We start from the raw sequence: 55449 nt of genomic DNA on the forward strand, positions 1-55449 counted from the left end.
CGCCTGCAAGTTCTTCCTGCGCTCGCTGGTCCGCCGGGACCTCGACATCTCCCCCATCGGGCGCTTCACGGGACCCGACTCGTCGGACGACGCGCCCGCCCCCGTGCAGGAGCGCGAGAAGCCCGGCGCGCCGGTCAACCAGATCTAGCCGTAGCGCTCGCCGGTGTACTCGCGCAGCTTGTCGCGGTTGTGGCGCGCGTGGATCCGCCGCACGGTGCCCGACCGCGAGCGCATGACCAGCGACTCGGTCGTGGCGGCGCCCGGGCGCGGGCTCGACGGGTAGCGCACGCCCTGCAGGACGTCCCCGTCGGTCACCCCGGTCGCCGAGAAGAAGCAGTCGTCGCCCGTCACCAGGTCGTCCTGGGTCAGCTGGGCCTCGAGGTCGTAGCCTTCGTCGATCGCCGCCTGCCGCTCGGCGTCGTCGCGCGGCCAGAGCTTGCCGACGAGGCCGCCGCCCAGCGACTTGATGGCCGCCGCGGAGATGACGCCCTCCGGCGTGCCGCCGATGCCCCACAGCAGGTCGACCGGCGAGCGGTCGCTGACGGCGAGCATCGCCGCGCTGACGTCGCCGTGCTGGATGAGGCGGACGCGCGCGCCGATCGCGCGGACCTCGTCGAGCACCTTGTCGTGGCGCGGCCGCTCCAGCGACACGATCATGATGTCGCCGATCTCGACGCCGCGGCGCTCGGCGACCAACTCGATGGTCTTGGTCAGCGGACGGTCGAGGTCGAGCAGGTCGGCGATGTCGTCGGCACCGGCGAGCTTCTCCATGTAGACGATCGGACCCGGGTTGAACATCGTCCCGCGCTCCGACAGCGCGATGACGGCCAGCGCGCTCGGCATGCCCTTGGCGGCCAGCGTCGTGCCCTCCAGCGGGTCGACGGCGATGTCGACCTCGGGCGGAGAGCCGTCGCCGATGCGCTCGCCGTTGTAGAGCATCGGGGCCTCGTCCTTCTCGCCCTCGCCGATGACGACGGTGCCGTCCATGCTGACCGTGCCGAGCACGAGGCGCATGGCGTCCACCGCGGCCTGGTCGGCGCCGATCTTGTCGCCGCGGCCGACCATGCGGGCGGCCGCCAGCGCGGCGGCCTCCGTGGTGCGGACGAGCTCGAGGGCGAGGTTGCGGTCGGGTCCGTTTCCGTTCTGCGACATGGGCGGGAGCCTATGGACCCGGCTCGGCGGATGCGGTGGTGCGTGCCGCCGAGCGCCCGCTCAGGACACGCTGCGCGCGATGTCGACCAGCGCGGCGATCGCCCACGGGCCCTGCGCGGTCAGGCGCAGATGCAGGCCGTCGAGCTGCCAGCGCAGCTCGTGGACCGGGCGCAGCGACGGCTGCGCGTCGCCCAGCGGGGCCTCGCGATGCACGACGCCCTCGGCCACCGGCGCGGCCACGGTCGCGTCGTCCAGCAGTCGCTCCGGCGGCGGCTGCGCGCCCGCGTAGAGCGCGACGCGACCGGGCTGGTCGGCCCGCGTGTCGTCGAGGTTCCACGACACCTCGACGGCCCGGGGCCCGACCGCGCAGACGTCGACCCACCGCGTCAGCGGCAGGGCGACGCGGGGCAGCGGGACCGGTCGTCCCAGGTGCGCGTCGGCCTCGGCGATGCCTTCCAGCGATTCCATCTGCCCGCAAGGGTGGCGGACTCAGCGGATGCTGTCCACGGCCGCGCGCAGCCGACCGAGCCCGGTGCCGATCTCGGCGACCGTGTGGGTGGTGAACGAGAGGCGCAGGGTCGCCCGGTCCGCCGCGGCCGGGAAGAAGGGCCAGCCGGGAACGAAGGCGACCTCGCGCTCCAGCGCGGCGGCCAGCAGCGCGTCGGCGTCCCAGCCGTCGGGCAGCCGGACCCACACGAACATGCCGCCGTCGGGGCGCGTCCAGCGCGACCCCTCGGGGAGCGTCTCGGGCAGGCCGTCGACGAGCGCGTCGCGCCGCGGGCCGTAGGCCGCGCGCAGGCCGGCGACGTGCGCGTCGAGGTCGCAGTGCGCCAGCCAGTGGGCCGCGGCGGCCTGGTCGATCGTCGACGTGTGGAGGTCGGCCGCCTGCTTGGCGACGACCAGCGCGCGGCGCAGCGCGGCGGGCGCCCGGAGCCAGCCGATGCGCAGGCCGGGGACGAGCACCTTGGAGAGCGTCGACAGCGCGATCGTGCGGTCCTCCGCGCCGGGCAGCGACGCGACGGGCGCGACGGGCTCGCCGCGGTAGCGCAGCTCGCCGTACGGGTCGTCCTCGACGATCCAGAGGCCGAGGCGCGCGGCGGCCTGCGCGAGGGCGCGGCGGCGCTCGAGCGGCAGGGTGCGACCCGTCGGGTTGTGGAAGGTCGGCACCGTGTAGAGCAGCTTCGGGCGCTCGCGGCGCACCAGCGCGGGCAGCGCCTCGGGGTCCAGGCCGTCGTCGTCGCAGGGAATCGGGACGACGCGCGCGCCGGCCATCTGGAAGCACTGCAGCGCCGCCAGGTAGGACGGCTCCTCGACGAGCACCGTGTCGCCCGGCTCGATCAGGACGGCGGCGATGAGCGTCAGCGCCTGCTGCGAGCCGCTCGTGACCAGGACGTCGTCGGCGCCGGTCGGCAGCCCGCGGGAGCCGAGCCGCTGGGCGATCGCCGCGCGCAGCGCAGGGTCGCCCTCGGTCGTCGAGTACTGCAGCGTGCGGCCGAAGCGGTCGTCGGCCAGCGCGGCGGCGAACGCGGTCCGCAGGCCGGGCGCGTCGAACAGCTCGGGCGCGGGCAGGCCGCCGGCGAACGAGATCACGCCCGGGCGCTGGGTCAGCGCCAGGATCTCGCGCACCGGCGAGCTGGCGACGTCGCGCAGCCGGGCCGCGGCCGGCGGCGGGGCGGTGGAGATCTGCGGGACGGACATCAGCGCTGGGGCCTCGCGACGAGGACGCCGGCGACCAGCAGCTCGTCGGGCAGATCGAGCAGTGCCCGGAGGTCCGGCTCGGCTCGCGTGGCGAACGGGACGGGCGCGGCGTCCAGCCCCTCGGCGCGCAGCGCGTCGGCCAGGTCGCCGAGCGCCGCGGCCCGCAGCGCGCCCCCGCGCCGCGCCAGGACGACGACGTGGACCGGCACCTCGTGCAGCGCGTGGGCGAACGCGTCGGCGGCGCGGAGCTGGCGCGCGGTCAGCGCCGGGGCGTCGGCGGCGAGGATCCGCGCGCCCCCGCTCTGCACGAGGTGCGCGTGCCAGTGCGGCAGGTGCGCGTCGCGGATCGCGAGCCGCGCGGCGGGATCGGTGACGATCAGCAGCCGCCAGGCGGCGAGGTGCGCGCGCTCGGCAGCGCGCCTCAGCGCTGCGGGCTTCAGCGGATCGGGGCGGAACGGCCGGATCGTGGTCGGCGCGGTCCGCAGGTCGTCGGCGAGCGACGGCATGGACATCAGGTATCTCCGGAGATCGAGTGCGAGCGGGGTCGGCCAGCCGCCGGACCCGCTGTCGGCGGGCCGCTAAGGGGCGCTGGCGATCGCTACTCGAAGAACCTGCTGCATGCGCGACGCACGGTACCGGACGTCGAGGGACGACTCAACCACGCCCGCGGTGGTTCAGTCGTCCCTCGACGGCCCAGCGCCTCGACCGCCCAGCCCGCCGACGGCCTAGCGTGCCCGGGCGAACCGCACGCGCAGCAGCACCCACACGGCGCGGAAGCCGTCGCGCCAGGTGATGTTCTTGCCCTCGTCGTAGGTGCGCCCGTAATAGGAGATGGGCACCTCGTAGATGCGCAGCCGCCGGCGGCAGACCCAGCCGGTGATCTCGGGCTCGATCCCGAACTGGTCCTCGGTGAGCGGCAGGCTCTTCAGCACGTCGGTGCGAAACGCCTTGTAGCCCGTCTCCATGTCCGACAGCGTGGTGTTGAACAGCACGCCGGTCAGCAGCGACAGGAAGCGGTTGCCCATCAGGTGCCAGAACATGTAGGCCCGCTGGGCGCGGCCGCCCGACAGGCGCGAGCCGTAGACGACGTCGGCCGTCCCCCGCTCGATCGGATCGACGAGGTGCGGCACCTCGGCCGGGTCGTACTCGAGGTCGGCGTCCTGGATGACCGTGACGTCGGCGTCGAGGTAGGGGATGCCGTGACGCAGCGCGGCGCCCTTGCCCCGGTTCTCCTGGCGCAGCAGCACGACGCCCTCGTGCGCGGCCGCGTAGGCCTCCACGATGGCCGCGGTCCCGTCGCTTGACCCGTCGTCGACGACGACGATCTGGCGCTCGATCCCCAGCGCGTCGATGCGCGTCAGGAGCTCGCCGATGGTGGCGGCCTCGTTGTAGGCCGGGACGAGGAAGGCGATCTTCATGCGGGGACGGCGGACCCTATCCGGGCCCGCCGTCGCGCCGCCGCGTGGGTCGGGCGGGGACCCACCTCCGGCGGCGACGGCTGGCCGTCGTGGGCCTCGGCCTCGTTGGCCGCCTACGGCACCCTAGGAGACCGTGTCGCTATCGCGACTGGGGACCCACCTCCGGCGGCGACGGCTGGCCGTCGTGGGCCTCGGCCTCGTTGGCCGCCTACGGCACCCCTACAGCCCGTAGGCCTGCAGGAGCTTGAGCCACACCTCGCTGCGCGTGGGGAACGCCGGGACCGCGTGCGACAGGTCGTCCAGCGACACCTCGGCGACGACCGCGATCGTGGCGGCGTGGAGCCACTCGGCCACCTCGGAGCCGACGAACGTGGCGCCGACGATCACGCGCCGGTCCTCGTCGACCACGATGCGCGAGGTGCCGTCGGTGCCCTTGCCGTGGAAGCTGGCGCCGGCGGTGCTCTGCGTGTCGACGTCGACGGCGCGGACGTTCAGCCCGGCCTTCTGCGCGCTGTCGAGCGTATGCCCGACGGCCGCCACCTGCGGCTCGGTGAACGTGACGCGCGGCGGCAGGCCGCCCCGGATCCGCCCGCCCCGCCCGCAGATGACGTCGGCGGCGATCCGCGCCTGGTGCTTGCCCTCGTGCGTCAGCAGCGACCTGCCGTTGGCGTCGCCGACGACGTAGAGCCACTCGTGGCCGGCCACGCGCAGGTCGTCGCCGACCTCGATCGGCTTCGGCGGCGAGCCGGCGTCCAGGCCGATCGACTCCAGGCCCAGCGTGTCGGTCACCTGCCGGCGGCCCGAGGCGACGAGGATCTCGTCGGCCTCCAGCGTCCCGGCGCCCTCGGTCTCGACGGCCACGCGGCCGTCCTCGCCGCGGCGCACGCCCGTGGCCTGGACGTCGACGAGCACCCGCACGCCCGCCGCCTCCAGCCCCTCGGCGACCTGCTCGCCGGCGAACGCCTCCTCGCGCTCCAGCAGCCGGCCCTCGCGCTCCAGCAGCGTGACCTCCACGCCGAGCGTCGCGAACGCCTGCGCCAGCTCGACGCCCACCGGTCCACCGCCCATGACGACGAGCGATCCCGGCAGCGTCTCGGTGGTCGTGCCCTCGCGGTTGGTCCACGGCTGCGCCTCCGCCAGCCCGGGCACGGGCGGGATCATCGGCGCGGTGCCCACGGCGACGACGACCGCGCGGCGCGCGACGAGCTCCGTGTCGCCGACGTGGACGGTCCGCTCGCCGGCGAGGTGGCCGTGCCCGCGCACGAGCAGGACGCCGCGCTCGTCCAGCCAGGGCAGTTGCGCGCCGTCGTCGAGGTGGTGGATCACGTCGTCGCGGCGCGCCAGCGCGGCGTGGACGTCGAGCTCCCCGGTGACCGCCTCGGCGGCGCCGGGGACGCGGCGCGCCTCGGCGAGCGCCTGCGCCGGGCGCAGCAGCGCCTTGGACGGCATGCACGCCCAGTACGAGCACTCGCCGCCCACCAGGCGATCCTCGACGAGCGCGACGGCCAGGTCGCGCTCGGCCAGCCGGCCGGCGATCACCTCGCCCGACGGCCCCGCCCCCACGACGACGACGTCGACCTCACGACGATCGCTCATGCACCACCGGCCTTCCATGCGCGGAACGCGTCCAGCAGCCCGCGCTCCACCTCGGGATCCAGCTCATCGGGCTCGATGTGTCCCGCGAGGCGCACGGTGATGCGCATCTGCTCCACATAGGCGCCGCAGAAGTCGCAGCCGGCGACGTGCACCTCGAACCGGGACCGGTCGCGTTCGTCCAGCGCGCCCTCGAGATACTCGGTGACGAGCTCGACCAGCTCCACGCACGCCAGGCCGCCGGGCCGGTGGGCCGCCGGTCGGGTGCGCCAGGGAAGCCATCGTCGGGGGGTCATGCGTCGATCCAGTTCTCGAGGGCCGTGCGCACCTTCGCCCGAGCGCGGTGCAGGAGGACCCGCTGGTTGGTCTCGGTGAGGTCCAGGGCGTTTCGCACCTCGTCGGAGGACAGCCCGTCGATGTCGCGCATCGTGATGACGATCTTCTGGCGCTCGGGCAGCGTTTCGATGGCCTCCAGCACGACCCGCCGCGCCTCCTTGGAGTCGAGCGCCAGCTCCGGATCGTCCTCCCAGCTGCGCGGCGCGGTCGTCCACGCGCCGTCGGCGGCGAAGCGCGCCGGGTCGACCGTCGGACCGTCGTCGCCGTCCTCGCCCGCCTCGCCACCGGCGCCGAGCGACGCGAACGGGATCGAGCGGTGCTCGCGGACGCCGCGCGTCTTGGCCCGGTTGACGAGGATCCGGAACAGCCAGGTCTTGAACGACGACCGGCCCTCGAAGCGCTCCAGCCCCCTCAGGACCGCGATCCACGCCTCCTGGACGACGTCCTCGGCGAGCGCCGCGGTGGGCACGTACATGCGCGCCAGGCGCATCATCGCGGGCGAGTGACGGCGCACCAGCGTGGCGTAGGCGTCCTCGTCGCCCGCCCGCGCACGCTCGACCAGCTCCTGGTCGTCGGCGTCGGGCGTGGACCGCATGGCCCGCGACAATAGCCTGCACGCGGGCGGGTCGCCCGGCGTGTAATGGTGCGCGGGCAACCTCCGCGAGTGTCGGACGCCAACGAGGTGACGGGGCCGGTTGCCGCGGGAGACAGGGACTCGAATCTGATGGCGCAGCGATTCATCGGCGTGGACGTCGGCGGGACGAAGGTGTCCGTCGCGGTCTTGGAGGGCTCACAGCTGTCGGAGCCGACGCTGCGCCCGACCGTGCTCTCCAGCTCGCAGGGCCTGATCGACCAGCTCGCGGCCCTGATCGAGGAGGCCGGGCCGGCCGACGCGGTCGGCATCGGCGTGCCGTCGGTCGTCGACTTCGCGACCGGGATGGCGCGCCACTCCGTCAACGTCCCCCTGCAGGACGTGCCGCTGCGCCGGATCCTCACCGAGCGGCTGCGCAGGCCGGTCTTCGTCGACAACGACGCGACGGTCGCCGCGCTGGCCGAGGCCCACGACGACGCGCTGCACCCGATCGCCCAGAGCCTCGTGCTGTTCACGATCGGCACCGGCGTCGGCGGCGGGATCGTCATCGGCGGCCGCATCTACCGCGGCGCCACGGGCGGCGCCGCCGAGCTCGGGCACCAGCTCATCGGCGCCGATCTCGCCGACGGCGGACCGCCGCACTCCGACGAGGCGCCGCAGCCCGGGTCGCTGGAGCGGCTCGCCGCGGGCCGGGCGCTCGACGCCCTCGGGCGCGACCGCGGGTTCGTCGACGGTCCCGCCGTGGTGACGGCCGCCCGCGCCGGCGACGCCGCCGCCCTGGAGGCCATCCACATCCTCGGCGAGCGCCTCGGGGTCGGGATCGCCAACGCGATCAACGTGTTCGACCCCGAGCAGATCGTCATCGGCGGCGGCGTCTCGGCCGCCGGCGAGCTGCTGCTGGAGCCGGCGCGCGCGGTCGCCCGCCGGTTCGTGCTGCCCGGCGTGGGTACCCGCACCGAGATCCGTCTCGCCCGCTACGGACCGAAGGCCGGGGTCCGCGGAGCAGCCCTCCTGGCGAGTCAGGAGGTGCTCAACTCGTGAAATGGGGATTGCCTCGGGTCGTGCGGTCGTAGGATCGATGGTGACCAAGGAGGCAACACCCATGAGCAACGCAGCACAAGTCAACGAGCGCCTCGCGCGCCTCACCGCCCTCGGCACGAGCATCTGGCTGGATCAGATCCGCCGATCGCTGATCCAGGACGGCGAGTTGCGCAAGCTGGTCGAGGAGGACTGCCTGCGCGGCATGACCTCGAACCCGGCGATCTTCGAGAAGGCGATCCTGGGCGCCGACGAGTACGACGACCAGATCGCCAAGCTGGTGGATTCGGGCCCGCCCACCGCCGACGCCCGCTCGATCTACCAGGCGATCGCCATCCAGGACGTGCAGGAGGCCGCCGACGTCCTGCGCTCGGTCTACGACGAGACCAGCGGCTACGACGGCTACGTCTCGCTCGAGGTCGACCCGGACCTCGCGTTCGACACCGGCAAGACCATCGCCCAGGCCCGGGAGTACTGGGGCCGCGTCGACCGCCTCAACCTGATGATCAAGATCCCGGGCACCGACGAGGGCCTGCCGGCGATCACCGAGGCGATCTACGAGGGCATCAACGTCAACGTGACGCTGCTCTTCAAGGTCGGCCAGTACGAGCGGGTCGTCGACGCGTTCCTGGCGGGCATGGAGCGCCGCCAGGCCGAGGGCAAGTCGCTCGACATCCACTCGGTGGCGTCGTTCTTCGTCTCGCGCGTCGACACCGAGGTCGACAAGCGCCTGGAGCAGCTCGGCGGCCCCGAGGAGCTCTACGGCAAGGCCGGCGTCGCCAACGCCCGCGCCGCGTACCAGTCGTTCAAGCGCACCTTCCACGGCGACCGCTTCGCCGCCCTGCGCGACGCCGGCGCACCGGTCCAGCGCCCGCTGTGGGCCTCCACCGGCGTCAAGAACCCCAGGTACAAGGACACCATGTACGTGGACGAGCTGGCCGGGCCCGAGACGGTCAACACGATGCCGATGGCGACGCTGGAGGCCGCGGCCGACCACAGCGAGGCCACCGAGCCGCGCGTCGACCTCGACCCGACGCCCGACCTGAAGGCCCTGGCCGAGGCCGGGATCGACCTCGACGACGTGACCGACCAGCTCCTGCGGGAAGGCGTCGACGCGTTCGTCACGCCGATGGAGAAGCTGCTGGAAGGCATCGAGTCCAAGCGCAAGGCCGTGGCGTGAGCACCACAGCGGCGGGCCTCGCCGCCGCGGTGCCCGCGCCCTTCGAGCCGACGATCGCGGCGCGCCTGGAGCGCGCCGCGAACGATCGCGTCGCCGAGCGGATCTGGGCCCGCGACGACACGCTGTGGGGCCCGGCGGGGCAGCCCGAGGTCAGCAACCGCCTCGGGTGGCTCGACGTCCACGACCGCCTGCTGGCCGAGGTCGACGACCTCACCGCCTTCGCCCGCCAGGCCCACGCCGACGGGCTGCGCGAAGCCGTCGTCCTCGGCATGGGCGGCTCGTCGCTGGCGCCCGAGGTGTTCCGCCGCTCCTTCGGCACCCACGGCGACGGCCTCATCGTCCACGTCCTCGACTCGACCGACGCCGACGCGGTGCGCGACGCCGAGGCGGCCATCGACCTCGACACCGCGCTGTTCGTCGTGTCCTCGAAGTCGGGCGGCACGATCGAGACGCTGTCGGCCTTCCACCACTTCTGGGAGCGGACCGGCGGCCGGGGCGAGCAGTTCGTCGCCGTGACCGATCCCGGCACGTCGCTGGAGCAGCTCGGCTACGACCGCGGCTTCCGGCGCGTCTTCGTCAACGACCCCAACATCGGCGGCCGCTACAGCGCGCTGTCGTACTTCGGGATCGTCCCGGCCGCGCTGCTGGGCGCCGATCTGCGCGCGCTGCTGCAGGGCGCCCACGATCTCGAGCCCGCGCTGCAGGCGGCCGACCCCGCGCAGAACCCGGGCCTCTGGCTCGGCTGCGCGCTCGGCGAGCTCTCCTACCAGGGCCGCGACAAGCTGACCTTCATCGTCGACCCGCCGATCGAGAGCTTCGGGCTCTGGGTCGAGCAGCTGATCGCCGAGTCCACCGGCAAGCACGGCCGCGGGATCCTGCCGGTCGCCGACGAGCCGCTCGGCGCGCCCGAGGCCTACGGCAACGACCGCGTCTTCGTCCACCTGCACGACGAGCAGCGGGCGGGTGGGGCCGATTCCGACGACGTCGCCGCCCGGCTGATCGACGCCGGGCAGCCGGTGATCACGATCGTCGCCCACGGCGCGCGCGACCTCGGCCGGATCATGCTGCTGTGGGAGTTCGCCACCGCGGTCGCCGGCTGGACGCTGCAGATCAACCCGTTCGACCAGCCCAACGTGCAGGCGGCCAAGGACAAGACCAAGGAGGTCCTGGCGCTCGACACGCCGCCGGACATCCCCGAGGCCGACGCCGCGGCGCTGAAGGCGCTGCTGAACGCCGGGCCGCCCTGCTACGTCGCGATCCAGGGCTACCTCGCGCCGAGCGAGGAGTTCGACGACGAGGTCGCGAGCCTGCGCGGGATGATCCGCGACCGCACCACCATGGCCACGACCTTCGGCTACGGCCCGCGCTACCTGCACTCCACCGGCCAGCTGCACAAGGGCGGTCCCCCGGTCGGTCGCTTCCTGCAGCTCCTGCACGAGGCCGACGAGGACGTGCCGGTCCCCGGCGAGTCCTACACCTTCGAGACCCTCAAGCGCGCGCAGGCGGACGGCGACCTGCTCGTCCTGCGCGACCTGGGCCTGCCGGCGGAGCGCCTCGCGCTCCGCGGCGACCCCGTCGCGGCGCTGCGCACCATCAAGGAGAACCTCTAACCCATGGCGCAGATCGGCTTCGTCGGCCTCGGCCGGATGGGCGGCAACATGGTCGCCCGGATCAAGCGCGACTCCGACCACGACGTGGTCGCCTACGACCACCACGAGGAGAACATCGCCGCCGCCGGCAAGCTCGGCGCCGTCGGGGCGCGCTCGCTGGCCGACCTCGTCAAGAAGCTCGACGCCCCGCGCACGATCTGGATCATGGTGCCCGCCGGCGACGCCACCCAGGACACGGTGGACAAGCTCGCCAAGCTGCTCGACAAGGACGACACCATCGTCGACGGCGGCAACTCGAAGTGGACCGACGACAAGGCCCGCGCCGCGATCCTCAAGAAGCAGGGCATCAACTACGTCGACGTCGGCACCAGCGGCGGCGTGTGGGGCCTGGAGGTCGGCTACTGCATGATGGTCGGCGGGCCCGACCGCGCCGTCGAGCGGCTCGCGCCGTTCTTCGACATCCTGGCCCCGCCGCCCGGCGAGCACGGTCCCGGCTGGGGCCACATGGGCCCGACCGGCGCCGGCCACTACGTCAAGATGGTGCACAACGGCATCGAGTACGGGATGATGCAGGCCTACGCCGAGGGCTTCGGGCTCTTCGACTCCTCCGAGTACGAGCTCGACAACGCCAAGATCGCCCACCTCTGGATGAACGGCTCGGTCGTGCGCTCGTGGCTCTGCGAGCTCGCGGCGCTGGCCTTCGAGCAGGAGGGCAACCGGCTCGAGGCGCTCGAGCCGATCGTCGCCGAGTCCGGCGAGGGCCGCTGGACGGTCGAGGAGGCCGTCGAGAGGCGGATCCCGATGCCGGTCATCACCGCCGCGCTCTTCGAGCGCTACAACACGCAGACGCGCGGCGACTTCGCCGCGAAGGTCAACGCGGCGCTGCGGGCGCAGTTCGGCGGCCACGCGGTGCAGCGAAGGGCGGACGGGTGACGATCGGCCCGCTGCAGGAGGCGCCGGACAACCCGCTCGTCGCGGGGCTGGAGCGGCTTCCGGTCCACCCCACGACGCTGGTCATCTTCGGGGCGACGGGCGACCTGGCCCGGCGCAAGCTGCTGCCGGCGATCTACAACCTCGCCCACGAGGGCGCGCTGCCCGAGCGCTTCAACCTGATCGGCAGCTCGCGCAGCGACCTCCCCGACGCGGAGTACGCAAAGCAGGCCGCCGACGCGATCCGCCAGTTCAGCCGCCGCGAGCCCGACGAGACGGTGCTCGAGGAGCTGCTGTCCAACGTCCGCTACATCTCGGGCAGCTTCGACGACAACACGGTCTACGACCGCCTCAGGGAGGCGCTCGACGCCTTCGACGAGGCCGCCGGCCAGCCGCTGAACCGCGCGTTCTACCTGTCGACCGCTCCGGAGTTCTTCCCGGTCATCGTCGGGCAGCTCGGCGAGCACGGGCTGACCCACCACCCGGGCGCCGAGGTGCGCGCGGTCATCGAGAAGCCGTTCGGCACGACGCTGGCCGAGGCGCGGCAGCTCAACCGCCACGTGCTGTCGGTCTTCGACGAGAAGCAGGTCTTCCGCATCGACCACTACCTCGGCAAGGAGACCGTCCAGAACGTCCTCGCGTTCCGGTTCGCCAACGGCCTCTTCGAGCCGGTGTGGAACCGCAACTACATCGATCGCGTCGAGATCACCGCCGCCGAGGACATCGGCATCGGCACGCGCGCCGGCTACTACGACAACGCGGGCGCGCTGCGCGACCTGGTGCAGAACCACATGCTCCAGCTGATGTGCCACGTGGCGATGGAGCCGCCGGTGCACTTCGAGGCCGACGAGATCCGCGACGAGAAGGTCAAGGTCCTGCGCTCGGTCATCAAGCCGACCCCGGAGACCGTCGACGACGTCGCGGTCCGCGCGCAGTACGGGCCGGGCACGGTCGGCGGCGACACGGTGCCGGGCTACCTCCAGGAGGAGGGCGTGCCGCCCGACTCCAACACCGAGACCTACGCGGCGCTGCGCCTGGAGATCGACAACTGGCGCTGGGCCGGCGTCCCGTTCTACCTGCGGACCGGCAAGCGGCTGGCGCGCAAGATGACCGAGATCGCGATCACGCTCAAGCCGGTGCCGCATCTCGCCTTCCAGCACGACGGCTCGGTCGGCGTGCGTCCCAACCAGCTCATCCTGACCATGCAGCCCAACGAAGGCGTGTCGCTCTCGCTCGGCGCGAAGATCCCCGGCAGCCGCATGCGGATCCGGCCGGTCAACATGGAGTTCCTGTACGGCACGTCCTTCATGTCGCAGTCGCCGGAGGCCTACGAGCGACTGATCCTCGACGCGATGCGCGGCGACGCCACGCTGTTCACCCGCAACGACGAGGTCGAGGCGCAGTGGGAGATCTGCGACCCGATCGTCACCAAGTGGGAGGCGACGCCGGGGCCGCTGCCCCAGTACGAGGCCGGCACGCACGGGCCGGCCGAGGCCGAGCGGCTGCTCGAGGGCGACGCCCACTGGCGGGCGATCTAGGAGACCGGATGGCGACGATCGACACCGTCTGGAGCGCCCGCGACACCAAGCCCGGCGACATCGACGCCGCGCTGCGCGCCGCGCTGTCGCAGATCCACCGCGAGAACGCCGGCTACGTGCCGGCGCGCGTGCTCAACCTCGTGTGCGTCGTGGACAAGGCCTACGCCGGCGAGGTCGCCAACCGCCTGCGCCGCGTCGGGCGCTACCACCCGTCGCGCACGATCGTCTGCTCGGTCGAGCCCGGGCGGACGAAGCTCGACGCGGTCGCGACGATCGCGGCGCCGTCCGAGGTCCGCCACGGCGAGATCGGGCTGCTGCGCGAGACGATCGTGGTCGAGGTCGGCGAGCGCCACCTCAAGCACCTGGACCGGATCGTCGATCCGCTCGTCGTCACGGACCTGCTGACCTGCGTGTGGTCGCCGCACGGCCACCCCGAGGCGGTCGACAGCCTGCTGGACCTCGCCCAGATCGTGCTGCTCGACAGCGTCGACGAGCCCGACCCCGACGACGCGATCCACCGTGCGCGCCAGCTCTCCGAGCAGGCCTACGTGGTCGACCTCGCGTGGCTGCGCTCCACGCCCTGGCGCGAGCGCATCGCCGCCACCTTCGACCCCGAGCCCCTGCGGCCCGACCTGCGGACGATCTCGTCGGTGACGATCCGCCACCACCCCGACTCCGCGGCCTCCGCGCTGCTGCTGGTCGGCTGGCTGGCCTCGCGCCTGGAGTGGCGCACGAGCCGGCTCGTGTGGCGTCGCGGCGTGTGGGACGGCTCGGCCCGCGCCCGGCGCCAGGACGTCAAGATCCGCCTCGAGCCCGACCCGACGCTCGGCGTCCGCGGCCTCGCCGGCCTGACGCTGGAGACCGCGGCCGGCCGCCAGTTCTCGCTGGACCGCGGTCCCGGCGGCCTGCGCGCGCGCTACCGCCACAAGCGCGGCACCGAGCGCGAGTGGACCGTGCTCGGCGCCTCGCGCGGCGAGGCGGGCATCCTCGGCGAGGGCATCCGCCAGGCGCTGCTGCGCGACCCGACGTACGCGCCCGCGCTGGCGGCGGCCGAGACGCTGCTGCCGTAGGGCGCGGATCTGCGGGCCCGCGTCCCCGGTCAGATAGCGTCCGTGCGCGATGCGGCAGATCGTCGGCGACGTCCCACTCGGAGGAAGTCCGTTCCCGCCGATCGCGGAGTACGCGTTCCTCTCGGACTGCGAGGCGACCGCGCTCGTCGCCCCGAGCGGCGCGATCGAGTGGATGTGCCTGCCGCGCATGGACGGGCCGTCGGTCTTCGGCGCGCTGCTGGACCGCGACGCCGGCAGCTTCCGGCTCGGCCCCGTCGACCAGACGGTCCCCGCCGGCCGGCGCTACGTGCCCGGCACGATGATGGTCGAGACGACCTGGGGCACGCGCACCGGCTGGGTCATCGTCCGCGACGTCCTGCTCGTCGGCCCGTGGCATCACGAGGACGAGCGCTCGGAGTCGCACCGCCGCAGCCCGACCGACTACGACGCCGACCACGTGCTGCTGCGCACGATGCGCTGCGTCAACGGGTCGGTCGAGATGAACCTCGAGTGCTCGCCGGTGTTCGAGTACGGGGCGGTCCACCCGTCCTGGGAGTACACGAGCACCGGCTACCACCACGCGCAGGCCACGGCCGAGGGCAGCGACCTGCGGCTGCATCTGACCACCGACCTGCGGCTCGGGTTCGAGGGGCACCGCGCCCGGGCGCGGACGACGCTGCGCGACGGCGACACCGCGTTCGTCGCGCTTTCGTGGACGACGCATCCGGCACCGCAGACCTACGACGAGGCCTACGACCGCCTCGTGCGCACCGCCGACTTCTGGCACGAGTGGCTGGCCCACGGCGAGTTCCCCGACCACCCGTGGCGCGGCTACCTGCAGCGCAGCGCGCTCACGCTCAAGGGCCTGTCCTACGCGCCGACCGGCGCGATCGTCGCCGCGCCCACGACGTCGCTGCCCGAGACGCCCGGTGGCGAGCGCAACTGGGACTACCGCTACTCGTGGATCCGCGACTCGACGTTCGCGCTGTGGGGCCTCTACACGCTCGGGTTCGACTGGGAGGCCAACAACTTCTTCTACTTCATCGCCGACGTCGCCGACGCGTCCCACGGCGAGCTGCAGATCATGTACGGGATCGGCGGCGAGCGCGATCTGGAGGAGCGCACGCTCGACCATCTCGACGGCTACGAGGGCGCGCGGCCGGTCCGGGTCGGCAACGCCGCGTGGAACCAGCGCCAGCACGACGTCTGGGGCGCCGTGCTGGACTCGATCTACCTCCACACCAAGTCGCGCGACGAGCTGCCCGAGACGGTCTGGCCGCTGCTGTGCCGCCTGGTCGAGGCGGCCATCGAGAACTGGAAGCTGCCCGACCGCGGCATCTGGGAGGTGCGCGGCGAGCCGCGGCACTTCGTCTCGTCCAAGGTGATGTGCTGGGTCGCCTGCGACCGCGGCGCGCGCCTGGCGCGGCTGCGCGAGGACCTCGAGCGGGCCACACGCTGGCAGGCCGCCGCCGACGAGATCCACGCCGAGATCTGCTCGCGCGGCGTCGACCACCGCGGCGTGTTCGTCCAGCACTACGACACGACCGCGCTGGACGCCTCGTGCCTGCTGATGCCGCTCGTGCGCTTCCTGCCGCCCGACGATCCCCGGATGATCGCGACGGTCAACGCGATCGCCGACGAGCTGAGCGTCGACGGCCTCGTCCTGCGCTACCGCGTCGAGGAGACCGACGACGGGCTGAGCGGCGAGGAGGGCGCGTTCGCGATCTGCTCGTTCTGGCTCGTCAGCGCGCTGGCCGAGATCGGCGACGCGGTCCGGGCCCGCGAGCTGTGCGAGAAGCTGCTCAGCTACTCCTCGCCGCTGCTGCTCTACGCCGAGGAGATCGACCCGCGCTCGGGCCGCCACCTCGGCAACTTCCCGCAGGCGTTCACCCACCTGGCGCTGATCAACGCCGTGATGCACGTCATCCGCGCCGACCAGGAGCTGGCGTCCGCCCAGCAGCCGCTCGACGCGCGGCGCCGGGAGAACGGCCACGGCGGCAACGGCGACGCCCGGGTGCGCCCGCGCACGGTCACCGGCGACACTTCCACCTGAACCATCCGCTCCCCTGGAGGACCATGCCCGTCCAGCTCATCCGTCAGCCCGATGCCGAAGGCCTCGCCCGCCACGCCGCGCGCGACCTCGTGGCCGCCATCGGCGAGGCCCGCGAGGCGCGCGGCGTCGCCCACGTGACCCTCGCCGGCGGCACGACGCCGATGCGGACCTACGAGCTGCTCGACAGCCAGCTCGACGACTGGACCGGCGTGCACCTCTGGTACGGCGACGAGCGCTGCGTGCCGTTCGACGACCCGGAGTCCAACCACGGCCAGGTCAAGGAGCGGCTGCGCGCGCGGGGCGCGGTGTGGCATCCGATGCCGTCGACGCTCGGGCCCTCGGAGGGCGCGATGGAGTACTCCCGCGAGCTCGGCGCGACGGTCCTCGACATCACGCACCTGGGCATGGGCCCCGACGGGCACACCGCGTCGTTGTTTCCCAACCACCCGGTGCTGGACGCCCACGGCGTCGCGGTCGGGATCACCGACTCGCCGAAGCCGCCGCCGGAGCGGATCACGCTGACGCTGCCCAAGATCAACAGCTCGCGCCGCATCGTCCTGCTGGTCTCCGGCGAGGGCAAGTCCGAGGCGCTCGCGCGCGTCATGGCGGGCCCGGACCGCTCCGTGCCCGCGTCACTGCTGGACCGTGCCAAGCTGCTCGTCATGGCCGACAACGCCGCGCTGCCTGCATGAACGAGCTGTGGCTGATCCGCCACGCCGAGACCGAGTGGGCCAAGGCCCACCGGCACACCGGCCTCACCGACATCCCGCTGACCGATGACGGTCGCGCAGCGGCGCGCGCCCTGCGCGACCGTCTCGCCGGTCACGACTTCTCCGCGGTGCTCGTCAGCCCGCTGAGCCGCGCGCGCGAGACCGCCGAGCTGGCCGGCCTCGGCGAGCACGCGCAGATGCGCGACGACCTGCTCGAGTGGGACTACGGCGACTACGAGGGGATCACCACCACGGAGATCCGCGAGGGCCGGCCGGGTTGGTACCTCTGGGACGACGGCGTGCCCCACGGCGAGACCGGCGACGACGTCGCCGCCCGCGTGGACCGCGTCATCGCCGAGGCGCTGCAGCTCGACGGCGACGTCGCGATCGTCGCCCACGGGCACGTGCTGCGCGTGCTCGCCGCACGCTGGCTTGAGCAGCCCGCCGCCTTCGGCGGCCGCCTCGTCCTCGACACCGGCACCGTGAGCCGCCTGGGCTTCGAGCGCGACGTGCGCGCGCTGCTGGCGTGGAACACGTGAGGTGGGCCCGGGGCGCGGGAGCGGGCGGCGTGCCGCCGGCGTGAGCGGCGTCCAGCGCGCGGCGCTGGTCGGACGCCGTGGCGTGATTTGGGGGCGATGACGACCGGGGCGAGCGGTGACGCGAGCCGGATCGGTCTGCCGCGGGCGCCCGGGGGTGGGCCCGAACGCCGCGCCCCCACCGCGCCCAACAGGCCCACTCCCCGCCCGAGTCTCCGGCAACGACGGCGCTTCCCCGCCCCGGGCGCCTGCGGGAGACCGGCCACGCCGGCCGCACGCGCAACCTCGCCGTCACCGCCCCCGGACCACGACCCTGCCGCACGACCCCGCCCGCGCTGAGCGCCCGTCACGCCCGCGCCCTCCCCCTCGTGTTCCTCGACGGCATCGACAACCGCAAGGGCTCGCCGAACGAGAACTACGCCCGCGAGGTCATGGAGCTGTTCACGCTGGGCGCCGACCGCGGCGCCTGCACCGAGGACGACATCCGGATGGGCGGCCAAGGCCCTCACCGGCTGGCGCGCCCACTACAGCGCCGCCCAGGGCCTCTACAACTTCCGCCTCGATCCCGGCTACCACGACAACACCACCAGGTCGATCTTCGGCAAGGCGGGGAAGGCCTACCTCGCCGACGAGACCGGTCAGACGCTCTTCTATCCGCCCAACGTCAGCGGCTGGGACGACGAGCCCTGGATCGACACGTCCACCTGGCGGGGGCGCTGGCACACCACCGCCGTCGCGCTGCAGCCCACGCAGGTCCCGACCAGCGCCCCGAGCACCTACCCCGACGCCGAGGACGGCACCGGAGCGGTCGCCACCGCGCTGGCCGCCGTCGGCGACCCCGCGCTGAGCGCCGAGTCGCTGGCCAAGCTGCGCCAGTGGGCCGACTCCGCGCTGCCCACGTGTGGACCGAGTTCGGCCGCCGCCCGCAGGAGAACGCCGGCGGGACCGATCACGGCGCGGCGGGCGCGTCGTTCGTGATCGGCGCCAAGGCCGCCGGCCAGATGGTCGGCGAGTTCCCGGGCCTGACCGCGCTGGACGAGCACAGCAACCTGAAGGTCACCAGCGACTTCCGCGGCGTCCACTGCTCGCTGCTGGAGCAGTGGTACGGCGTGGACGCCGGGCCGATCATCCCGGGCGCGGCGACCTTCGCGCGGCCGGCGCTCGTCGCGGCATAGCTCAAGCGCACTTGAACTTCAGCGCCCGGCGTGCTGTGGTGCGGGCATGTCCATGCTGCTGACGATCGGCGAGACGGCGAAGCGCAGCGGCGTCGCGGCGTCCGCCCTGCGCTACTACGAGGAGCGCGGCCTCATCACGTCGGTCCGCGGCGGCTCCGGCCACCGCCGCTACCCGCGGCCGGTCCTGCGCCGCATCGCGTTCATCGTCTTCGCCCAGCGCGTCGGCCTGACGCTCGACGAGATCGGCGCCGAGCTGGCCAAGCTGCCGCCCGACCGCGCGCCGACACGCCGCGACTGGTCGGCGCTGTCGCGCACGTGGACGTCGCGGATCGACGCGCGCATCGCCGAGCTGGAGCGCCTGAAGGCCGGCCTGACGGAATGCATCGGCTGCGGCTGCCTCTCCCTGGAGCGCTGCCAGCTGTCCAACCCCGAGGACCGCGCCGCCCGCCTCGGGCCCGGTGCGCGCTACTGGGTCGGCGACCGCCCGCCCACGGTCGCCTCGACGGGATAGCGGCCCGCCTTCACCCCGCGCGCCGCAGCTGCGACCATCGGTCCATGAGCCGCCGGGACCTCGCCCACGTCTCGACCGCGTTGTGGGACCTGTCCGGCGGCAAGTCGGGCAGCGGCGTGGCGATCGCCGACGTCGACGTGGCGATCGGCCGGGGCCGCGACGACATGCGCACGCCGCTGAACCTCCATTCGCTCTACGTCGAGGGCCTCGTCGAGCAGCTTGCCGACGGCACCTGGGCGCTCACCGACGACGGCGTGCAGCGCCACCACGACGACGAGGGCTACGCCGGGCGCTGACCGGGCGGGCGCGGCGCGCCGCTAGGGGGTCCCTGACCCGCCGCGGGTTTCGCCCCCTGGGCGAAGACCCGCAAGGGAACCTGGCCCTCTGGGCCAGTGTTCCCCTAGCGCTCGCAGGCGATGCCGTCGTGGTCGGCGTCGAGCCGGTAGTGGTCGCTGCCGACCACTCGGAACGGCCCGGAGACGTAGTAGGGCCCGTTGCCGCTGCCGCCCGCGCAGTCGTAGTCGCTGACGTTCGGCTTCAGGCACCGGCCGGAGTAGTTGCGGTCGCACTTCTGCTTGGTCGGCGCGGCGCTCTGCGCAGCGGACGGCAGGGCGACGGCGGCGCACGCAGACAGGACGAGCACGATGGATCGATGGCGCATGGGTCTCCATGGCTCGAGGACAGGTCTGCGGACCGTAGAGCGTTGCTCGGCAAGTTCGCCTCCCCAATGGGCCAGCATCGCGCCGGCGCGGCCGGTTGACAGCGCCACCCCGCAGCGATCAGGCTGCGCGCATGACCCAGGAACAGGCCACGTCCACCGCGCCGATCGTCAACGGCGTCGACTTCCTCACGGTGTGCAGCAGCGACCTCGCCGCCTCGGAGGAGTTCTACGGCACGGTGCTGGGCCTGCCACGCTCCAGCGTCTACCAGCGCGGCGACGCCCCGGCGGTCGGGCTGGAGTTCGAGACGGGCAGCCTCACGCTGAGCGTGGTCCACTCCCAGGCGCTCGGCATCGAATACCGCCCCAACAACCACCCGATCGCGCTGCACGTCGACGACATGGAGGCCGCGCGCGCCGAGCTCGAGGCGCGCGGCGTCGTGTTCGCCGCCGCGACGATGGACACGGGCGTCTGCCACATGTCCCACTTCCGCGACCCCGACGGCAACGCGCTCATGCTGCACCACCGCTACGCCCCGCGAAGCTAGGGGAACACGGGCTCGGGCTCGCGGTGCGCGGGCTCGGGGATCCGGGCCGGCGCGGGCGCCGGGGCCGGCGCGAGCTCGTGGTGGCCCACCGACGGCAGCCACTCCAGCCACCGCGGCAGGTACCAGTTCCAGTCGCCCAGGAGCTTCATCGTGGCGGGGAGCAGCACGGCGCGGACGATCGTCGCGTCGATGAGGATGGCGGTCGCCAGCCCCACGCCCATCATCTTGAAGTCCAGGTAGCTGAGCGTCGCGAAGATCCCGAACACCGCGACCATCACGATCGCCGCGCTCGTCACCGTCCCGGCCGTCGTGCGGATGCCGTAGGCCACCGCGTCCTCGGTCTTCATCCCGCGATCGAACGCCTCGCGGATCCGGCTGAGGATGAACACGTGGTAGTCCATCGACAACCCGAAGAGGATCACGAACAGGAACATCGGCAGCCAGCTCGTGACCGACCCGGTGGACTCGAACCCCAGCAGCGACTCGCCGTGGCCGTCCTGGAAGACCCAGGTCAGCACGCCGTAGGCGGCGCCGACCGACAGCAGGTTCAGCACGATGGCCTTCAGCGGGATCACGACCGAGCGGAACGTCAGCAGCAGCAGGACGAACGCCAGGCTCAGCACGAAGCCGAAGACGATCGGCCAGCGCGACTTCATGAGGTCGTTGAAGTCCTTGGACCCGGCCGTCATGCCCGTCACGTAGGCCTTGGTCTGAGCCCGTTCGGCGAACTTCGGCACGACGTCGTCGCGCAGCACGGCGAGCGCGTCGTTGGACGCCGCGTCGGTGCCCGTGCCGGCGATCGGCAGGCTGGCCGACAGCACGGTCTTGTCGGCCGACACCGACACGTCGACCGGCGCCTTGACCCGGCCGGTCGCGATGGCGTCGGCCTCGAGCTGCTTGACGGCGGCGGTGATCCGGGGCGACGTCACGTCCTTGGCCTTGATGACGACCTCGGCCGGGATCTCGCCGCCGGGGAAGGCGCTCTGCATCTTGTCGTACACCTTCATGACGGCGAGGTCGCGCGGCAGCGCGTCGGTGCCGCTGTCGGCGGTGTGCATGTGCAGCACTGGCAGCGCCATGACGAGCAGGAGGCCCGCGGCCAGCACGGCGGCGACGACGGGGCGGCGCAGCACGCGATCCAGGACCGCGTTCCACACGCGCCCGCCGCTGTCGATGTCGCGCGAGCGCGCGGCGGCCATGCGCTTGCCGAGGAACGGCACCCGGCCGCGCTCCAGCCACTTGCCCGAGCCCGACAGCAGCGCCGGGATCACCGTGACCGAGCCGATCATCGCGACGAAGACCACCAGGATCGCGCCGATGCCCAGCGCGGTGAACGTCGCGTCGCCGGCGAACATCATGCCGGCCATGGCGACCATCACGGTCACGCCGGAGATGAGCACCGCGCGGCCCGACGTCGCGGCGGCGATCGCGACCGCGTCCCTCGGCGCGTGTCCGCGCGCCTTCTCCTCGCGCTCGCGGCGCAGGTAGAAGAGCGAGTAGTCCACGCCCACCGCCAGGCCGACCAGCAGCACGATCTCGTTGATGAACTCGTCCAGCGCGAACAGGTGGCTGATCGGGCCCAGCAGGCCGATCGTGCCGACCACCGCGGTGACGCCCAGCAGCAGCGGCACGCCGGCCGCGATGAGCGCGCCGAACGTCAGCACCAGGATGATCAGCGTCACCGGCACCGAGAGCAGCCCGGCCTGCTGGAAGTCCTTGCCGAAGGACGCCGACAGCGCCTTGTCGGCGCTGGCGTCGCCGAACTGCCCGACGAACAGCGAGGGGTGCCGGGTGGCCGCGTCCTGCACGGCCTGCTCGACCGCGTCGACGCGCTTCGCGGTGAGCGTCGAGTCGCCGTTGATCTTCAACGAGACCAGGGCCGAGCGGCCGTCGGCGGAGATCTGGCCGCCGTTGCCCTTGGCGTAGGGCGACGCGACCTCGACGACACCTGGCTTGCCCGACACGCCCCGCACGACGTCGTCGACCGCGGCCCGGAAGCGTGGATCACGGGCCGTCGTCGTGCCGTGGCCGCGGGCCTGCACGAGGACGGTCTCCGAAGCACGATCCGGGTAGGCGGCGTTGAGGATGCGGTCGGCCTTGGCCGAATCGCCGTGCCCGCCGTCGTCGTTGGAGGGGTTGACCGTGCCCACGGCGCTGCCGATCACGAGCGCCACGAGAACGAACGCGAGCCAGCCGACGATGGCTGTCGTGCGATGGCGCGTGCTCCAGCGGCCGATGCGTGCCGCCACGGAGCGGGAGGAGTGGGCGGAGGAGGGAGGGGTCATGCGAGCAGCTTCACCGCGACGCCTCCGGCCGACCATGCGGTCGCCTGGCGTATGACGGTGGGGCAGGCCCCACCCTTAGGGGTTCGTAGGGTGCAACCCCGGCTCCCCGCCTTCGCGCGTAGCACCGCTACTGTGGGCGGCTGTCTTCACCGGACCACTGCGGGCCTGTCCCCCTGCGGCCGATCACTTCGAGAGACCCATCATGGATCCGCACATCGATCTCGCCACCGCTCCGGTTCAGCCCGACACCGCTCCGAACGGGCATCCGCCGCGCGCCGGCGCGATGGATCCCGGCGCGGTCGAGGTCCGCGACACCACCCCGTTCGTCGAGCGCACGCCCGTCCGGTCGGCGTTCCCGCCGATCGCCGACTACGGCTTCCTCAGCGACTGCCACACGGGCGCGCTCGTCGCGCCCGACGGCACGATCGAGTGGCTCTGCCCGCCGCGCTTCGACTCCCCCAGCGTCTTCGGCGCGATCCTCGACCGCTCGGCCGGCGGCTTCCGCCTCGGGCCGAGCGCGATGGGCGTGCCTGCCGGGCGCCGCTACGAGCCCGGCACGATGATCCTCGAGACGACGTGGATGACGCCCACGGGCTGGGTCGTCGTGCGCGACGCGCTGGTCATCGGCCCGTGGCGCGAGCGCACGCAGGGCTCGACGACGGCCCACACCCGCCCGCCGAGCGACTACGAGGCCCACCACGTGCTGGTCCGCACGATCACGTGCATCCACGGCCAGGCGCAGATCGAGCTGCTGTGCGAGCCGATGTTCGACTACGGCCGCGTGCCCGCGACGTGGACCTCGGTCCCCAACGACTCACACGCCATGGACGCCACCGACGGCGGCCGCACGCTGCGGCTCATGTCGGACCTCAACCTCGGCATCGAGGGCGGCTGCGTCCGCGCCCGCCACCGCATCGAGCGCGGAGAGACCCGCTACTGCGCGCTCTCGTGGTCGCGCCTGCTCGACGGGCCGCGCAGCGCCGACGAGGCCACCGCGGCCCTCGAGGTCACCAGCGAGTACTGGCGCGGCTGGCTGGCCGACGCCGACTTCCCCGACCACCGCTGGCGCAACCACCTCGAGCGCAGCGCGCTGACGCTCAAGGGCCTGACCTACGCGCCGACCGGCGCGCTCGTCGCCGCCCCGACGACGTCGCTTCCCGAGACTCCCGGGGGCGAGCGCAACTGGGACTACCGCTTCACGTGGATGCGCGACGCGACGTTCACGCTGTCGGGCCTGCACTCGCTCGGGCTGAACTGGGAGGCCGACGACTTCATCCAGTTCGTCGCCGACCTCGGCCGCAACGAGGACGGCGCGCTGCAGATCATGTACGGGATCGGCGGCGAGCGCGTGCTGGAGGAGGAGACGCTCGACCATCTCACCGGCTACGAGGGCGCCCGCCCGGTGCGGATCGGCAACGACGCCTACCACCAGCGCCAGAACGACGTCTTCGGCGCCGTGCTCGACTCGCTGTGGCTGCACGCCAAGGAGTACGGCCACAACTCCGCGCGCCTCTGGCCGGTCATCCACGACCAGGTCGAGCAGGCGATCGCCTCCTGGCGGCTGCCCGACCAGGGCATCTGGGAGTCGCGCGGCGACCCCCAGCACTACGTCTCGAGCAAGTTGATGTGCTGGGTCGCGCTGGACCGCGGCGCGCGCCTGGCCGCCCGGCGCGGCAAGGACGACCTCGCGGACCGCTGGCGCCTGGTCGCCAACGAGATCCACGCCGAGATCATGGAGCGCGGCATCGACGAGAAGGGGCGCTTCACGCAGTTCTACGGGTCCACCAACCTGGACGCGTCGCTGCTGCTGATCCCGCTCGTGCGGTTCCTGCCCCACGACGACCAGCGCGTGCACGACACGGTCTGCGCGATCGCCGACGAGCTGACCGAGAACGGCCTCGTCCTGCGCTACCGCACTGACGAGACCGACGACGGCCTCAGCGGCGAGGAGGGCACGTTCCTCATCTGCTCGTTCTGGCTCGTCAGCGCGCTGATCGAGATCGGCGAGCGCAAGCGCGGCCACCAGCTCTGCGAGCGCCTGCTGTCGCTGGCCTCCTCGCTGGACCTCTACGCCGAGGAGCTCGAGGCCTCCACGGGCCGCCACCTCGGCAACTTCCCCCAGGCGTTCACGCACCTGGCGCTCATCAACGCGGTGATGCACGTCATCCGCGACGAGCAGCAGAACCCGACGGCCCAGTAGCGAGGCCGGAGCGCCGGCGCGGCCGGCGACCTACCGCGCCGCTGCGGCAGCGGCCCGCATCGCCGGCGCGACCTCGCGGGCGAACAGCTCGATCGTCCGCAGGTCGGCCGGCGGGCGGACGAGCAGGAGGAAGTCGGCGACGCCGAGGCGGCGGTGGTCCTCCAGGGTCGCGGCGCACTGCTCGGGCGTGCCGACGATCATGCCCGCGACCATCTCCGCGCCCGGCAGCCCGGCGACGTCCGCGAACTGGCGGGCGCGGTCCCGCGCCTCGTCCTCGGTCTCCCCCAGGATCGCCCGCAGGACGATCTGCCGGCGGATGTCGCCGGGATCGCGGCCGACGTCGGCGCAGTGCCCGGCGAGCACGTCGAGCTTGTGCTGGTACTTGGTCGGGTCGCCGTGGAAGGTGTTCCAGCCGTCGGCGTGCTCGGCGACGATGCGCAGCGTCCGCTTCTCGCCCGAGCCGCCGATCCACAGCGGCAGCCGACCCTGCAGCGGCTTGGGCTGGGCCAGCGCGTGGCGCACCGCGAAGTGCTCGCCCTCGACCGTCGCCCGCTCCTGCGTCCACAGCGCCCGCACGATGCGGCAGGCCTCGTCGAGCATGTCCATGCGGACGCCCAGGCGCGGGAACGGCACGCCGTACTGCTCGTGCTCGTCCTCGTACCACGCGGCGCCGAGCCCGAGCTCCATCCGGCCGCCGGAGATGTGGTCGATCGTCACCGCGATCTTCGCCAGGATCGCCGGGTTGCGGTACGTCACGCCCGTCACGATGATCCCGCACCGCAGCCGCTCGGTGTGGGCGGCCATGGCGCCCAGCATGGTCAGCCCCTCGAAGCACGGGCCGGTCGGGCCGGACTCGATCGGGAGGAAGTGGTCGAAGACCGAGGCCCAGTCCAGTCCGGCGTCCTCCGCGAAGCGCCACAGCGCGAGGTAGTCGTCGAAGGTCGTGTTCTGCGGCCCCGCGTGGATGCCGAACCGCAGGGCGCCGTCGTGGTTGCGCATGGGCCGGCTCTACCCGGGAGGCGGCCCCGCCTCTACCGCCAGCACCACCCCGAGCCGCCGAGTCCGTGGCGCCGGTGTGTAACGTGCTGGAGCATCGGAGAGACACTTTTGGCACCGATGACGGTCACCGACACCGCCACCCTCGTCGAGGATCTCGCCGCCACGCGGCAGCGCACGCTCGACCTCGTCGCCCACCTGCCGACCGCAGACCTCGAGCGGCAGATCGCGCCGATCATGAGCCCGCTGGTCTGGGACCTCGGCCACATCGCCGCCTACGAGGACCTCTGGCTCGCCCATCGCCACGCCGGCCTGGACCTGCTGCGCCCCGACCTCGCCGCGCTCTACGACGCGTTCGAGACGCCGCGCGCCGTCCGCGGCGACCTCGAGATCCTCGGCCACGCCGATGCGCTGGAGTACCTCGACGCGGTGCGCGACCGCACGCTGGCCGCCGTCGAGCGCCGGGGCGCCGACCCCGTGCTGCACGAGATGGTCCTGCGCCACGAGCTGCAGCACACCGAGACGATGCGCCAGGCCATGGCCATCGCCGGCCTGCTGCCGGCGGGCGAGCCTCGCCTTCCCGGATCCGGTCCCGCGCGCCCCGCCGACGCGTGGCTGTCGGTGCCCGCCGGCACGCACGCGCTCGGCGCCTCGGACGATCGCTTCGCCTACGACAACGAGCGGCCGCTGCACGCAGTGGACGTCCCGGCCTTCTCGATCGCCCGCCGGCCGGTGACCAACGCCACGTGGCTGCGGTTCGTCGAAGGCGGCGGCTACGTCCGGCGCGAGTGGTGGTCGGCCGAGGGCTGGGCGTGGAAGGAGGAGTACGACATCACGCGTCACGAAGGCGTGGCGGACGGCGCGGCTGACGCGCCCGTCTGCCACGTCTCCTGGTTCGAGGCGGAGGCCTTGGCCCGGTGGCGCGGAGCACGGCTCCCCACCGAGGCCGAATGGGAGAAGGCCGCCGGCCGCCTCGACGGTGTCGGGCTCGTTTGGGAGTGGACCGCCAGCACGTTCGGCGGGTACCCCGGCTTCCGGCCGCATCCCTACCGCGAGTACTCCGAAGTCTTCTTCGGCGACCGCTATCGCGTCCTACGCGGCGGCTCCTGGGCCACCGCACCACGCGTCGCCACCACCACGTTCCGCAACTGGGACCTCCCCGAGCGCCGGCAGATCTTCGCCGGCGTGCGGCTGGCCCGCGACCCCCTTTCCCCCGAGGAGCCGTCCTGATGGAGCCGCTGCTGACCACGACCGACCGCCGCCGCGTCGTGGTGGAGTCCCATCTCGGCGGCGGCGAGCACCGCACGCTGGCCGACGACGTCCTGGACGGCCTGACGCGGCCGTTCAAGGAGCTGCCGCCCAAGCACTTCTACGACGCGCACGGCGCCGCGCTGTTCGACCGGATCTGCGAGCAGCCCGAGTACTACCCGACGCGTGCCGAGCGGGCGATCCTCGCGACGCGCAGCGACCAGATCGTCGCCGCGACCGGCGCCGCCGAGCTGGTGGAGCTGGGCTCGGGCACCGCGGCCAAGACGCGCCTGCTGCTGGCCGCGATGCACCGGGCCGGCACGCTGGAGCGCTACGTCCCGATCGACGTCACCGAGTCGATGGTCCGCGCCAGCGCCGACGAGCTGATCGAGGAGTTCGACGGCCTGCGCGTGCACGGCATCGTCGGCGACTTCGAGCGCCACCTCGACCGCGTCCCGCTGCCGGTCCCCGGCCGGCCGCGCATCGTCGCGTTCCTCGGCGGGACGATCGGCAACTTCCCGCCGGGCAGCCGGCGTCGCTTCCTGCGCTCGCTGGAGCGCCTGCTCGGTGAGGACGGCTATCTGCTGCTCGGCACCGATCTGGTCAAGGACGTCGCGGTGCTCGAGGCCGCCTACGACGACGCCGCCGGCGTGACCGCCGCCTTCAACCGCAACGTCCTGACCGTCGTCAACCGCGAGCTGGACGCGAACTTCGTCCCCGAGTCCTTCGACCACGTGGCGTTCTTCGACCGCGATCGCGAGTGGATCGAGATGCGCCTGCGCGCCCAGCGCCCGCAGCGCGTCCACGTGGGCGCGTTGGACCTCCGGCTGACGTTCGCGGCCGGCGAGGAGCTGCGCACGGAGATCAGCGCGAAGTTCACGCGCGAGCGGATCGCCGGCGACCTGGCCGCGGCCGGAATGGTGCTCCGCGACCAAGTGGTCGATCCGGACGGACTATTCGCCCTGAACCTCGCCCAACGGCGAGGGTGATGGTGCGGAAAACTCCCCTTCCCGCCCCGAAGCTCTACTTCTAGACTCTTTGCTTCCATCGGGCACGTGGCACCCGGGCACGGATGACCCGGTCACCCCCGCCGCGGCCGATAAGAGGCGAAGAGAACTGGATGCAGCGGCTCCTTCAGAGCGTCGAGCGGCTTGCGCGTCTCGCACAGCGAGACGCGGGCCTGCCCGCGGTCCAGCGCGTCCTGGGCGAGGAGCTCGTGGCCGTGCTCGGGGTCGACCAGGCGCACGTCGTCGTGCTGGCGGCGGGCCATCCGGGCTGCGGCGTCGTCGCCCTCCGCGGCGCGGGCAGCGCCGAGTACGTGCTGCCGCACGGCGAGGTGCCCGACGCCCTGCGCTGGGTCGCCGACGCCGGCCATCCGGTCACGGTGCCCGACGCGCGCGTCGACGGAGCGCTTCCCGCCGAGCTGGTGCGGACCTACGGTCTGGCCACGGCCGCCGTCCTGCCGCTGCAGGCCGGCGACACCGTGCGAGCGGTCGTCGTGCTCGGGTCGCGCGTCGCGCGCACCTGGAGCGAGGAGGAGCTGCACCAGGCCAGCGCGCTGGCCGACCTCGCCGGGACCGCGATCGCGCTGCGCGACGCGCGGCTGGCCGCGGCGATCGATCCGCTCACCGGCTGCCTGAACCACGGCGCGATGCGCGAGCGCCTGTCAGAGGAGATCGCCCGCGCCCGCCGCCAGGGCACGCCGCTGGCGATCACGATCCTCGACCTCGACGACTTCAAGCGCGTCAACGACACCTACGGCCACCTGACCGGCGACGCGCTCCTGCGCCACGTCGCCGAGGCGCTGCGCGGCGAGTACCGCAGCTTCGACCAGGTCGCCCGCTACGGCGGCGACGAGTTCGTGGTGATCCTGCCCAACGTGCGCGGCCCCCGCGCCGACATCGCGGCGGCGCGCGCGCTGCGCGTGCTGCGCGAGATCCACATCGCCCGCCCCGACGGCGGGCACGAGGGGATCACCGTCTCGTGCGGCGTCGCCGAGTGGGTCGAGCCGGAAGGCCCCGCCGAGCTGCTCGAGCGCGCCGACAAGGCGCTGCGCGGCAGCAAGGCCGCGGGCAAGGACGGCGTCGTCAGGGCCCCGACGCCGGCGCGCTGAGCGGGCGCCGCCGTCTGGCGTGGGGCCGTCGCCGGCGTACCTGAGCCGCAGCGAAGTTGACGCCCGCGTCACCGCGATAGGTTTCGCGGATGGACATCTCTGGAAGTGGCGCACTGGTGGTCGGCGGGGCCTCGGGCCTCGGCGAGGCGACCGCGCGACGGCTCGCCGAGCAGGGCGCCGTCCTGACGATCGCCGACGTCAACGCCGAGCGGGGCCAGGCCGTCGCCGACGAGCTGGGCGCCGGGTTCGTCGCGGTCGACGTGCGCGAGGAGGACCAGGTGCAGGCCGCGGTCGACGCCGCCGCGCAGGCCGACGGAGGCCTGCGCATCGCGATCACCTGCGCCGGGACCGGCTGGGCCCAGAAGACCGCCAACTCGAAGGGCCCGCACCCGCTGCAGCCCTTCGAGGTGATCATCGGCATCAACCTGGTCGGCACGTTCAACGTGCTCCGGCTGGCCGGCGCGAAGATGATCGGCAACGAGCCCACCGAGGAGGGCGAGCGCGGCGTGCTCGTCAACACCGCGTCGGTCGCGGCCTACGACGGCCAGATCGGCCAGGTCGCCTACTCGGCCTCCAAGGCCGGCGTCGTCGGCATGACGCTGCCGGTCGCCCGCGACCTCGCGCAGTACGGGATCCGCGTCAACACGATCGCGCCCGGCCTGTTCGACACCCAGCTGCTCGCCGCGCTCCCGGAGGAGGCCCGTGAGTCGCTCGGCAAGACGATCCCCTTCCCACCCCGCCTCGGCCGCCCCTCGGAGTACGCGCTCCTGGCCGAGCAGATCGTCGTCAACCCCATGCTCAACGGCGAGACGATCCGGCTCGACGGCGCGATCCGGATGGCGCCGCGCTGACCGGGGCCTGGGCCTTGGGGGCGGGCGTGTGGGTCTGCCGTGCGACGCCGGCGGGGCGCGGCTGGCCCAGTCGTTCGTGCGCGCTGGGCGGGTGGGCCTGTTGCGCGCGGGCCCACCGCGCCGAACAGGCCCACCCCCGAGCGCCCGCAGAGGGGAACGGCCCCCAGCCGTCGCGACGGCCCAACCCGTCGCGACGTGGGGACCGTCCCCCTCCGCGCCCTCAGCGCTTGAGCCGGACCGTGACCGTCCGCCGGACCGTCGTGACGTCGCCGGAAGCCGAGCGCAGGACGGCGGCGAGCGATGCGCGCAGCGGGCGGCCGGTGCGCAGCCGCTTGGCGCCCGCGCGGGTCAGCTTCACGCGGACGTGGGCGGTGCCCGGATGGATGCGCGCCGTGCCGAGGGCGAGGACCGCCTTGCCGGCGCGCAGCGTCACCTTCGCGGTCGCCGGGGCGGCCGCCGAGAGCGAGACGGTCGCCGCGCTGCGCCGGAAGGCCAGCGTCCGGGTGGTCAGGCGGACGCCGGGCGCGGTGGCGCTCGCCGGCGCCGATCCACCGCCCTGGCTCTCGCCGCCGCCGCTGCCCGACGGCGCGGTCGGCGTCGAGCCCGCACCGCCGCCGCTGCCCGACGGCGCGGTCGGCGTCGAGCCACCGCCGGCTGGAGGAGCACCGCCGCCGGACGGGGTGCCGCCGCCGCCCGCGCCACCGCCGACCGTGACGGCGCGCGCCGTCGCCGGCGACGTCTCGTGCCCGTCATCGACGTAGCGGAGCTTCACGCTCACCGTCGCCGCGCTCGCGTACGTGCGCGCGACCTGCGCGCCGGTGGACTCGAAGCTGCCGTTGCCGTCGAGGTCCCACTCGTAGCGGGCGATCGACCCGTCGGGATCGGCGAACGCAGTGGGCCGGAACGTCACGGCCTGCCCCGGCAGCGGCGCCGCCGGCGCCCAGGTGAAGTCCGGCGTGGCGAACTGGTTGCCGGCGACGTGGACGCTGCCCGTCATGGACGCGTGGATCTCGCAGTGGAAGCGAAACAGCCCCGGCTTGGCGAACGTGAACGTCGCGGTCGCCCCGGCGCCCGTCCGGGCGAAGTCGCCCGTGTCCCACGCCAGGGGATGGGCGGCGAACGAGCCGCCGGAGAACGTCACGGTGTCGCCGGGGTTGGCCTCCACGTCGGCGGGGGTGTACGGGCCGGCCGCCGGTCCGGCGGGGAAGCCGACGGCATGGTCGTCGGCCTGCGCCGCTGCCGGCACGGCGATCGCCCCGCAGGCGACGGCGACGGCCGCGACGACACGCCGGAGCATCCTCGTTCCCATGTCCAGCCAGACACCGCTGCAGCCGGATCCTTCCCACCGATCTTCAGCCGCGCAGCAGGATCTTCCGGATGCCGCCGAGCGCCGCCGCGTTGCCCTTGGCCAGCACCGGCGCCAGCCGCCCCGCGACCTGCGCGCCGGCCAGGCCGCGGGGCGCGACCGCCATCGTCCACGTCAGCCGCGAGCCGGTCGGCGAGGCCTCGACCAGGAAGTCCTCGGCCAGCCCGTGGAACGCGCGCCGCGACTGCCGCGTGACCCGGAACGTCGCCCGGTGCGGCGCGTCCCAGCGGTAGAACTCCTCCTCGATCGTCACGGCCTTCAGCAGCCGCAGCCGGCGGATCGCGCCGGCCGACTGCGGCCGCGGGGTGGTCCACTCCAGCTGGTCGATGATCGGCGCCCAGGACCACATCTCGTCGCTGCCCAGCGCCTCCCAGACCTGCTCGGGCGTGGCGGCCAGCTCGACGGTCGCGGGGATCACGATCGGCGCCTGCTCGAAGAAGCGATCGTCGATCTCGGCCAAGGCGTAGGTCATGCGCGGGGATCCTGCCAGGAAACGGCGAGGGCCCGCGCGGTGGCGGGCCCCCAGACCGACATGATGTCCTACTAGGGCACCCCTAGCTCAGGCGCTCCACGAGCATCGCCTCGCCCTGCCCCTGCGCGACGCACATCGTCTCGAGGCCGATCGTCTTGTCGAGCGTCTCGAGGTCGTTGAGCAGCGTGGTCATGATGCGCACGCCGGTCATGCCGAACGGGTGGCCGAGCGCGATCGCTCCGCCGTGCGGGTTCAGCGTGTCCAGGTCGATGCCGACCTCGGACGCGATCGGCAGCACCTGTGCCGCGAACGCCTCGTTGAGCTCGGTGACGTCGATGTCCGACGCGCTCATGCCGGCGCGGTCCAGCGCCTTCTTGATGGCGCCGATCGGCGCGACGCCCATGTACTCGGGCTCGTTGCCCCACGTGGCGGCCGTGATGATGCGGGCGCGCGGCTTCAGGCCGAGCTCCTTGGCCTTGTCGGCGCTCATGATCAGCGCGGCGGCCGCGCCGTCGTTGAGCGGGCACGAGTTGCCGGCCGTGACGGTGCCGCCGGGCTTGAAGGCCGGCTCCAGCGTCGCGAGCTTCTCGTAGGTCGAGGACGCGCGCGGGCCGTCGTCCTTGGACACGACCGTGCCGTCGGCGAGCGTGACGGAGACGATCTCGCGATCGAACACCCCGGCCTCCTGGGCGGCCACGGCGCGCTCCTGCGAACGCTGGGCGTAGCGGTCCTGGTCCTCGCGGGAGACGCCGTAGCGCTCGGCGACGTTCTCGGCCGTCAGGCCCATCGCGATGTACGCGTTCGGCTGGCCGTCGTTGCCCTGGAGGTTCTCGTTCTGATCCTCGGGGTGGGCGGCCTCCTGCGCGGCGTTGTAGCGCGAGACGAACTCGACGCCGCCGGCGATGTAGATGTCGCCCTGGCCCGCGACGACCGCGTTGGCGGCGGAGCGGATGGCGTCGAGGCCGGAGGCGCAGTAGCGCGACACGGTCGAGCCGTTGGTGCTCTGGCCGAGCGTGTCGGACAGCAGCACCGCGATGCGGGCGATGTTGTTGGCCTGCAGCCCCTGCGGCAGGCCGCAGCCGGCGATGAGCTCCTCGACGGCGGACGGATCGACGTCGGGGTTGCGCTCGAGCAGCTGGTCCACCACGAACGCGAGGGTCTCATCGGGGCGCAGCGAGGCGAGCGAGCCCTTGAAGGCGCGGCCCACGGGCGTCCGGATGGCGTCGACGATGACGGCTTCGGGCATGAAATCGGTCCTCTCGGAGATGAAGCCCGGCGGTCGCACACCACGGGCAGGTTTATCCCCCGGCGGTCGCACACCACGGGGCCTACGGCTTGAAGGATAGGGCATAGCCCGATCGGGCTATGCCGCTCCGGCCGGGACTTTACTTCTTCAGCGCCGCGAGCACTTCGCTCGCCGCCCGCTGGCCGCTCTCCACCGCGCCGTTGAGGTAGCCCTGGAAGTCCTGGGAGGTGTGCTCACCGGCGAAGTGGCAGGTTCCCGAGACCTCCGCCTCGGCCCCCGAGAAGCGCGTGTACTGGCCGACCCGGAAGTACGAGTACGACCCCTTCGTCCACCGCTGCGTGGGCCAGGCGTCGACCGTTGCCCGCCCGTCCCACGCCCCCGTGATCCCGGGCAGGACCGGCTCGATCTGCCCGAGGAAGCGCCGCGCCAGATCCTGCGGCGTCCCCGCGCCGAACGTCGTGCCGATCTGGCCGCCCGTGTAGTCCACGAGGATCCCGGCCGTCCCCGGCTGCGCGCGGCTCACCTCCCACGTCGCCTGGTAGCCCGTGTCGGCGTAGCTGTCGCCGTTGTTGCCCAGCGTGCGCCAGTGGCGCCGGGAGAACCCGAGGTTGAGCTTGGAGTTGGTGCCCATGCCGAGCTCGTCGATCGCCCATCGCTTCCGCGTCCCGAAGGCGGCCTTGCTGAGGTCGACCGAGCGCAGGAGCGAGAACGGCAGCGCGAGGATGGCGCGGTCGGCCACCGTCGAGACGGTCTTGGCGCCCTGCCGGAAGCTCAACGTGTGCGTGCCGTCGGCGTTGGCCGCCACGGCGACGAGCTCCGACCCGTAGCGCAGCGCGCCGCCGACCCGGGTCGCCAGCCCCTGCGTCACCTGGTCGTTGCCGCCGCGCACGTGGTACTTCTCGTTGGACTTGCCGAAGATCCGCAGATTCCCCTGGCCGGCGTACCCGAGCAGGTAGAGCATGTTCAGGGACGCCTGGTCGGAGGTCTCGGCGCCGTACTCGATGTTGTAGGCCACGTCGAGGAGCCGTGCGAGCTTGGAGGATGCGCCGCCGGGCACGTAGCGGGCCAGCCAGGCGGCGATGCTCATCGCGTCCAGCTCGCGGCCCCGCTGGGTCGCGGACCGGTAGGTGGTCGGATAGGAGGCGGCCGACACGTCGGCGTGGATCTGCTGCCAGATCGCCTTGAGATCGTTCGTCGCGGCGTCCCACGTGTACGGCCGGCCGTCGAAGAAGGTGATCGGCTCGGTGCCGGCCTGCTCGGCCTGGAACAGGTTGTCGAGCTGCAGCCCCAGCTCGCTCACCAGCTGCTTCATGGCGATGTGGTTGCTGTCGACCAGCTCGCCGCCGTGCTCGGCGATCTGGCCGTCGGCGAACACGTCGCGAATCGACCAGCAGCGGCCGCCCGCCCGTGTCGACGCCTCGTGCAGCTGCGGCTCGTAGCCGGCCTGCTGCAGGCGGTAGGCGGCGGTCAGGCCTGCCAGTCCGGCACCGACCACGACGATCCGCGGCTGCGCGGACGCGGCGAACGCCGGGCGGACGGGCCAGGTCGCGACCGCTGCTCCCGCGGCCAGCGTGCCCGTCTGCGCCAGGAAGGCCCGGCGGGTGGTTCCATCGGCGTCGGCCGCCGCACGAGCGGCGGCGCGTTGGAGGCCATCGACCAGCGGGGTGCGAGCCATGGGCCACGGTAGTGCCGCACCGTCGGACGCCGTGGCCAACGTCAGTGCGCCGGCCGCTCCTCCTCGTCCTCCCACAGCTCCCAGTACGCGCGGGCGATCATCCGCCGCGCGAAGCGCATCGTCGGCGCGGGGAGCGCACCGCGATCCACCCAGCGCGCCTCGGCGATCTCGGCCTCCGACGGATGGATCTCCGTCCCGGCGACGTCGGCGGCGTACACAAAGATCCGCTCGCGCTTGCGGTCGAAGCGCGACGCGACCGCCGCGATCGGCAGGATCCCGACCGGCTCGACGCCGAGCTCCTCGGCCAGCTCGCGGCGCAGCGCGGGCTCAGGGTCCTCCCCCGGGTGCAGGAATCCGCCGGGGATGTCCCACTGGTCGCGCCGCGCGTAGGTGTGGCGGACGACGAGCACCTGCTCGCCGCAGCGCACGACGACCTTGACGCCCATGGTGTGCGGCCGCGTGACGAACCACCACGGGCGCAGGACGAGGTACCCGACGCGGTAGGCCCGGCGCAGCATGGCCGGCGAGGCATGGCGGCGCAGGCGCGACTCCACGGCCTCGGCGACGCGATAGGACAACGGCTCACGCGCGCTCATGGCGAACCGGACAGGCTAGGAGCTTCTGCCGATCAGGGGTCCACCTGTTCACGCAGCGCGCAGCGCGTTTGGTGAGGAGCGCTACGCGAGGACCTTGCCGAGCAGGCCGGCATGTGCCGCGACGTCGCGGGCGTAGGCGTCGAACGACGACGCGAACATCGCCTGGGGCCCGTCGCACAGCGCGTGCTCGGGATCCTGGTGGACCTCGACGATGATGCCGTCGGCGCCCACCGCGGCGGCCGCGCGCGAGAGCGGCTCCACGAGGCGGCGATCGCCCGCCGCGTGCGACGGATCGACGATGACCGGGAGGTGCGTGTGGAGCTTGAGCCACGGGATCGCGCCGAGGTCCAGCGTGAAGCGCGTGGCGGTCTCGAAGGTGCGGATGCCGCGCTCGCAGAGGATCACCGACTCGTTGCCCTCCTTCAGCACGTAGTCGGCCGCCATCAGCAGCTCGTCCAGCGACGAGGACAGACCGCGCTTGAGCAGGACGGGCTTGCCCAGCTTGCCCGCGACCTCGAGCAGCGCGTAGTTCTGCATGTTGCGCGCGCCGATCTGGACGACGTCGGCGTACTGCGCGATCACGTCGGCGTGCGCGCTGTCCAGGAGCTCGGTGACGATCGGCAGGCCGGTCTCGGCGCGGGCCTCGGCGAGGATCTCCAGCGCCGGCACGCCAAGCCCCTTGAACGCGAACGGGGAGGTCCGTGGCTTGAACGCGCCGCCGCGCAGCATCGCCGCACCGCCGGCCTTGACGACCTTCGCGACGCCGATCGTCTGCTCGCGCGTCTCGACCGTGCACGGTCCCGCGATCAAGGTGAACGTCTTGCCTCCGCCGACCGTTCGCCCGGCGATGTCGAACGTCGAGGGCTCGTGGTGGCTCAGCTCGCTGGAGGCCAGCTTGTACGGCCGCGAGATCGGGACGACGCGGTCGACGCCGCCCATCCCCTCCAGGCCCAGCTCCGCCACGCCCTCGGGATCGCCGATCGCGCCGATGGCGGTCGTCAGCTCGCCGGGCATCACCACCACGTGCACGCCGGTGGTCTCGACACGGGCGACGACGGCGTCGATCTCGTGCTGCGTCGCCTGCGGGGTCATCACGATCATCATGGGCCCCGAGCATGCTACGTCCCCCTAGGGGAACGCTGGCCCAGAGGGCCAGGTTCCCTTGCGGGTGTTCGCCCAGGGGGCGAAACCCGCGGCGGGTTAGGGCCCAACGCCCCTAGGGGTCGGGGAAGCGCTGGATCGCCAGGCCCTCGGGCGCCTCGCGCATGCCGAGCTCGTAGGTGCCGCCGTGCGCGGTGCGCAGCGTCATCGGCACCGAGCCGCGCGGGTGGACCACGGCCTCGAGCTCCGCGACCGAGCAGTTGGCGACGTGGTGCTGGGAGCCGTCGGGGTCGGCGTAGCGCCAGACCACGGTCTGCTCGCGACGGCTGTGGACGGTCAGCCGCACGCGCGCGGCGCGTCCCCCCACCGACAGATCGAGGTGCAGCGGTCCCGCGTTGACGCGCGGCCGCGCCGTGCCCCCCACGCGCAGGCGCTCGCCGCCGAGCGAGATCACGCCGTTGGCGACCCAGGGAGTCGTCGCGCGCCCGATCCGCACGCGGCCGAGCGCGAGATCGAGCCAGTCGTCCGGGCCGCCCTCGAACGCCGTACCGTGCAGCCAGATCCACCGCTCGGCGTGCTGGGCGCCCCAGTTGTGCCCCACCATGCCCGGCCAGCCGTCGAGCTCGACGGTCGTCGCCCCGACGGTGACGCGCCCGTGGACGCGCACGGCCGGGCGCGGGCTCTCGAGCTTGGTCTTCGGCAGCGGGGCCGAGTAGAGGAACTCCTTGGGCAGGTGGCGCAGCGGCGGCTCGTCGCCGGTCCACCGCAGGTCCCACTCGGCCGGCCCGGCCGCGCCCTCGACGCCGTCGGGCCCGAACGCGCTGTCGCCGATCCGCAGGCGGCCGCCGCCGGCCGCCGGGTCGGACTCGGAGGCCTTGTGCGCGAGCAGCTCGGGGGCGCCGAACACCGTTACCCAGGCCGAGCCGATGGGCGCCTCGCCCGGCGCCTGGTGGACGGTGTGGCGGAGCCAGACCGACCGCGGCCGGTCGGGATCGACCGCGCGCACGTAGTAGGACTCGTAGCCGCCGCCCGCCCCGAAGGACGGGAAGCGCGGCGTCAGTCCTGGGCGTGTCGCAGGCCGAGCCATAGCCAGAGCGGGTAGGTGGCGAAGAGCATCGCGCTCACGGCGTGCGTGGCCCGGCCGGGATGTTCGTGGTCGAGCCGCAGGACGCCGGAGTTGAGCATCCAGTCGCGGCCGCTGCGCGCCCGGCACAGCCGCCAGATCGGCCGCGTCCACGGCCGGTCGAGGTAGAGCGAGATGCTCGTGACCAGGAAGATCGCGAGCGTCGCGGCCGACAGCTTCCGCCGCGCCGGGGGCGGCGCGACCTGCGCGAGCACGCGGCCGTTGGCGTACAGCCAGGGCGGGTCGATCAAGAACGACATGGTGGTGCGCTCCTCTCAGGCGAGCAGGTGGTCGGCCAGGCGCGCGGCCAGGGCCATGATCGTGAGCTGGGGGTTGACGCCGAGCGCCGACGGGACCGCGCTGCCGTCGCAGACCGACAGGCCGGCGACGCCGTGGACGGCGCCGTCGGCGTCCAGGACGCCGTCGGCGGGGCGCGCCGCCATGCGCGCCGTGCCGAGCGGATGGAAGGCCATCATCTTGAGCTCGCCGGCGTGCGCCCGGTGCCGGCGCAGTGGACCGAGGTCGCCGCCCTGCAGCTCCGGGACGCCCGCCAGCGGCAGGATCACGCGGTGCGCGCCGGCGGCGAAGAGCAGCTCGGCGAGGCGCTCCACGCCCCGCTGCACGGTGGCGACGTCGGACGGGCCGAGCTCGTAGCGGACGAGCGGGCGGTTCGTGCGGCGGCCGAGCCGGCCGGTGCTCACACGGCCGCGCGACGTGTCGCAGATCATCATCCCGAACTGCGCCACGTGGCGGTAGTCCATCATCAACTCGCGATGACGCGGGCCCGAGAACGGCACGGACATCGCGAGGTAGTCGGGCGGTCCCGCGATCCCCTCCAACATGATGCCCTCGCCGGCGAACTCGTCGATGCCGTAGGACTGCGGCACGCCGTGCGCCATGTCGACGGTCTCGTCCATCAGCCCGTAGGCCGCGGTCGCGGGATGGATCGAGAGGTTGCGGCCCAGCCACGGCGAGGCGATCCCGCTGGCGGCCAGCAGCAGGGGCGTGTGGAGCGTCCCGGCCGCGACGACCACGCACGGCGCCTCGATGGTCAGCCGCCCGCCACCGCCAGTGACCGCCTGCACGCCGGTGGCGCGGCCGTCGTCGATCGTGACCCGCCGCGCCCGGGCACTGGCGTACGTCGTCGCCCCGGCCGCGTGCGCGCCCTCCAGGTACGCCGCGCCGGCGTGCTGCTTGGCGCCGCTCGGGCACCCGAAGGCGCAGACGCCGGAGCCGACGCAGCCGTCGGCGTTGCGGTCCAGGAAGCGTCCCGACCATCCCAGGCGCTCCGCGCCACGGCGGGCGATGCGCGCGTTGGCGCCGGCCAGCTCCTCGGTGACGCGCGTGACGCGGAGGTCGCGTTCGACGCGAGCGTAGGCGTCGTCGAGCGTGCCGGGCCCGAGCGCGTCGAGGCCCAGGTCCGCCGCCCAGCGCGCCTGCACGGCCGCGGGCACGCGGAAGCACGTGCCGGAGTTGACGAGCGTCGTGCCGCCCACCGCGCGGCCGGTCGGCAGCATGATCGGTGGCGCGCCGGCGGTCGCGGTCTGGCCCCCGTCGCGGTAGAGCAGCGCGGTCATGTCCCGCGGGCGGCCCGTGAGCTGCGCGGTCGAGAACTCCGGGCCGTCCTCGAGCACGACCGTGCGCAGCCCGGCGGTGGCCAGCGCGCGGGCCACCGGCGCCCCGCCGGCGCCCGACCCGACGATGCACACGTCCGCGCGCACCCGCCGCTCGCCGGTCAGGCGCAGGCCGTCGATCACGCCGCCGGTCGTCGGCTCGGCGAGCAGGCTCATCGGCGATCCCGCAGCGGCACGTAGCCGAGCAGCGCGCTCACGCGCGCGTCGCCGTAGTAGCTGACCGCCGCCGACGCGCGCAGCGCCTCGACGACCGCGCGGCCGCCGGCACCACGGTGCTGCAGGCGCTCCAGGAGGGCGAGGCGCGCCGGTGGCGCGAGGCGGCGCCAGCGCGTGCGGGCGCCCGTGAGGCGGGGCGCGATCTCGAGCGCCAGCAGGACCGCTCGGAGCGCCAGCCGGTTGGGCCGCGGCGCGCGGGCCAGCCACGCGTCGAAGCTGGCGACCGCGTCCGTGGCGTGCACGGGCGGCAGCGGCGGCGCGGGCGCCAGGAGCGTGTCGGTCACGCACGCGAAGATCGACGCCTCGCGCGGCGAGAGGACGGTCACGGCGCCGCGTCGCCGGCGGCGGCCCGCAGCATCCGCTCCTCCTGCGCCCCGGCCAGCCGGGCCATCGCCGCGGCCGCGCGGCCGGGCTCGGCCGCCGCGATCGCCCGCGCCGCCCGCCGGTACAGCGGCGCGAGCTCCTCGCGGCCGGCGACGATCGGGCGGAAGCGCTCGGCGTTGGCGAGGTACAGCTCGCGGATCGAGTTGAGGATCAACCGGAAGACGAGGTTGCCGGCCGCGTCGATGATCGTCGCCATGTAGGCGAGGTCGACCAGCTGCGCGGCCACGTCGTCGGGCGCCGCGGCGAAGGCGGCGGCCAGGTCGCCGAGCGCGCGGTGCTGCTCCTCGGTGGCGCGCTGCGCCGCCAGCCGCGCCGCCTCGGTGAGCAGCAGCCGCCGCGCCTCGAAGAGCGAGCGCGTCAGCGTCGGGTCGGCCGGGACGGCGTAGGCCAGGACGTCGAGGCCGCCGTGGGCGCGCCAGTCCTGCACGCGCATCGCGTCGCCGTGGCGGACGTCGACGAGCCGCAGCTGCTCGAGGCGCTTGATGCCCTCCCGCAGCGACGCCATGTTGACGCCGAGGTCCGCGGCCAGCGCCCGCTGCGCCGGCAGCCGCTCCCCCGGCGCGTACCGCCCGTCGAGCACGGCCCCGACCAGCTGGCGGAACACCTGCTCGGGCAGCGACGAGCGCTCGATGGCCGACATGCCCGGCAGTGTTCCGGTGTTCGGAACAGCTGTCAAGGCGCAGGGAACGTAGCGGGCTGCGACCCGCCCCTCAGCTCAGAGGCCCAAGTCCCTCACACCGAGCTCGTCGAACCCGATGTGGTGCGCCAGCTCGTGCCGGACCGTCACGGTCACCTGGTGGCGCAGCAGGTCGGGGTCGTGGCCGAAGTCGCGGCGCAGGGTGTCGCGGAAGATGATGATCTTGTCGGGGTAGTCGTCGCGCGTGGCGCCGTCGCCCTGGTAGAGGCCGTACGCGCCGTGGCGCCGGCCGCCGTCGGAGATGACGACCGCGACGTTGCGGTCCAGCGCCGCGCGCAGCAGGTCCGGGAGGTCGTCCATCGCGTCGCGGACGAGCTCCTCGAAGTCCGCGTCGTCGTAGGGGTCGAGGTCCAGGAACTCGGTCTCCCCCGGCTCGGCCGCCGTGCCGTCGCGGGCGAGGCGCTCGGCGCGCAGGACCACGCGCTCGAACTCCTCCTCGGACTCCGGCTCGCTCCAGCCCGCCATGCGCACGCCGACGACGGCCATGCCGCCGAGCAGCGCCGCGCCGGCCATCACGACCACGCCGAGCATCTCGAAGAGCCGCACCCAGCCGATCGTGCTGAACCCACCGTCGAGCAGCACGATGACCGTGAGCCCGAGGCTCAGGGCGAGGACGGCGGCGAAGGCGGTGCGGCGCAGGGACATGGCGATCGGGCCTCTCAGACTACCTCGCGAGCTGCCGCGCGATGACGACGCGCTGGATCTCGTTGGTGCCCTCGTAGATCTGGGTGATCTTCGCGTCGCGCATCATGCGCTCCACCGGGTACTCGGTGACGTAGCCGTAGCCGCCCAGGACCTGGACCGCCTCGACCGTCACGTCCATCGCCGCGTCGGACGCGAAGAGCTTGGCCATCGAGCTGTAGAGCGCCTTGTCGGGCTCGTCGCGATCCATCATCGAGCAGGCCTTGTAGAGCAGCTCGCGCGCGGCGGCCGTCTTGGTCTGCATGTCGGCGAGCTTGAACTGCAGGCCCTGCAGCTCGATGATCGGCTTGCCGAACGCTGTGCGCTCCTTCGCGTACTGGACGGCGTAGTCGGTCGCGCCCTGCGCGATGCCCACGGCCTGCGCGGCCGCGCCCAGGCGCGTGCGCTCCAGCGTCCCGAGCGCGACGCTCATGCCGCGCCCGACCTCCCCGATGACGTTCTCCTGCGGCACGCGCACGTCGTCGAAGACCGGCTGGCCGGTCGGCGAGCCGTGGATCCCGAGCTTGTGCTCGTACTTGGGCACCGAGAAGCCCTCGCGGTCCTTCTCGACGACGAACGCCGTGACCCGCCGGTTCTCGCGATCGGTGACGGCGAAGACCACGTAGAAGTCGGCGATGCCGGCGTTGGTAATCCACGACTTCGTGCCGTTGATGACCCACTCGTCGCCGTCGAGCACGGCGCTGGTCCGCATCCCGGCGGCGTCGGAGCCGGACTCCGACTCGCTGAGGCAGAACGCGGGCGACCACTCGCCGGCGGCGCACCGGGGCAGGAAGCGCTGCTTGAGCTCGTCGGAGCCGTAGAGCCTGATCGGGAGCGATCCGAGCTCCTGGACCATGAGCATGAGCGCGACCGAGGCCGAGGCCTTCGCGAGCTCCTCGACGGCCATCTGCAACATGAGCGTCCCCGTGCCCGTCCCGCCGTGCTCCTCCTCGAAGGGCAGCGCGAGGACGTCGTTCTCCGACAGGAGCTTGCGGATGTCCCACGGGTACTCGTCCTGGGCGTCGATCTCGGCCGCGCGCGGCGCCACCCGCTCGACCGCGATCTGGCGCACCAGGTCGCGGAAGTCCTTGTGCTCCTGCGGGATCTCGTAGACGTGGCTGGCGGTCGTGCTCATGGGGATGAAGGGTATTCGTCCGGGGTATCCACAAGATCCATGGGCATCGGAACCTCGCTCTTCCTCATCGCCGCCGGCGCGATCCTGCGCTACGCCGTCTCTGATGCGATCAGCGGCGTCGACCTGTCCACGGTCGGCCTGATCCTGCTGATCGTGGGGATCCTCGGGCTGGTGATCTCGCTGTTCATGACGTTCGCGATGACCCGCCGGGAGACGGTGGTCAGGCGTGACCGCTACGACGATCCACCGCCGCGCTACTAGTGGGCCGCGCGGACGGTCGGGCTGAGTAGGCTCCGGCCGGTGCGCCTCGCATCGGCGATCCGCCCGGCCACCGACCGCGAGGTCCCCCTCGCGGTCGACGTCCTGCGCCGAGCCGGCTTCGGCACGCAGGTCGCGCGGCTGCTCGAGTACCCGCGCCGCTCGCCCGACGGCGTGATCCTCGTCGCCGAGGGCGAGGGCGGCGGCGTGAGCGGCGTCGCCTGCGTGGCGGCCTTTGCCACCACGGGCTGGATCGGCGCCCTCGGCGTCGCGCCCGAGGCGCGGCGTCGCGGGCTGGGCGCGGCGCTGACCGAGGCCTCGGTGCGCTGGCTGCGCAACCGCGGCGCGCAGACCGTCCTGCTCTACGCGACCGAGGCGGGCCGCCCCGTCTACGACCGCCTCGGCTTCGTGGCCGAGGAGCGCGCCGTCGCCTGGCGCGGCGTCTCGGGCGGCGCCCCGCCCGCCGACCTCCAGCGCCTGGGCGAGCCCGACCGCGCCCGCCTGCGCGCGCTCGACCTGCACGCCACGGGTGAGCGCCGCGACGCCGTGCTCGACACGATCCTCCCCTTGGCGGGCGTGGCCGTCGCCGGCGACGACGGCGACGGCGACCTGCTCGGCTGGGCCATCGCCTCGCCCTGGGGCGCGGGCACCGCCATCGCCGCCGCCCGTCCCGAGGTCGGCGTCGCGCTCATGGCCGCCGCCACGGCGGGGCCGGCGGCCGGCACGCTGATCGTCCCCGACGGCAACATCGCGGCCACCGACGCGCTGCGCGCCTGGCGGTTCGTCCGCCTCAACGACGCGCTGCGCATGCGCCTCGGCCCCGCGGTGGCGTGGCGCCCGGACCGGCAGTTCGGGCTCTTCAACCTGTTCTGGGGGTAGCCGGAGGTGCGCTGAGCGGCGCTGCTCGACCCTCAAGACCCATGTTCGTTTGCCGACAAGCTGACCATGACCACCGTGGAGGGCACCCACAAGGTCGGCCGGCTCGCGTCCACCCGGATGCGCATCGTGCTGGCCGTGATCGCGCTGCTCGTGTTCTCGAGCGTCGAGATCGCCGTCGTGCTGCACCAGATCTCGGGCATCGACCCGGCCCACGTCCAGGACGACGTCCGCGGCGCCAAGACCGTCTTCCTGGTCGGCACGATCGGCTTCGTGCTCTGCGTCATCGCGATCTCGCTCTGGTCGCAGATCGAGATCAAGAAGCGCCTCACCGAGATCTCGCGCGCCGCGAACTCCATCGCCGACGGCGACCTGAACCCCGACGTCCGCCTCCTGGTCCACGACTTCGACGAGGTCGGCCGCTCGGCCGGCGCCGTCCAGCGCATGCTCGGCGAGCTGCGCACGATCGCCGGCCACGCCGAGCGCGTCGCAGGCGGCGACCTCTCCGGCGAGCTCCCCCCGCGCTCCGAGCGCGACGAGCTGCGCCGCTCGCTGGACGCGATGACCGCCGGCCTGCGCACGATGGTCACCGACCTCTCACGCGCCGCCGAGACCGTCGCAGCGGTCTCCGGCCGTGTCGTCGACGACGCCGGCGAGGCGGGCCGCGCGGTCGACGAGATCGCCCGCGCCGTGGCCGAGGTCGCCTCCGGCGCCGAGCGCCAGGTCTCCGCCGTCGTCGACGTGCGCGGCCTGAGCACCGGCGTCGCGAGCGCCACGCAGGAGTCCGCGCGCGGCGCCGCCGAGGCCGCCGACCAGGCCGGGCGGGCACGGGCGCTGGCCCACGACGGCGCCACCGCCGTCGGCGCCGCCAGCGAGGCGATGCTCGCCGTCAGCGGCGCGTCCGCCGAGGTCACCCGCACGATCCGCTCGCTGGGCGAGCGCTCCACGCGCATCGGCTCGATGGTCGACACGATCGGCGGCATCGCGCAGCAGACCAACCTGCTCGCGCTCAACGCCGCGATCGAGGCCGCCCGCGCCGGTGAGCAGGGCCGCGGCTTCGCGGTCGTCGCCGAGGAGGTCCGCAAGCTCGCCGAGGAGAGCCAGCAGGCGGCCAGCTCGATCGCCTCGCTCGTGACCGAGATCCAGACCGAGACCGAGCGCGCCGTGACGGTGGTCGAGGACGGCGCCGCCCGCACCGAGGACGGCGTCGCGACCGTCGAGACCGCCCGCGCCTCGTTCTCGGAGATCGGGGAGGCCGTCGAGGTCACCAGCGCGCACGTCGCCGAGATCGCCCGCGCGATCGGCGCGATCGCCGAGAGCTCCCAGAAGGTCGACGCGGACGTCGGCGAGGTCGCCTCGGTCGCCGAGCAGTCCTCGGCGGCCGCGCAGCAGGTCGCCGCGTCCAGCCACCAGACGGTCGCGTCCACGCGGGAGATCGTCGCCTCGGCGCAGGAGCTGACGCGCAGCGCCGACGAGCTGCACCGCCTCGCCTCGCGCTTCGTGCTGACCCGCTGACCGCGGCTCGGGGTTGCCTAGACTCGTGCTCGGAGGTCCACCCCGACCATGAGCGAGCATCCCTTGGCCGATCCCGAGCTGGAAGTCACCCCCGACGACGTGCGGCGGCGCCTCGACGCCGGCGAGGTCCAGGTGATCGACGTCCGCGAGCAGTATGAGTGGGACGCGGGCCGCATCCCGGGCCCCGTGCGCCACGTCGAGCTGGAGCACCTGAGCGCCCAGGCCGCGACCATCGACCAGAGCAGGCCGGTGGTGTTCCAGTGCCGCCTCGGCTCCCGGTCGCTGATGGCCGCGCAGGCGTTCCGCCGCGCGGGCTACGACGCGTACTCCCTGGCCGGTGGCCTGCAGGCCTGGCACGACGCGGGCCTGCCGCTGGACCCGCCGGACGGCACCGTCGCCGACCACTGACCGAAATCCGGAGCGGTTCGTCGGTCACGCTGCGTGCCGGCCGGCGCCCTCGGGTACCACGATGGCCATGTACATCGGACTCGGCACCTTGTTGATCATCATCATCCTCGTGATCCTGCTGACCTAGGCAGCCGGTCCGAGAAGAGCTTGTCCTACGATCGAGGGCCCGCCGGCAGGCGGGCCCTCGATCGTTGAGCTTGTGGCGCGGTGGGGCGCGCTCAGGACTCCCGGGTGACGTTGACGGCCTTGGGGCCCTTGTCACCCGCTTCCTCCTCGTAGTTCACTCGCGCGCCCTCGGGCAGCGAGCGGTATCCGTCGGCGACGATCGCGCTGTGGTGGACGAACAAGTCCTTGCCACCTTCGTCGGGCGTGATGAAGCCGAAGCCCTTGTCGTCACTGAACCACTTCACGGTTCCGCTGGCCATTTCAGCGTGTCCTCCACTACCTGCTTCGCCGGATCTCATCGCCGGCCGGTCGGGCGCAAACGTACCAGGATCCGTCAAGTCCGTCAGTGACTGGATGGTGAAGCTGACCGCTTCCTGCCCATCGGTCAGGGGCGGTCGGCGGGCTCCGGGACCTCGATCTCGCGCTTGAGGATCTTGCCCGTCGGGCCCTTGGGGAGCTCGTCGACGATCCACACGTGGCGCGGGTACTTGTAGGCCGCGACGTTCTCCTTCACGTACGCCTTGATCGCCTCGACGTCGGCGTCCGCGCCGTCCTTGAGCACCACGGCGGCGCCGACCTCCTCGCCGAGATCGGGGTGCGGGACCGCCACCACGGCGGCCTCGCGGACCGACGGGTGCTCGTAGAGCACCTCCTCGATCTCGCGCGGGTAGACGTTGTAGCCACCGCGGATGATGAGGTCCTTCTTGCGATCGACGATGAAGAAGTAGCCGTCCTCGTCGACCTTGGCCATGTCGCCGCTGTGGAACCAGCCGCCCTTCATGACCTCCTCGGTCGCTTCGGGACGGTTCCAGTAGCCCTTCATCACGTTGTGCCCGCGGATGACGATCTCGCCGACCTCACCGGTGGGGACGTCGGCGTCGTCCTCGTCGACGACCTTCATCTCGACGCCGTCGATCGGCGTGCCGATGGAGCCCGGCTTGCGCTCCTTGTCGGGATGGTTGAACGACGCCACCGGCGACGTCTCGCTGAGCCCGTAGCCCTCGAGGATCTTGGCGTCGAACGCCTCCTCGAAGCTGCGCAGCAGCTCGACCGGCAGCGACGCGCCGCCCGAGGCGCAGACGCGCAGCGTCGACGTGTCGTAGTCGCCGTGCTCGGGCAGGTGCAGCATCGCGCCGTACATCGTCGGCACGCCCTCGAAGACGCTGACCGCGTCGCGCTGGATGATCTCCAGCGCCTTGGCGGGCTCGAACCGCGGGATCAGCGTGAGGCAGCCGCCGGCGTAGATGGTGGCGTTCATGCCGCACGTCTGGCCGAAGGAGTGAAACAGCGGCAGCGCGCCGAGCGTGACGACCGTCTCGTCGAGGGCGAAGAGGCCGGCCGCCGCGGCGGCGTTGCGGCGCAGGTTGTCGTGGGTGAGCTCGGCGCCCTTGGGCTTGCCGGTCGTGCCCGACGTGTAGAGGATCACCGCGGTGTCGCCGGGCGCGCGCTCCACGACCTCTGGGTCGGGGTCGTGGCCGAAGATCTCGCCCTCGATCGCGCCGGGCTTGACGTCGATCAGCTCGGCGCCGGCCTCGTCGGCGCCCTGCTGGGCCGCCTCGGCGAAGTCGTGCCAGGCGAAGACGATCCTGGCGCCCGGATCGGTGAGGTAGAAGCCGACCTCGCGGCCCTTGAGCAGGACGTTCATCGGGACGACCACGCCACCCGCGCGCAGGACGCCGTAATAGGCGACCGGGAAGTACGGGACGTTCGGGAGCATGATCCCGACGCGGTCGCCGGTCTGCAGTCCCTTGGCCTTCAGCATCGTGGCGACGCGGGCGCTGGCCTCGTCGAGCAGCGCGTAGTCGAAGACCGCGTCGTCGAGGCGCAGGGCCTCCCGCTCACCGAACTTCGCGGCCGAGTCGGTCAGGATCGTGGCGAGGTTGCCGCTCATGCCGGGACCATATCCGCGCGACGACCTCCCGCGCGGCGGTGGCTAGCGCGACTCGCCGCGGGCGGCCGACAGCTTGGCGACGGCCCCGCGGATGATGCGCGAGACCTGCATCTGGGAGACGCCGACCATCTGGCCGATCTGCTCCTGGGTGAGATCCTGCTCGAAGCGCAGGCGCAGCACCCGCCGCTCGCGCTCGTCGAGCCGCTCGAACAGCCGGGCGAGCGTCGCGCGGTGCTCGGCGCGGGCCAGCTCCGGATCGTTGACGCCGTGGGCGTCGGCCAGCGTCGCGTCGTTGTCCTCACCGCTGCCGCGCGGCGCGTCGAGCGACGCGGCGCGCATCCCCTGCTGGGCCTGCAGCGCCTCGAGGACCTGCTCGTCGGCGAGCTCAAGCGCCCGGCCGATCTCGCGCACCGACGGCGCGCGGCCGAGGCGGGTGGTCAGCTCGCTGCGGAACTTGTCGACCTCCAGCGCGCGCTCCTGCAGCTCGCGCGGCGGGCGGACCGACCAGCAGCGGTCGCGGAAGTGGCGGCGCAGCTCGCCGACGATGGTCGGCACGGCGAAGCTCGAGAACGCGATCTCGCGCGACGGATCGAAGCGGTCCACCGCCTTCAACAGTCCGAGGCTGGCGACCTGGAGCAGGTCGTCGAAGGGCTCTTCGGCCTTGCGATAGCGCTTGGCGATGGACCGGGCCAGCGGCAGGAACCGCTCCACGAGCGCTTCGCGCAGCTGCGGATCGCGGGTCTCGGCATAGCTGGCCAGCAGCTGGGCATCGGTGTGGGGCGCGCGGAGCGCGTGCCCGGCAGCGGTACGGAGCATGGTCGCGGACGGCATGCTGAAAGACGTGCCCGTGCGGACGGTCCGATAAACGGTGTCCGGCAGTCGATGGGCGCCCTCAAGGCGCGCGGCCTCGGAACCGATGCCGTCTCCGAGCCGTGCCGTCCCCACACGCCCGTACCCCGGAAACCCTCGCCGAGGAGCGCACGCTGGCGCTGGCCGACCTCCTGCGCCAGGCGACGCAGGCCAGCCTCGACCCGGTCGCCGTGCTCGAGGTCATCGTACGCTGGTGCGCGCGCGTGCTGGGCGACCAGGCCGACGTGCGCACGCTGTCGCGCGACCAGACGATGCTCGAGCCCGGACCGCACGCTCACCGCGACCCGCGGTCCGAGTCGCTGGCGCACGAGGTCGGCGCGCACATGCGCCCGGCCGACAGCGAGCCCCGCGCCGCCCACGTGCTCCGCACCCAGGAGCCGCTCCTGGTCGCCGTCGTGCAGGCGGCCGACGTCGACGGCGGCCGCTACGCGCGCTACGTGGCCGAGGTCGGCATCACCTCGCTGATCGCCGTGCCGCTGGTGAGCCGCGGCCGCGCGCTCGGGGTGCTGACCCTCACCCGCGACCGCGGCCGTCCGCCCTACACCGAGGCCGACCTCGCGGTCGCGGTCGAGGTCGGCAGCCGCATCGGGCTCATCTTCGACAACGCGCGCCTGTACGAGCGCGTGCGCGTGCACTCGGCCACGCTGGAGCACGTCGACGCCGCGGTCTGCGCCACCGACGCCGCCGGTGCGATCACCGCGTTCAACCCCGCCGCCGAGCGCATGTTCGGCTGGCCCGAGAGCGAGGCGCTGGGCCGCTCGCCCGTCGACCTGCTCTCCGCCGAGCCGCCCGAGCGCATCGCCGCGGCGCGCGAGGCCGTGCTGCGCGACGGCCGCTGCGCGACCGAGTGGCGCCTGCGCCGCCGCGACGGATCGCTCTTCGACGGCCACGTCCACACGGTCGTCGTGCGCGACGACGACGGCCGCCTGACCGGCATGGTCGCCGTCTACCAGGACCTCAGCGAGCGACTGCGGCTGATCGGCCAGCTCGAGCGCCGCGCGGCGCAGCAGGCCGCCGTGGCGACCCTCGGCGAGCGCGCGCTGGAGGCCGAGGACCCCGCGACGCTGATCGACCGTGCCGTCGAGGCCGTCCGCACGGTGCTGCGCGTCGAGCTGTCGGCGCTCTTCGAGCTGATCGACGACGGCCGCGCGCTGCTGCTGCGCGCCGGCGCCGGCTTCGGCGACGGGCTCGTGCGCCACGCGACCGTGCCCGCCGGGTGGGGCGACAGCCAGGAGGGCTTCACCCTCATCCGCCGCGAGCCGGTCATCGTCGACAACGCGCGGACCGAGCGGCGGTTCATCCAGGCCGACCTCGTCGCGCGTGAGGGCGCGGTCAGCGGCGTCACCGTCGTGGTCCAGGGCCGCGGCGGCCCGCACGCCGTGCTCGCGGCCTACAGCGCGTCCAGCGGCGCGTTCGCGCCCGACGACGTCACGTTCCTGCAGGCGATGGCCAACGTCCTGGGCGACGCGCTGGACCGCTTCGCCAGCGACGAGGAGATCCGCCGCCGCGGCCTGCACGACCCGCTGACCGAGCTGCCCAACCGCACGCTGATCATGGATCGCCTCCAGCAGGCGGTCCAGCGGGCCGACCGCGCCGACGGTCATGTCGCGCTCGTCTTCCTCGACCTCGACCACTTCAAGCTCGTCAACGACAGCCTCGGCCACCGCGCCGGCGACGAGGTGCTGCGCCAGGTCGCCGACCGGCTGCGCGGCGCCGTCCGGCCCACCGACACCGTCGGGCGCATCGGCGGCGACGAGTTCGTCGTGCTGTGCGAGGACGTCGCCGACGAGGCCATGGCGCTCGCGATCGCCGAGCGGCTGTCGGCGGCGTTCGGCGCGCCGTTCGGGGCCGGCGGCGACGAGCACGTGCTCGGCGCGAGCATCGGGATCGCGCTGCTGGACCCCGAGCAGGATCCCGAGGAGCTGCTGCGCGACGCCGACGCCGCGATGTACCGCGCCAAGGAGGGCGGGCGCGCGCGGATCGAGCTGTTCGACACCGGCATGCGCGCGTGGGCCGACGGCCGGCTGCAGATCGAGGCGGCGCTGCGCCGCGCGCTGGAGGGCGACGAGCTGGAGGTCCACTACCAGCCGATCGTCGACCTCGCCGACGGGTCGATCGCCGCGCTGGAGGCGCTCGTGCGGTGGCGCCATCCCGAGCGCGGGCTGCTCGCGCCCGACGCGTTCATCCCCGTCGCGGAGGAGAGCGGCCTGATCGTCGGGGTGGGACGCCGCGTGCTCGAGCTGGCGTGCGCCCAGGCCGCCGCGTGGGCCGCGCTGCGCCCCGGCCGGCCGCCGCTGCCCGTCCACGTCAACCTCTCGCCCCGGCAGCTGCACGACCAGTCGCTCGTCGAGACGGTGCAGGCGACGCTGCAGGCCACCGGCGCGGTGCCGGCGGCGCTGGCGCTGGAGATCACCGAGTCCACGCTGATCGACCGCGGGCCCGCGCGCCTGGCGCTGCTGGAGCGGCTGCGCGACCTCGGCGTCGAGCTGCAGCTCGACGACTTCGGCACGGGCTGGTCGTCGCTGAGCTACCTCGCGCAGCTGCCGATCGGCGGGCTGAAGATCGACCGGTCGTTCGTCGCCGGGCTCGACACGGGCCACGCGCCGATCGTGGACGCCATCGTCCGCCTGGCGCGGGCGTTCGCGCTGCCCGTCGTCGCCGAGGGGGTCGAGACGGCAGACCAGCTCGCGGCGCTGCGGCGCCTGGGCTGCGGGCTGGGCCAGGGCTACCTCTTCTCGCGGCCGCTGCCGGCCGAGGAGCTGCGCTGGCTCGTCGCCGCCACCGAGCCGCCGTTCGCGGCGCGCGCCGACGCGGCGTAGGCGCGGCGGGCTCAGTCGCCGTCGCGGGGCGGGCGCCGGCGGTCGCGCTTGACCGCGCCGCGCTTGGCCTTGGCCTCCAGGCGGCGCTTGCGCGAGCCCTGCGTCGGCTTGGTCGCCGTCCGCGCCCGCGGCACGTGCAGCGCCCGGCTCAGGCGCTCCTCCAGCCGGCGCAGCGCGAGCTCGCGGTTGCGGACCTGGCTGCGCGCGTCCTGTGCGACCGCGCGCACGACGGGGCCGCAGCGGTTGACGATGCGGCGCTTCTGGTCGTCGGTCAGCGACGCGGACGCGGCGACGTCGAAGCTCGCCTCGATGCGCGAGGCGGTCACGTTGGCGTGCTGGCCGCCGGGCCCCGACGACCGGCTCGCGCGGATCGTGATCTCGTCGAGCGGGATCCGCACCGAGCGCGTGGGTTGGAGGGCATCGGGCGTCACCTGCGGACATCCTCGCAGTCGGCCGCCACGCGGTCGTCGCCGTCGGCGAGGACGACGTCGCGGCCCGACCCGCAGCGGACCGTGTCGGTCTCACCGCGCACGACGTTGATGCGGTCGTCGCCCGAGCCGCCGGCGACGACGTCGGGCCCGAGGTTGCCGAAGAGCGCGTCGTCGCCGGCGCCGCCGCTGATCCGGTCGCTCCCGCGATCGCCGGTGATCTGGTCGTCGCCGTCCTCGCCGAAGATGCGGTCGTCGCCGGAGCGCCCCGCGATCGTGTCGTCGCCGGCGCCGCCGTGGAGCTCGTCGTCGCCGCACTCGCCGTCGACGTAGTCGTCGCCTCCGGCGCCGAAGAGGCGATCGTCGCCCTCCTTGCCGAAGATCGAGTCGGGCCCGGGCGTGCCGCGCAGCAGGTCGTCGCCCCCGGTGCCGCGCACGAGCGACGTCGGCGTGGCGCCGCCGGCCGCCTCGGGTGCGACGGGCACGACCGACTCGCAGCCGACCAGGCGGTCGCGCGCGGGCGCCGAGTCCTCGACATAGACGGTGTCCTGACCCTCGCCGCAGTCGACGCGATCGCTGCTGTCGTCGGCCGCGCGGATCGTGTCGTCGCCGTCGCCGCCGTCGATGACGTCCGGCCCCGGGCCGCCCACGAGCGTGTCGGCGCCGTCGTCGCCGTAGAGCTCGTCGGCCTCCTCGCCGCCGTCGACGAGGTCGGCGCCCGCGCCGCCCTCGGCCAGGTCCTCCCCGGCCCCGCCGACGACGGTGTCCGAGCCGTTGTTTCCCTCGAGCAGGTCGCGCGCGGCGCCACCGTCGATGAGGTCGTCGCCGTCGCCGCCCAGGACGTGCTCGGTGCCCGACTCGCCGTAGAGCTTGTCGTTGCCGGCGTTGCCCTTGATCAGGCGGTCCGAGCCGCGGCCGCCGTGGATCGTGTCGTCGCCGTCGCCGCCGTAGAGCCGCGCGTCGTTGCCGAACGCGCCGCCGTCCAGATAGTCGTTGCCGGCGTCGCCGTAGAGGCGGTCGTCGCCCACGCCTCCGTCGAGCCGGTCGTCGCCCGGACCGCCGTGGACCCGATCGTCACCGGTGCCCGCGTAGGCGGTGTCGAGGCCGTCGCCGCCGCCGAGCGCGTCGTTGCCCGACGAGCCGGTGAGCCGGTCGTCGCCGCTGCCGCCGTCCAGGTGGTCGTCGTACGGGCCGCCCTCGAGCGTGTCGTTTCCGTCGCCACCGTGGAGGACGTCGTTGTCGCGGCCGCCGGCGAGGCGGTCGTCGCCGGCCAGGCCCTCGAGCAGGTCGGGACCGCGCGTCCCGAGCAGGACGTCGGGGCCGTCGGTGCCCTGGACGAGCGCGAGCCCCGGCTGGATCGCGACGTCGAGCGGGCGCAGGCCGGCGGGCAGCGCAACTGTGCCGAGGCGGCGATGCGCATAGGGGCTGACCAGCGAGAGGGTGTGCGCGCCGCGGTCGGCGACGTAGATGCGGCTGCCGTCGGGCGACCAGGCGGGGATCCCGGGGCCGCGCGCGGCGCGGAACGCGTGGACGTCCCGGCCGGCGACGTCCACGATCGCGGCCTTCGTGCCGCCCGCCGCTGCGCCGACCGCGAGCTGGGTGCCGTCGGGCGAGACGGCGACGCCGCCGCCGACGCCGCTGCCCAGCTTGATGCCCTTGGTCGCCTTCTTGGCGGCGGGCGCGATCGTGCGCAGCCGTCCGTGCGCCGCGGTGACCCATGCTCGCCCGGCGGCGAACGCGGCGCCCGCTGCGCCCTTGACCCTGACGCGGCGCAGCAGCTTCGGGCCGCCGCCGAGGTCGACCATCGCCACGCGGCCGCCCTTCAGCCAGACGGCGCCGAGCGTCCCGTCGCGCGACACCGCGAGGCCCAGCGCGGTGCCGTGCAGATCGGCGGTGCCGCCGACCGTCAGCGTCGCCGTGTCGAGGCGCAGGATGCGCGTGCCGGCGACGACGTAGACGCTGGCGCCCCCGGGCGAGACGCCGAGGCCCGCGACCTCGGCGGCGCCGATGCGCAGCGGCTTGGGGCCGAAGCTGACGTTGCTGCGCAGGTCGAGGGCGAGCAGCGCGCCGCCGCCGGCCGCCAGCGCGGTGCGGCCGTCGCGCGTGACCGCGACCGCCGTGGTCGCGCCGGGCAACGCGACGCGCCGCGCGATCTGATTGGTGGCGACGTCCAGCAGCGCGACGTCCGGGGTGCCGGTGGCCACCAGCGCCACCCGCGCTTGCGCGACCGGGGGCGCGAGGGCCAGGCCGGCGAGGGCGAGCAGGACGAACCGCGCTGCGAGCAGCATCCGACTCAGCTTCTGCGCGCGCGGCGGGCTCCCTGCCATGGCGAACGCCCCGGTCAGGCGGCGGGCTCCTGCCGGTCGCGCGCCGCGCAGACGATCCGCACGACCTCCTCCGGGTCGTCGGTGACGCGCAGCAGCTCGGGGTCGTCGGCGTCGATCACGCCGTCGGCGACCAGCCGGTCGCGCACCCACTCCAGCAGCCCGGCCCAGAACGCGCTGCCGACCAGCACGATCGGGAAGTCGCGGATCTTGTCGACCTGCTCGAGCACGAGCGCCTCGAACAGCTCGTCGAGCGTCCCGTAGCCGCCGGGCATCACGACGAACGCCGTCGCGTAGCGCACGAACATCAGCTTGCGCGTGAAGAAGAACGAGAACGTGAGCGTGACGTCCTGGAAGCCGTTGGCCCCCTGCTCGAACGGCAGCTCGATGTTCAACCCGACCGACGGCGCGCCGGCGTCGCGCGCGCCGCGGTTGGCGGCCTCCATGATCCCCGGGCCACCGCCGGTGACGATCGCCATCCCCGCCTCGCCGAGGCGCCGGGCGATCTCGCGGGCGAGCGCGTAGTTGGGGTGGTCGGGCGGCGTCCGGGCCGAGCCGAACATCGAGACGGCCGGGCCGAGGTCGCGCAGCGCGTGGAAGCCGGCCTCGAGCTCCGCCTCGATGCGCGCGATGCGCTCGGCCTCGGTGCGGGTCGCGAGGACCGGCCGGCGCTTGGTGCCGAGGAGCTCCTCGTCGGGGGTGGCCGGTGGACGCGGTCGCGGGGTCACCCATGGGTTCTACTCGATGGGCGACGGCGGGCACCCCGTGTGAGTGCCCGCCGTCGCTGTACCCCTGCGTGAGTCTTAGAGCCCCGGCGGGTGGACGACCGTGTAGCCGCTGCTGGAGCGCGAGGCGGCGTGCCAGCGGGTCCCGTCCTGCTGGCGCCCACTCGTGTCGAAGCGCAGACCGGCCACGACCATGTACATGTGGCCGGAGTTGGCGTAGATGGTGACCCACTGGCCGGGGCCGTCGTCGCCCCAGCTCATGAAGTCGCCCGACGGCAGCGCCTGGTCGAGCAGCCCCGCGCCGTGCAGCGCGTAGGAGACCGAGCCCGAGCAGTCGTAGCCCGTGTCGTCCCACGTGCCGTGCCCGCCGCCGTAGTGGTAGGGCTTCTTGGCGATCACGTTGCCCGCGGCGATGATCTGCTTGACCTGGTCGGGGGCGTTGGCCGGTGCGATGGCCAGGCCGTCGGACCCCACGGTCGCCTTGTCGCCGGGCGCGAGCTGCACCGCGGTCGTCGTCGTGGCGGTGCCGCTCTCGCCGTCGATCAGCGAGCGCAGCAGGTCGATGTCGGCCTGGTCCATGACGCCGTCGACGGTGCGCTGCTGGTCGCCCTCGAAGAGCTTGACCGTCTTGAGCGTTCCGGAGCCGAACTCGCCGTCGACCGACGTGTCGAAGCCGGCGCGGTCGAGGAAGTCCTGGAGGACCTTCACGTCGTGGCCGTTCATGCCCTTGCGCAGCGGGATGCGATCGCCGAGGTGCTGGGACGAGGTGGCGGTCGCGCGTGTGGAGGCCGAGCCGTCCGTTGCGGTGCGCAGAGCGTTCAGCGTC

The 55449-nt window shown here is 73.4% G+C and carries 54 protein-coding genes and 1 pseudogene (1 of these 55 only partly in view); 24 read left to right on the forward strand and 31 right to left on the reverse strand.

Annotated elements, in window-relative coordinates; genetic code table 11:
- Positions 1-144: 144 nt before the first annotated feature.
- The 8 genes from glpX to VK501_RS24275 all read right to left on the reverse strand — a co-directional run bounded on the left by glpX (position 145) and on the right by VK501_RS24275 (position 6792).
- On the reverse strand, positions 145-1152 hold the full coding sequence (gene glpX / locus VK501_RS24240) for a class II fructose-bisphosphatase (RefSeq protein WP_324342102.1): 1008 nt from the start codon (positions 1150-1152) through the stop codon (positions 145-147).
- Between the two features lie 60 nt (positions 1153-1212).
- A complete protein-coding gene (locus VK501_RS24245; protein ID WP_324342104.1) occupies positions 1213-1620 on the reverse strand; it encodes a hypothetical protein in 408 nt (135 codons plus the stop codon).
- A 21-nt stretch (positions 1621-1641) separates the two neighbouring features.
- Positions 1642-2850 (reverse strand): PLP-dependent aminotransferase family protein, encoded by a 1209-nt coding sequence (locus tag VK501_RS24250; RefSeq protein WP_324342107.1) that lies wholly within the window; start codon positions 2848-2850, stop codon positions 1642-1644.
- Positions 2850-3356, reverse strand: a complete 507-nt coding sequence (locus tag VK501_RS24255; RefSeq protein ID WP_324342109.1) for a hypothetical protein — start codon at positions 3354-3356, stop codon at positions 2850-2852. The genes VK501_RS24250 and VK501_RS24255 overlap by 1 nt, the downstream gene beginning before the upstream one ends.
- Positions 3357-3575: 219 nt before the next feature.
- Complete coding sequence (locus tag VK501_RS24260) at positions 3576-4268, reverse strand: glycosyltransferase family 2 protein (RefSeq protein ID WP_324342111.1); 693 nt, start codon at positions 4266-4268, stop codon at positions 3576-3578.
- Positions 4269-4487: 219 nt separating this feature from the next.
- On the reverse strand, positions 4488-5864 hold the full coding sequence (locus tag VK501_RS24265) for an NAD(P)/FAD-dependent oxidoreductase (protein ID WP_324342113.1): 1377 nt from the start codon (positions 5862-5864) through the stop codon (positions 4488-4490).
- A complete protein-coding gene (locus tag VK501_RS24270) occupies positions 5861-6088 on the reverse strand; it encodes a zf-HC2 domain-containing protein (protein WP_324342114.1) in 228 nt (75 codons plus the stop codon). Before VK501_RS24270 ends, VK501_RS24265 begins: the two co-directional genes overlap by 4 nt.
- 65 nt (positions 6089-6153) lie before the next feature.
- A complete protein-coding gene (locus VK501_RS24275) occupies positions 6154-6792 on the reverse strand; it encodes an RNA polymerase sigma factor (RefSeq protein ID WP_324342116.1) in 639 nt (212 codons plus the stop codon).
- Between the two features lie 129 nt (positions 6793-6921).
- On the opposite strand from VK501_RS24275, the gene VK501_RS24280 reads away from it, so the two are divergent.
- The 13 genes and pseudogenes from VK501_RS24280 (at position 6922) to VK501_RS24335 (ending at position 19415) form a co-directional block, all read left to right on the forward strand.
- Complete coding sequence (locus VK501_RS24280; protein ID WP_324342117.1) at positions 6922-7830, forward strand: ROK family protein; 909 nt, start codon at positions 6922-6924, stop codon at positions 7828-7830.
- A gap of 61 nt (positions 7831-7891) precedes the next feature.
- Positions 7892-9007, forward strand: a complete 1116-nt coding sequence (gene tal / locus VK501_RS24285) for a transaldolase (RefSeq protein ID WP_324342118.1) — start codon at positions 7892-7894, stop codon at positions 9005-9007.
- Complete coding sequence (locus VK501_RS24290) at positions 9004-10617, forward strand: hypothetical protein (protein ID WP_324342119.1); 1614 nt, start codon at positions 9004-9006, stop codon at positions 10615-10617. The genes tal and VK501_RS24290 overlap by 4 nt, the downstream gene beginning before the upstream one ends.
- A gap of 3 nt (positions 10618-10620) precedes the next feature.
- Positions 10621-11550, forward strand: a complete 930-nt coding sequence (gene gnd, locus VK501_RS24295; RefSeq protein ID WP_324342122.1) for a phosphogluconate dehydrogenase (NAD(+)-dependent, decarboxylating) — start codon at positions 10621-10623, stop codon at positions 11548-11550.
- A complete protein-coding gene (zwf, locus tag VK501_RS24300; RefSeq protein ID WP_324342124.1) occupies positions 11547-13085 on the forward strand; it encodes a glucose-6-phosphate dehydrogenase in 1539 nt (512 codons plus the stop codon). The genes gnd and zwf overlap by 4 nt, the downstream gene beginning before the upstream one ends.
- Positions 13086-13093: 8 nt before the next feature.
- A complete protein-coding gene (locus tag VK501_RS24305; protein ID WP_324342126.1) occupies positions 13094-14155 on the forward strand; it encodes a glucose-6-phosphate dehydrogenase assembly protein OpcA in 1062 nt (353 codons plus the stop codon).
- Between the two features lie 49 nt (positions 14156-14204).
- The gene (locus tag VK501_RS24310) at positions 14205-16187 is read left to right on the forward strand and encodes a glycoside hydrolase family 15 protein (protein ID WP_324342128.1); all 1983 of its coding nucleotides are present in this window, start codon (positions 14205-14207) and stop codon (positions 16185-16187) included.
- 23 nt (positions 16188-16210) lie between these two features.
- Positions 16211-16879 (forward strand): 6-phosphogluconolactonase, encoded by a 669-nt coding sequence (gene pgl / locus VK501_RS24315; RefSeq protein WP_324342129.1) that lies wholly within the window; start codon positions 16211-16213, stop codon positions 16877-16879.
- Positions 16876-17436 (forward strand): histidine phosphatase family protein, encoded by a 561-nt coding sequence (locus tag VK501_RS24320; RefSeq protein ID WP_324342130.1) that lies wholly within the window; start codon positions 16876-16878, stop codon positions 17434-17436. The genes pgl and VK501_RS24320 overlap by 4 nt, the downstream gene beginning before the upstream one ends.
- 365 nt (positions 17437-17801) lie before the next feature.
- A pseudogene (locus VK501_RS28995) lies at positions 17802-17909 on the forward strand (DUF1800 family protein); the annotation flags it as partial.
- 399 nt (positions 17910-18308) lie between these two features.
- Entirely contained in the window at positions 18309-18608 is a 300-nt protein-coding gene (locus VK501_RS24325; protein ID WP_324342131.1) for a DUF1501 domain-containing protein, read from the forward strand.
- Between the two features lie 46 nt (positions 18609-18654).
- Positions 18655-19119 carry a redox-sensitive transcriptional activator SoxR gene (gene soxR / locus VK501_RS24330; protein WP_324342132.1) on the forward strand — a complete coding sequence of 155 codons (465 nt, stop codon included), beginning with the start codon at positions 18655-18657 and terminating at the stop codon, positions 19117-19119.
- Between the two features lie 44 nt (positions 19120-19163).
- On the forward strand, positions 19164-19415 hold the full coding sequence (locus VK501_RS24335; protein WP_324342135.1) for a hypothetical protein: 252 nt from the start codon (positions 19164-19166) through the stop codon (positions 19413-19415).
- 104 nt (positions 19416-19519) lie between these two features.
- On the opposite strand, the gene VK501_RS24340 is transcribed toward VK501_RS24335, so the two are convergent.
- On the reverse strand, positions 19520-19780 hold the full coding sequence (locus VK501_RS24340; RefSeq protein WP_324342136.1) for an excalibur calcium-binding domain-containing protein: 261 nt from the start codon (positions 19778-19780) through the stop codon (positions 19520-19522).
- 131 nt (positions 19781-19911) lie between these two features.
- Between VK501_RS24340 and VK501_RS24345 the strand changes: the two genes are divergently transcribed.
- On the forward strand, positions 19912-20325 hold the full coding sequence (locus tag VK501_RS24345) for a VOC family protein (protein WP_324342138.1): 414 nt from the start codon (positions 19912-19914) through the stop codon (positions 20323-20325).
- On the opposite strand, the gene VK501_RS24350 is transcribed toward VK501_RS24345, so the two are convergent.
- Positions 20322-22610, reverse strand: a complete 2289-nt coding sequence (locus VK501_RS24350; protein ID WP_324342140.1) for an MMPL family transporter — start codon at positions 22608-22610, stop codon at positions 20322-20324. The genes VK501_RS24345 and VK501_RS24350 overlap by 4 nt on opposite strands.
- Before the next feature lie 202 nt (positions 22611-22812).
- Between VK501_RS24350 and VK501_RS24355 the strand changes: the two genes are divergently transcribed.
- A complete protein-coding gene (locus VK501_RS24355; protein WP_324342142.1) occupies positions 22813-24810 on the forward strand; it encodes a glycoside hydrolase family 15 protein in 1998 nt (665 codons plus the stop codon).
- A 30-nt stretch (positions 24811-24840) separates the two neighbouring features.
- Here VK501_RS24355 and VK501_RS24360 read toward each other — a convergent pair whose 3' ends face one another.
- Positions 24841-25809, reverse strand: coding sequence for an LLM class F420-dependent oxidoreductase (locus VK501_RS24360; protein WP_324342144.1), 969 nt, complete (start codon positions 25807-25809; stop codon positions 24841-24843).
- A gap of 117 nt (positions 25810-25926) precedes the next feature.
- Here VK501_RS24360 and VK501_RS24365 point away from each other — a divergent pair, with 117 nt between their 5' ends.
- The 4 genes from VK501_RS24365 to VK501_RS24380 all read left to right on the forward strand — a co-directional run bounded on the left by VK501_RS24365 (position 25927) and on the right by VK501_RS24380 (position 30018).
- Positions 25927-27036 carry an SUMF1/EgtB/PvdO family nonheme iron enzyme gene (locus tag VK501_RS24365; protein WP_324342146.1) on the forward strand — a complete coding sequence of 370 codons (1110 nt, stop codon included), beginning with the start codon at positions 25927-25929 and terminating at the stop codon, positions 27034-27036.
- Entirely contained in the window at positions 27036-28043 is a 1008-nt protein-coding gene (egtD, locus tag VK501_RS24370; RefSeq protein WP_324342148.1) for an L-histidine N(alpha)-methyltransferase, read from the forward strand. The genes VK501_RS24365 and egtD overlap by 1 nt, the downstream gene beginning before the upstream one ends.
- A gap of 131 nt (positions 28044-28174) precedes the next feature.
- A complete protein-coding gene (locus VK501_RS24375; RefSeq protein WP_324342150.1) occupies positions 28175-29167 on the forward strand; it encodes a GGDEF domain-containing protein in 993 nt (330 codons plus the stop codon).
- A gap of 89 nt (positions 29168-29256) precedes the next feature.
- Positions 29257-30018, forward strand: coding sequence for an SDR family NAD(P)-dependent oxidoreductase (locus VK501_RS24380; RefSeq protein WP_324342152.1), 762 nt, complete (start codon positions 29257-29259; stop codon positions 30016-30018).
- Positions 30019-30238: 220 nt separating this feature from the next.
- Here the strand turns inward: VK501_RS24380 and VK501_RS24385 are convergent, their stop codons facing one another.
- The 13 genes from VK501_RS24385 to VK501_RS24445 form a co-directional block, all read right to left on the reverse strand.
- Positions 30239-31315 carry a PKD domain-containing protein gene (locus VK501_RS24385; RefSeq protein WP_324342155.1) on the reverse strand — a complete coding sequence of 359 codons (1077 nt, stop codon included), beginning with the start codon at positions 31313-31315 and terminating at the stop codon, positions 30239-30241.
- A 55-nt stretch (positions 31316-31370) separates the two neighbouring features.
- Positions 31371-31856, reverse strand: a complete 486-nt coding sequence (locus VK501_RS24390; RefSeq protein ID WP_324342157.1) for an SRPBCC family protein — start codon at positions 31854-31856, stop codon at positions 31371-31373.
- A gap of 82 nt (positions 31857-31938) precedes the next feature.
- Positions 31939-33102 (reverse strand): acetyl-CoA C-acyltransferase, encoded by a 1164-nt coding sequence (locus VK501_RS24395; RefSeq protein ID WP_324342159.1) that lies wholly within the window; start codon positions 33100-33102, stop codon positions 31939-31941.
- A gap of 139 nt (positions 33103-33241) precedes the next feature.
- A complete protein-coding gene (locus tag VK501_RS24400) occupies positions 33242-34777 on the reverse strand; it encodes an NAD(P)/FAD-dependent oxidoreductase (protein WP_324342161.1) in 1536 nt (511 codons plus the stop codon).
- Between the two features lie 41 nt (positions 34778-34818).
- Positions 34819-35373, reverse strand: a complete 555-nt coding sequence (locus VK501_RS24405) for an NUDIX hydrolase (RefSeq protein WP_324342162.1) — start codon at positions 35371-35373, stop codon at positions 34819-34821.
- Between the two features lie 81 nt (positions 35374-35454).
- On the reverse strand, positions 35455-36477 hold the full coding sequence (aroF, locus tag VK501_RS24410) for a 3-deoxy-7-phosphoheptulonate synthase (RefSeq protein WP_414641201.1): 1023 nt from the start codon (positions 36475-36477) through the stop codon (positions 35455-35457).
- A 112-nt stretch (positions 36478-36589) separates the two neighbouring features.
- Positions 36590-37561, reverse strand: coding sequence for a hypothetical protein (locus VK501_RS24415; protein ID WP_324342166.1), 972 nt, complete (start codon positions 37559-37561; stop codon positions 36590-36592).
- Entirely contained in the window at positions 37531-37857 is a 327-nt protein-coding gene (locus VK501_RS24420; protein WP_324342168.1) for a hypothetical protein, read from the reverse strand. The genes VK501_RS24415 and VK501_RS24420 overlap by 31 nt, the downstream gene beginning before the upstream one ends.
- A 15-nt stretch (positions 37858-37872) precedes the next feature.
- On the reverse strand, positions 37873-39387 hold the full coding sequence (locus tag VK501_RS24425) for a GMC family oxidoreductase (protein ID WP_324342170.1): 1515 nt from the start codon (positions 39385-39387) through the stop codon (positions 37873-37875).
- Complete coding sequence (locus VK501_RS24430) at positions 39384-39773, reverse strand: hypothetical protein (protein ID WP_324342172.1); 390 nt, start codon at positions 39771-39773, stop codon at positions 39384-39386. The genes VK501_RS24425 and VK501_RS24430 overlap by 4 nt, the downstream gene beginning before the upstream one ends.
- Positions 39770-40471 (reverse strand): FadR/GntR family transcriptional regulator, encoded by a 702-nt coding sequence (locus tag VK501_RS24435; protein ID WP_324342173.1) that lies wholly within the window; start codon positions 40469-40471, stop codon positions 39770-39772. Before VK501_RS24435 ends, VK501_RS24430 begins: the two co-directional genes overlap by 4 nt.
- Before the next feature lie 75 nt (positions 40472-40546).
- A complete protein-coding gene (locus tag VK501_RS24440; RefSeq protein ID WP_324342176.1) occupies positions 40547-41173 on the reverse strand; it encodes a metallopeptidase family protein in 627 nt (208 codons plus the stop codon).
- A gap of 19 nt (positions 41174-41192) precedes the next feature.
- Positions 41193-42344: an acyl-CoA dehydrogenase family protein gene (locus VK501_RS24445; protein WP_324342178.1), complete on the reverse strand. Its 1152-nt coding sequence runs from the start codon at positions 42342-42344 to the stop codon at positions 41193-41195.
- 39 nt (positions 42345-42383) lie between these two features.
- Between VK501_RS24445 and VK501_RS24450 the strand changes: the two genes are divergently transcribed.
- From VK501_RS24450 to VK501_RS24465, 4 genes are all read left to right on the forward strand, one after another.
- Positions 42384-42605, forward strand: coding sequence for a DUF6458 family protein (locus tag VK501_RS24450; RefSeq protein WP_324342180.1), 222 nt, complete (start codon positions 42384-42386; stop codon positions 42603-42605).
- A 39-nt stretch (positions 42606-42644) separates the two neighbouring features.
- The gene (locus VK501_RS24455) at positions 42645-43481 is read left to right on the forward strand and encodes a GNAT family N-acetyltransferase (protein ID WP_324342182.1); all 837 of its coding nucleotides are present in this window, start codon (positions 42645-42647) and stop codon (positions 43479-43481) included.
- A gap of 66 nt (positions 43482-43547) precedes the next feature.
- Entirely contained in the window at positions 43548-44993 is a 1446-nt protein-coding gene (locus tag VK501_RS24460) for a HAMP domain-containing methyl-accepting chemotaxis protein (protein WP_324342184.1), read from the forward strand.
- Between the two features lie 48 nt (positions 44994-45041).
- A complete protein-coding gene (locus VK501_RS24465; protein ID WP_324342186.1) occupies positions 45042-45401 on the forward strand; it encodes a rhodanese-like domain-containing protein in 360 nt (119 codons plus the stop codon).
- Positions 45402-45619: 218 nt separating this feature from the next.
- Here VK501_RS24465 and VK501_RS24470 read toward each other — a convergent pair whose 3' ends face one another.
- The 3 genes from VK501_RS24470 to VK501_RS24480 form a co-directional block, all read right to left on the reverse strand.
- Entirely contained in the window at positions 45620-45826 is a 207-nt protein-coding gene (locus VK501_RS24470; protein WP_324342188.1) for a cold-shock protein, read from the reverse strand.
- 125 nt (positions 45827-45951) lie between these two features.
- A complete protein-coding gene (locus VK501_RS24475) occupies positions 45952-47457 on the reverse strand; it encodes a long-chain fatty acid--CoA ligase (RefSeq protein WP_324342190.1) in 1506 nt (501 codons plus the stop codon).
- 42 nt (positions 47458-47499) lie between these two features.
- Positions 47500-48273, reverse strand: a complete 774-nt coding sequence (locus tag VK501_RS24480) for a SigB/SigF/SigG family RNA polymerase sigma factor (protein WP_324342191.1) — start codon at positions 48271-48273, stop codon at positions 47500-47502.
- A 116-nt stretch (positions 48274-48389) separates the two neighbouring features.
- Here VK501_RS24480 and VK501_RS24485 point away from each other — a divergent pair, with 116 nt between their 5' ends.
- The gene (locus tag VK501_RS24485) at positions 48390-51146 is read left to right on the forward strand and encodes an EAL domain-containing protein (RefSeq protein ID WP_324342192.1); all 2757 of its coding nucleotides are present in this window, start codon (positions 48390-48392) and stop codon (positions 51144-51146) included.
- A gap of 11 nt (positions 51147-51157) precedes the next feature.
- Here the strand turns inward: VK501_RS24485 and arfB are convergent, their stop codons facing one another.
- From arfB to VK501_RS24505, 4 genes are all read right to left on the reverse strand, one after another.
- Positions 51158-51577, reverse strand: a complete 420-nt coding sequence (gene arfB, locus VK501_RS24490) for an alternative ribosome rescue aminoacyl-tRNA hydrolase ArfB (RefSeq protein WP_324342194.1) — start codon at positions 51575-51577, stop codon at positions 51158-51160.
- Positions 51574-53862 carry a hypothetical protein gene (locus tag VK501_RS24495; RefSeq protein ID WP_324342196.1) on the reverse strand — a complete coding sequence of 763 codons (2289 nt, stop codon included), beginning with the start codon at positions 53860-53862 and terminating at the stop codon, positions 51574-51576. The genes arfB and VK501_RS24495 overlap by 4 nt, the downstream gene beginning before the upstream one ends.
- A 53-nt stretch (positions 53863-53915) precedes the next feature.
- Entirely contained in the window at positions 53916-54626 is a 711-nt protein-coding gene (locus VK501_RS24500; protein ID WP_324342199.1) for a TIGR00730 family Rossman fold protein, read from the reverse strand.
- Positions 54627-54701: 75 nt separating this feature from the next.
- On the reverse strand, positions 54702-55449 hold the 3' portion of the coding sequence (locus VK501_RS24505; RefSeq protein WP_324342201.1) for a peptidoglycan-binding domain-containing protein. The gene runs 320 nt beyond the window's last position; 748 of the gene's 1068 nt are visible here — the last part of the coding sequence; its start codon lies off the right edge, out of view; the stop codon is at positions 54702-54704.

The organism is Baekduia sp. (genome assembly GCF_035318805.1).
GTDB lineage: Bacteria > Actinomycetota > Thermoleophilia > Solirubrobacterales > Solirubrobacteraceae > Baekduia.

Excerpts from the sequence above, each read along its gene's own strand:
- VK501_RS24265 (WP_324342113.1), bottom strand. The coding sequence starts at position 5,864 with ATGAGCGATCGTCGTGAGGTCGACGTCGTCGTCGTGGGGGCGGGGCCG.
- VK501_RS24470 (WP_324342188.1), bottom strand. The coding sequence starts at position 45,826 with ATGGCCAGCGGAACCGTGAAGTGGTTCAGTGACGACAAGGGCTTCGGC.
- VK501_RS24445 (WP_324342178.1), bottom strand. The coding sequence starts at position 42,344 with ATGAGCACGACCGCCAGCCACGTCTACGAGATCCCGCAGGAGCACAAG.
- VK501_RS24250 (WP_324342107.1), bottom strand. The coding sequence starts at position 2,850 with ATGTCCGTCCCGCAGATCTCCACCGCCCCGCCGCCGGCCGCGGCCCGG.
- VK501_RS24360 (WP_324342144.1), bottom strand. The coding sequence starts at position 25,809 with ATGCGCAACCACGACGGCGCCCTGCGGTTCGGCATCCACGCGGGGCCG.
- VK501_RS24420 (WP_324342168.1), bottom strand. The coding sequence starts at position 37,857 with ATGTCGTTCTTGATCGACCCGCCCTGGCTGTACGCCAACGGCCGCGTG.
- VK501_RS24365 (WP_324342146.1), top strand. The coding sequence starts at position 25,927 with ATGACGGTCACCGACACCGCCACCCTCGTCGAGGATCTCGCCGCCACG.
- soxR (WP_324342132.1), top strand. The coding sequence starts at position 18,655 with ATGTCCATGCTGCTGACGATCGGCGAGACGGCGAAGCGCAGCGGCGTC.
- VK501_RS24245 (WP_324342104.1), bottom strand. The coding sequence starts at position 1,620 with ATGGAATCGCTGGAAGGCATCGCCGAGGCCGACGCGCACCTGGGACGA.
- VK501_RS24355 (WP_324342142.1), top strand. The coding sequence starts at position 22,813 with ATGGATCCGCACATCGATCTCGCCACCGCTCCGGTTCAGCCCGACACC.
- VK501_RS24415 (WP_324342166.1), bottom strand. The coding sequence starts at position 37,561 with ATGGCTCGGCCTGCGACACGCCCAGGACTGACGCCGCGCTTCCCGTCC.
- VK501_RS24440 (WP_324342176.1), bottom strand. The coding sequence starts at position 41,173 with ATGTCCCTGCGCCGCACCGCCTTCGCCGCCGTCCTCGCCCTGAGCCTC.
- VK501_RS24305 (WP_324342126.1), top strand. The coding sequence starts at position 13,094 with ATGGCGACGATCGACACCGTCTGGAGCGCCCGCGACACCAAGCCCGGC.
- VK501_RS24400 (WP_324342161.1), bottom strand. The coding sequence starts at position 34,777 with ATGGCTCGCACCCCGCTGGTCGATGGCCTCCAACGCGCCGCCGCTCGT.
- tal (WP_324342118.1), top strand. The coding sequence starts at position 7,892 with ATGAGCAACGCAGCACAAGTCAACGAGCGCCTCGCGCGCCTCACCGCC.
- VK501_RS24460 (WP_324342184.1), top strand. The coding sequence starts at position 43,548 with ATGACCACCGTGGAGGGCACCCACAAGGTCGGCCGGCTCGCGTCCACC.
- VK501_RS24255 (WP_324342109.1), bottom strand. The coding sequence starts at position 3,356 with ATGCCGTCGCTCGCCGACGACCTGCGGACCGCGCCGACCACGATCCGG.
- VK501_RS24425 (WP_324342170.1), bottom strand. The coding sequence starts at position 39,387 with ATGAGCCTGCTCGCCGAGCCGACGACCGGCGGCGTGATCGACGGCCTG.
- VK501_RS24280 (WP_324342117.1), top strand. The coding sequence starts at position 6,922 with ATGGCGCAGCGATTCATCGGCGTGGACGTCGGCGGGACGAAGGTGTCC.
- VK501_RS24405 (WP_324342162.1), bottom strand. The coding sequence starts at position 35,373 with ATGAGCGCGCGTGAGCCGTTGTCCTATCGCGTCGCCGAGGCCGTGGAG.
- VK501_RS24380 (WP_324342152.1), top strand. The coding sequence starts at position 29,257 with ATGGACATCTCTGGAAGTGGCGCACTGGTGGTCGGCGGGGCCTCGGGC.
- VK501_RS24495 (WP_324342196.1), bottom strand. The coding sequence starts at position 53,862 with ATGCTGCTCGCAGCGCGGTTCGTCCTGCTCGCCCTCGCCGGCCTGGCC.
- VK501_RS24340 (WP_324342136.1), bottom strand. The coding sequence starts at position 19,780 with ATGCGCCATCGATCCATCGTGCTCGTCCTGTCTGCGTGCGCCGCCGTC.
- aroF (WP_414641201.1), bottom strand. The coding sequence starts at position 36,477 with ATGATGATCGTGATGACCCCGCAGGCGACGCAGCACGAGATCGACGCC.
- VK501_RS24260 (WP_324342111.1), bottom strand. The coding sequence starts at position 4,268 with ATGAAGATCGCCTTCCTCGTCCCGGCCTACAACGAGGCCGCCACCATC.
- VK501_RS24450 (WP_324342180.1), top strand. The coding sequence starts at position 42,384 with ATGGGCATCGGAACCTCGCTCTTCCTCATCGCCGCCGGCGCGATCCTG.
- VK501_RS24475 (WP_324342190.1), bottom strand. The coding sequence starts at position 47,457 with ATGAGCGGCAACCTCGCCACGATCCTGACCGACTCGGCCGCGAAGTTC.
- VK501_RS24345 (WP_324342138.1), top strand. The coding sequence starts at position 19,912 with ATGACCCAGGAACAGGCCACGTCCACCGCGCCGATCGTCAACGGCGTC.
- egtD (WP_324342148.1), top strand. The coding sequence starts at position 27,036 with ATGGAGCCGCTGCTGACCACGACCGACCGCCGCCGCGTCGTGGTGGAG.
- pgl (WP_324342129.1), top strand. The coding sequence starts at position 16,211 with ATGCCCGTCCAGCTCATCCGTCAGCCCGATGCCGAAGGCCTCGCCCGC.
- VK501_RS24465 (WP_324342186.1), top strand. The coding sequence starts at position 45,042 with ATGAGCGAGCATCCCTTGGCCGATCCCGAGCTGGAAGTCACCCCCGAC.
- VK501_RS24375 (WP_324342150.1), top strand. The coding sequence starts at position 28,175 with ATGCAGCGGCTCCTTCAGAGCGTCGAGCGGCTTGCGCGTCTCGCACAG.
- VK501_RS24310 (WP_324342128.1), top strand. The coding sequence starts at position 14,205 with ATGCGGCAGATCGTCGGCGACGTCCCACTCGGAGGAAGTCCGTTCCCG.
- VK501_RS24390 (WP_324342157.1), bottom strand. The coding sequence starts at position 31,856 with ATGACCTACGCCTTGGCCGAGATCGACGATCGCTTCTTCGAGCAGGCG.
- glpX (WP_324342102.1), bottom strand. The coding sequence starts at position 1,152 with ATGTCGCAGAACGGAAACGGACCCGACCGCAACCTCGCCCTCGAGCTC.
- VK501_RS24335 (WP_324342135.1), top strand. The coding sequence starts at position 19,164 with ATGAGCCGCCGGGACCTCGCCCACGTCTCGACCGCGTTGTGGGACCTG.
- gnd (WP_324342122.1), top strand. The coding sequence starts at position 10,621 with ATGGCGCAGATCGGCTTCGTCGGCCTCGGCCGGATGGGCGGCAACATG.
- VK501_RS24435 (WP_324342173.1), bottom strand. The coding sequence starts at position 40,471 with ATGTCGGCCATCGAGCGCTCGTCGCTGCCCGAGCAGGTGTTCCGCCAG.
- VK501_RS24395 (WP_324342159.1), bottom strand. The coding sequence starts at position 33,102 with ATGCCCGAAGCCGTCATCGTCGACGCCATCCGGACGCCCGTGGGCCGC.
- VK501_RS24320 (WP_324342130.1), top strand. The coding sequence starts at position 16,876 with ATGAACGAGCTGTGGCTGATCCGCCACGCCGAGACCGAGTGGGCCAAG.
- VK501_RS24275 (WP_324342116.1), bottom strand. The coding sequence starts at position 6,792 with ATGCGGTCCACGCCCGACGCCGACGACCAGGAGCTGGTCGAGCGTGCG.
- VK501_RS24385 (WP_324342155.1), bottom strand. The coding sequence starts at position 31,315 with ATGCTCCGGCGTGTCGTCGCGGCCGTCGCCGTCGCCTGCGGGGCGATC.
- VK501_RS24480 (WP_324342191.1), bottom strand. The coding sequence starts at position 48,273 with ATGCTCCGTACCGCTGCCGGGCACGCGCTCCGCGCGCCCCACACCGAT.
- VK501_RS24350 (WP_324342140.1), bottom strand. The coding sequence starts at position 22,610 with ATGACCCCTCCCTCCTCCGCCCACTCCTCCCGCTCCGTGGCGGCACGC.